Source organism: Thiorhodococcus mannitoliphagus, from assembly GCF_010915725.1.
Lineage (GTDB): Bacteria > Pseudomonadota > Gammaproteobacteria > Chromatiales > Chromatiaceae > Thiorhodococcus > Thiorhodococcus mannitoliphagus.
In genome coordinates, this window is record NZ_JAAIJR010000031.1 from 1 (window position 1) to 49,981 (window position 49,981).

52 protein-coding genes, 1 tRNA gene and 1 pseudogene are annotated in these 49,981 nt (G+C 61.6%); 16 read left to right on the forward strand and 38 right to left on the reverse strand.

From position 1 onward, the window contains the following. Positions 1 to 281: 281 nt before the first annotated feature. The 4 genes from G3480_RS09550 to G3480_RS28295 all read right to left on the reverse strand — a co-directional run bounded on the left by G3480_RS09550 (position 282) and on the right by G3480_RS28295 (position 3,542). Entirely contained in the window at positions 282 to 1,328 is a 1,047-nt protein-coding gene (locus G3480_RS09550) for a thioredoxin family protein (RefSeq protein WP_164653651.1), read from the reverse strand. 83 nt (positions 1,329 to 1,411) lie between these two features. Further along, positions 1,412 to 1,879, reverse strand: a complete 468-nt coding sequence (locus tag G3480_RS09555; protein ID WP_164653652.1) for a phosphatidylserine decarboxylase — start codon at positions 1,877 to 1,879, stop codon at positions 1,412 to 1,414. Positions 1,880 to 2,172: 293 nt separating this feature from the next. After that, positions 2,173 to 3,285 carry an LPS export ABC transporter permease LptF gene (lptF, locus tag G3480_RS09560; RefSeq protein ID WP_164653653.1) on the reverse strand — a complete coding sequence of 371 codons (1,113 nt, stop codon included), beginning with the start codon at positions 3,283 to 3,285 and terminating at the stop codon, positions 2,173 to 2,175. Positions 3,286 to 3,380: 95 nt separating this feature from the next. Next, positions 3,381 to 3,542 carry a hypothetical protein gene (locus tag G3480_RS28295; protein ID WP_240905725.1) on the reverse strand — a complete coding sequence of 54 codons (162 nt, stop codon included), beginning with the start codon at positions 3,540 to 3,542 and terminating at the stop codon, positions 3,381 to 3,383. On the opposite strand from G3480_RS28295, the gene G3480_RS09565 reads away from it, so the two are divergent. After that, complete coding sequence (locus G3480_RS09565) at positions 3,516 to 3,695, forward strand: TraR/DksA C4-type zinc finger protein (RefSeq protein WP_240905719.1); 180 nt, start codon at positions 3,516 to 3,518, stop codon at positions 3,693 to 3,695. The genes G3480_RS28295 and G3480_RS09565 overlap by 27 nt on opposite strands. A gap of 144 nt (positions 3,696 to 3,839) precedes the next feature. On the opposite strand, the gene pepN is transcribed toward G3480_RS09565, so the two are convergent. Further along, on the reverse strand, positions 3,840 to 6,488 hold the full coding sequence (gene pepN / locus G3480_RS09570; RefSeq protein ID WP_164653655.1) for an aminopeptidase N: 2,649 nt from the start codon (positions 6,486 to 6,488) through the stop codon (positions 3,840 to 3,842). A 187-nt stretch (positions 6,489 to 6,675) separates the two neighbouring features. Here pepN and grxC point away from each other — a divergent pair, with 187 nt between their 5' ends. From grxC to G3480_RS09590, 4 genes are read left to right on the forward strand one after another with little or no spacing between them, the layout of a single operon-like run. Continuing rightward, positions 6,676 to 6,918 (forward strand): glutaredoxin 3, encoded by a 243-nt coding sequence (gene grxC / locus G3480_RS09575; protein WP_338114107.1) that lies wholly within the window; start codon positions 6,676 to 6,678, stop codon positions 6,916 to 6,918. Next, the gene (locus tag G3480_RS09580; protein ID WP_164653657.1) at positions 6,915 to 7,319 is read left to right on the forward strand and encodes an RNA-binding S4 domain-containing protein; all 405 of its coding nucleotides are present in this window, start codon (positions 6,915 to 6,917) and stop codon (positions 7,317 to 7,319) included. The genes grxC and G3480_RS09580 overlap by 4 nt, the downstream gene beginning before the upstream one ends. 7 nt (positions 7,320 to 7,326) lie before the next feature. Further along, positions 7,327 to 7,788 (forward strand): hypothetical protein, encoded by a 462-nt coding sequence (locus G3480_RS09585; protein ID WP_164653658.1) that lies wholly within the window; start codon positions 7,327 to 7,329, stop codon positions 7,786 to 7,788. Between the two features lie 49 nt (positions 7,789 to 7,837). After that, positions 7,838 to 8,677, forward strand: a complete 840-nt coding sequence (locus G3480_RS09590) for an SDR family NAD(P)-dependent oxidoreductase (protein WP_338114105.1) — start codon at positions 7,838 to 7,840, stop codon at positions 8,675 to 8,677. Positions 8,678 to 9,198: 521 nt separating this feature from the next. Here the strand turns inward: G3480_RS09590 and G3480_RS09595 are convergent. The 16 genes from G3480_RS09595 to dsrA all read right to left on the reverse strand — a co-directional run bounded on the left by G3480_RS09595 (position 9,199) and on the right by dsrA (position 24,462). After that, positions 9,199 to 10,125: an EF-hand domain-containing protein gene (locus tag G3480_RS09595; protein WP_164653661.1), complete on the reverse strand. Its 927-nt coding sequence runs from the start codon at positions 10,123 to 10,125 to the stop codon at positions 9,199 to 9,201. 147 nt (positions 10,126 to 10,272) lie between these two features. Then, complete coding sequence (locus tag G3480_RS09600) at positions 10,273 to 11,388, reverse strand: sulfur reduction protein DsrS (RefSeq protein WP_164653662.1); 1,116 nt, start codon at positions 11,386 to 11,388, stop codon at positions 10,273 to 10,275. Between the two features lie 42 nt (positions 11,389 to 11,430). Next, positions 11,431 to 11,745: a HesB/IscA family protein gene (locus G3480_RS09605; RefSeq protein WP_164653663.1), complete on the reverse strand. Its 315-nt coding sequence runs from the start codon at positions 11,743 to 11,745 to the stop codon at positions 11,431 to 11,433. 142 nt (positions 11,746 to 11,887) lie between these two features. Continuing rightward, on the reverse strand, positions 11,888 to 13,267 hold the full coding sequence (locus tag G3480_RS09610; RefSeq protein ID WP_164653664.1) for a cobyrinic acid a,c-diamide synthase CobB: 1,380 nt from the start codon (positions 13,265 to 13,267) through the stop codon (positions 11,888 to 11,890). Positions 13,268 to 13,304: 37 nt separating this feature from the next. Continuing rightward, the gene (gene nrfD / locus G3480_RS09615) at positions 13,305 to 14,558 is read right to left on the reverse strand and encodes an NrfD/PsrC family molybdoenzyme membrane anchor subunit (protein WP_164653671.1); all 1,254 of its coding nucleotides are present in this window, start codon (positions 14,556 to 14,558) and stop codon (positions 13,305 to 13,307) included. Between the two features lie 22 nt (positions 14,559 to 14,580). Next, positions 14,581 to 15,366: a sulfate reduction electron transfer complex DsrMKJOP subunit DsrO gene (gene dsrO / locus G3480_RS09620; RefSeq protein ID WP_164653672.1), complete on the reverse strand. Its 786-nt coding sequence runs from the start codon at positions 15,364 to 15,366 to the stop codon at positions 14,581 to 14,583. A gap of 1 nt (position 15,367) precedes the next feature. Further along, positions 15,368 to 15,838 (reverse strand): sulfur reduction protein DsrJ, encoded by a 471-nt coding sequence (locus G3480_RS09625; RefSeq protein WP_164653673.1) that lies wholly within the window; start codon positions 15,836 to 15,838, stop codon positions 15,368 to 15,370. A gap of 17 nt (positions 15,839 to 15,855) precedes the next feature. Beyond that, complete coding sequence (locus tag G3480_RS09630; protein WP_164653674.1) at positions 15,856 to 17,820, reverse strand: NAD(P)-binding protein; 1,965 nt, start codon at positions 17,818 to 17,820, stop codon at positions 15,856 to 15,858. A 112-nt stretch (positions 17,821 to 17,932) separates the two neighbouring features. Further along, the gene (dsrK, locus tag G3480_RS09635) at positions 17,933 to 19,501 is read right to left on the reverse strand and encodes a sulfate reduction electron transfer complex DsrMKJOP subunit DsrK (RefSeq protein ID WP_164653675.1); all 1,569 of its coding nucleotides are present in this window, start codon (positions 19,499 to 19,501) and stop codon (positions 17,933 to 17,935) included. Between the two features lie 60 nt (positions 19,502 to 19,561). Further along, positions 19,562 to 20,293 (reverse strand): respiratory nitrate reductase subunit gamma, encoded by a 732-nt coding sequence (locus tag G3480_RS09640; protein ID WP_164653676.1) that lies wholly within the window; start codon positions 20,291 to 20,293, stop codon positions 19,562 to 19,564. A gap of 82 nt (positions 20,294 to 20,375) precedes the next feature. Further along, complete coding sequence (locus G3480_RS09645) at positions 20,376 to 20,714, reverse strand: TusE/DsrC/DsvC family sulfur relay protein (RefSeq protein WP_164653677.1); 339 nt, start codon at positions 20,712 to 20,714, stop codon at positions 20,376 to 20,378. A gap of 28 nt (positions 20,715 to 20,742) precedes the next feature. Then, the gene (gene tusB, locus G3480_RS09650) at positions 20,743 to 21,051 is read right to left on the reverse strand and encodes a sulfurtransferase complex subunit TusB (RefSeq protein WP_164653678.1); all 309 of its coding nucleotides are present in this window, start codon (positions 21,049 to 21,051) and stop codon (positions 20,743 to 20,745) included. 31 nt (positions 21,052 to 21,082) lie between these two features. Next, positions 21,083 to 21,493 carry a sulfurtransferase complex subunit TusC gene (gene tusC, locus G3480_RS09655; RefSeq protein ID WP_164653682.1) on the reverse strand — a complete coding sequence of 137 codons (411 nt, stop codon included), beginning with the start codon at positions 21,491 to 21,493 and terminating at the stop codon, positions 21,083 to 21,085. 12 nt (positions 21,494 to 21,505) lie between these two features. After that, positions 21,506 to 21,898: a sulfurtransferase complex subunit TusD gene (tusD, locus tag G3480_RS09660; RefSeq protein WP_164653683.1), complete on the reverse strand. Its 393-nt coding sequence runs from the start codon at positions 21,896 to 21,898 to the stop codon at positions 21,506 to 21,508. A gap of 179 nt (positions 21,899 to 22,077) precedes the next feature. Continuing rightward, positions 22,078 to 23,148 (reverse strand): dissimilatory-type sulfite reductase subunit beta, encoded by a 1,071-nt coding sequence (gene dsrB, locus G3480_RS09665; RefSeq protein ID WP_164653684.1) that lies wholly within the window; start codon positions 23,146 to 23,148, stop codon positions 22,078 to 22,080. Positions 23,149 to 23,208: 60 nt separating this feature from the next. Then, positions 23,209 to 24,462: a dissimilatory-type sulfite reductase subunit alpha gene (gene dsrA, locus G3480_RS09670; RefSeq protein WP_164653685.1), complete on the reverse strand. Its 1,254-nt coding sequence runs from the start codon at positions 24,460 to 24,462 to the stop codon at positions 23,209 to 23,211. A gap of 440 nt (positions 24,463 to 24,902) precedes the next feature. Here dsrA and G3480_RS09675 point away from each other — a divergent pair, with 440 nt between their 5' ends. The 5 genes from G3480_RS09675 (at position 24,903) to G3480_RS09695 (ending at position 28,106) form a co-directional block, all read left to right on the forward strand. Continuing rightward, a complete protein-coding gene (locus G3480_RS09675; protein ID WP_164653686.1) occupies positions 24,903 to 25,799 on the forward strand; it encodes a TauD/TfdA family dioxygenase in 897 nt (298 codons plus the stop codon). Positions 25,800 to 25,947: 148 nt separating this feature from the next. Further along, a complete protein-coding gene (locus G3480_RS09680; RefSeq protein ID WP_164653687.1) occupies positions 25,948 to 26,139 on the forward strand; it encodes a sulfur relay protein DsrC in 192 nt (63 codons plus the stop codon). Between the two features lie 23 nt (positions 26,140 to 26,162). Next, complete coding sequence (locus G3480_RS09685; protein WP_164653688.1) at positions 26,163 to 26,882, forward strand: hypothetical protein; 720 nt, start codon at positions 26,163 to 26,165, stop codon at positions 26,880 to 26,882. 48 nt (positions 26,883 to 26,930) lie between these two features. After that, entirely contained in the window at positions 26,931 to 27,626 is a 696-nt protein-coding gene (gene cas6 / locus G3480_RS09690) for a type I-MYXAN CRISPR-associated protein Cas6/Cmx6 (protein WP_164653689.1), read from the forward strand. 141 nt (positions 27,627 to 27,767) lie between these two features. Further along, positions 27,768 to 28,106 carry a TusE/DsrC/DsvC family sulfur relay protein gene (locus G3480_RS09695; RefSeq protein WP_164653690.1) on the forward strand — a complete coding sequence of 113 codons (339 nt, stop codon included), beginning with the start codon at positions 27,768 to 27,770 and terminating at the stop codon, positions 28,104 to 28,106. A 136-nt stretch (positions 28,107 to 28,242) separates the two neighbouring features. On the opposite strand, the gene G3480_RS09700 is transcribed toward G3480_RS09695, so the two are convergent. Continuing rightward, positions 28,243 to 30,033 (reverse strand): SufS family cysteine desulfurase, encoded by a 1,791-nt coding sequence (locus tag G3480_RS09700; RefSeq protein WP_240905717.1) that lies wholly within the window; start codon positions 30,031 to 30,033, stop codon positions 28,243 to 28,245. Here G3480_RS09700 and G3480_RS28945 point away from each other — a divergent pair. After that, on the forward strand, positions 30,032 to 30,157 hold the full coding sequence (locus G3480_RS28945) for a hypothetical protein (RefSeq protein ID WP_276611690.1): 126 nt from the start codon (positions 30,032 to 30,034) through the stop codon (positions 30,155 to 30,157). The genes G3480_RS09700 and G3480_RS28945 overlap by 2 nt on opposite strands. Positions 30,158 to 30,836: 679 nt before the next feature. Further along, a pseudogene (locus G3480_RS29475) lies at positions 30,837 to 31,163 on the forward strand (3'-5' exonuclease); the annotation flags it as partial. Positions 31,164 to 31,333: 170 nt separating this feature from the next. Here G3480_RS29475 and G3480_RS09710 read toward each other — a convergent pair. The 11 genes from G3480_RS09710 to ppsR form a co-directional block, all read right to left on the reverse strand. After that, complete coding sequence (locus G3480_RS09710; protein WP_164653692.1) at positions 31,334 to 31,567, reverse strand: DUF433 domain-containing protein; 234 nt, start codon at positions 31,565 to 31,567, stop codon at positions 31,334 to 31,336. Between the two features lie 109 nt (positions 31,568 to 31,676). Further along, complete coding sequence (locus G3480_RS29480; RefSeq protein ID WP_206171644.1) at positions 31,677 to 32,000, reverse strand: N-6 DNA methylase; 324 nt, start codon at positions 31,998 to 32,000, stop codon at positions 31,677 to 31,679. Positions 32,001 to 32,015: 15 nt separating this feature from the next. After that, positions 32,016 to 32,765: an N-6 DNA methylase gene (locus tag G3480_RS09720; protein WP_206171637.1), complete on the reverse strand. Its 750-nt coding sequence runs from the start codon at positions 32,763 to 32,765 to the stop codon at positions 32,016 to 32,018. 325 nt (positions 32,766 to 33,090) lie between these two features. Then, positions 33,091 to 33,315, reverse strand: coding sequence for a hypothetical protein (locus tag G3480_RS09725; protein WP_164653693.1), 225 nt, complete (start codon positions 33,313 to 33,315; stop codon positions 33,091 to 33,093). 84 nt (positions 33,316 to 33,399) lie between these two features. Further along, positions 33,400 to 33,702 (reverse strand): hypothetical protein, encoded by a 303-nt coding sequence (locus G3480_RS09730; protein ID WP_164653694.1) that lies wholly within the window; start codon positions 33,700 to 33,702, stop codon positions 33,400 to 33,402. Between the two features lie 164 nt (positions 33,703 to 33,866). Next, entirely contained in the window at positions 33,867 to 34,061 is a 195-nt protein-coding gene (locus G3480_RS09735) for a hypothetical protein (RefSeq protein ID WP_206171639.1), read from the reverse strand. 149 nt (positions 34,062 to 34,210) lie between these two features. Then, positions 34,211 to 34,286 (reverse strand) — tRNA-Gly (locus G3480_RS09740). Between the two features lie 49 nt (positions 34,287 to 34,335). Beyond that, positions 34,336 to 34,917 (reverse strand): CDP-diacylglycerol--glycerol-3-phosphate 3-phosphatidyltransferase, encoded by a 582-nt coding sequence (gene pgsA, locus G3480_RS09745; RefSeq protein ID WP_164653695.1) that lies wholly within the window; start codon positions 34,915 to 34,917, stop codon positions 34,336 to 34,338. A 4-nt stretch (positions 34,918 to 34,921) separates the two neighbouring features. Next, the gene (uvrC, locus tag G3480_RS09750; RefSeq protein ID WP_164653696.1) at positions 34,922 to 36,745 is read right to left on the reverse strand and encodes an excinuclease ABC subunit UvrC; all 1,824 of its coding nucleotides are present in this window, start codon (positions 36,743 to 36,745) and stop codon (positions 34,922 to 34,924) included. Then, the gene (locus G3480_RS09755) at positions 36,742 to 37,401 is read right to left on the reverse strand and encodes a uracil-DNA glycosylase (RefSeq protein WP_164653707.1); all 660 of its coding nucleotides are present in this window, start codon (positions 37,399 to 37,401) and stop codon (positions 36,742 to 36,744) included. Before G3480_RS09755 ends, uvrC begins: the two co-directional genes overlap by 4 nt. A 133-nt stretch (positions 37,402 to 37,534) precedes the next feature. Further along, complete coding sequence (gene ppsR, locus G3480_RS09760; RefSeq protein WP_164653697.1) at positions 37,535 to 38,392, reverse strand: posphoenolpyruvate synthetase regulatory kinase/phosphorylase PpsR; 858 nt, start codon at positions 38,390 to 38,392, stop codon at positions 37,535 to 37,537. A 247-nt stretch (positions 38,393 to 38,639) separates the two neighbouring features. On the opposite strand from ppsR, the gene G3480_RS09765 reads away from it, so the two are divergent. Continuing rightward, positions 38,640 to 39,095, forward strand: coding sequence for a hypothetical protein (locus tag G3480_RS09765; protein ID WP_164653698.1), 456 nt, complete (start codon positions 38,640 to 38,642; stop codon positions 39,093 to 39,095). 69 nt (positions 39,096 to 39,164) lie between these two features. Here G3480_RS09765 and G3480_RS09770 read toward each other — a convergent pair whose 3' ends face one another. The 5 genes from G3480_RS09770 to G3480_RS09790 all read right to left on the reverse strand — a co-directional run bounded on the left by G3480_RS09770 (position 39,165) and on the right by G3480_RS09790 (position 44,938). After that, the gene (locus G3480_RS09770; RefSeq protein ID WP_164653699.1) at positions 39,165 to 39,713 is read right to left on the reverse strand and encodes a hydrogenase maturation protease; all 549 of its coding nucleotides are present in this window, start codon (positions 39,711 to 39,713) and stop codon (positions 39,165 to 39,167) included. Beyond that, positions 39,697 to 41,400, reverse strand: a complete 1,704-nt coding sequence (locus G3480_RS09775; protein ID WP_164653700.1) for a nickel-dependent hydrogenase large subunit — start codon at positions 41,398 to 41,400, stop codon at positions 39,697 to 39,699. The genes G3480_RS09770 and G3480_RS09775 overlap by 17 nt, the downstream gene beginning before the upstream one ends. Before the next feature lie 177 nt (positions 41,401 to 41,577). Next, positions 41,578 to 42,711: a Ni/Fe-hydrogenase cytochrome b subunit gene (gene hybB / locus G3480_RS09780; RefSeq protein WP_164653701.1), complete on the reverse strand. Its 1,134-nt coding sequence runs from the start codon at positions 42,709 to 42,711 to the stop codon at positions 41,578 to 41,580. Beyond that, positions 42,704 to 43,735, reverse strand: coding sequence for a hydrogenase 2 operon protein HybA (gene hybA, locus G3480_RS09785; protein ID WP_164653702.1), 1,032 nt, complete (start codon positions 43,733 to 43,735; stop codon positions 42,704 to 42,706). The genes hybB and hybA overlap by 8 nt, the downstream gene beginning before the upstream one ends. A gap of 3 nt (positions 43,736 to 43,738) precedes the next feature. Further along, complete coding sequence (locus G3480_RS09790) at positions 43,739 to 44,938, reverse strand: hydrogenase small subunit (RefSeq protein WP_164653703.1); 1,200 nt, start codon at positions 44,936 to 44,938, stop codon at positions 43,739 to 43,741. A gap of 512 nt (positions 44,939 to 45,450) precedes the next feature. Here G3480_RS09790 and G3480_RS09795 point away from each other — a divergent pair. The 3 genes from G3480_RS09795 (at position 45,451) to G3480_RS09805 (ending at position 49,304) form a co-directional block, all read left to right on the forward strand. Then, positions 45,451 to 46,428, forward strand: a complete 978-nt coding sequence (locus tag G3480_RS09795; protein ID WP_164653704.1) for a cytochrome c3 family protein — start codon at positions 45,451 to 45,453, stop codon at positions 46,426 to 46,428. Beyond that, positions 46,425 to 47,054 (forward strand): cytochrome b/b6 domain-containing protein, encoded by a 630-nt coding sequence (locus tag G3480_RS09800; RefSeq protein WP_164653705.1) that lies wholly within the window; start codon positions 46,425 to 46,427, stop codon positions 47,052 to 47,054. Before G3480_RS09795 ends, G3480_RS09800 begins: the two co-directional genes overlap by 4 nt. 63 nt (positions 47,055 to 47,117) lie before the next feature. Then, complete coding sequence (locus tag G3480_RS09805) at positions 47,118 to 49,304, forward strand: multiheme c-type cytochrome (RefSeq protein ID WP_164653706.1); 2,187 nt, start codon at positions 47,118 to 47,120, stop codon at positions 49,302 to 49,304. The last annotated feature ends 677 nt before the right edge of the window (positions 49,305 to 49,981 follow it).

Sequence of the window (49,981 nt, forward strand, 5' to 3'; positions counted from 1 at the left end):
CGCCTGGCTGAAAGGATTTCGGGCGATTCGTACCCGTTATGTTTGCCAGTTGCAAAACTACTTGGCACTGATTCAGCTGGCTTGCGCAGAAATCTTATTCCGAAAACTCCAAGAAACCTAAAGGTAATGCAAATTCTGTTCCGGATATCCTCTTAGTGGCGTTTGCTGACTAAGCGGTCACTCTGCAGTCGGCCACTTTTTGTCGCGGAAAGGGTTCCAATGACCGCGTTGGCTGGATAGGGGCCTTTCGCCCGATTCCAACCCCATTGCTCGAAATCGCCTCAATCCTGTCCATTGTCGCGCTGGCTGCGCTCCAACGACTTGGTGCGGGCGAATCGCTGATAGGTCCAGCCCTTCTGATAGGCGCGCTCCAGCGTGTACATGAGGGCATTCATCATGCGCTGGCGCAGGACCAGGGCATCGGTTCGCAGGACCTCCTGACCATGCTCCTCAAAGAACAAAAGCGCAGGCAGTCGCGTGAGACCCGTCTGCGCAAACCATGCGGCAGCCGTGGTGCGCCGGCCGCCCGGCGTCAGGACGGGAGTCTCGTCGTCCTCGGCGTCGAGCCGAACAACCTCGAAGCGCCCGAGAAGCTCACGAACCTCAGGTCGAGCCAGCACCTCCTTGTGCATCTGCCCGCAAGCCTCGCAGCCGTCCGCCTCGAATAACACCAGCAGCGGTCGGTCGGCGGGCATTCGGCTGCGGTCCAACGCAAAGGGAGGCGGACTGAAGAGCGGATCGGACAGAAGTCGGTAGTCGGCGGGCGCGGATGAATGCTCGGCGCTCCGTGCAACGACGAAGTCCCGAAATGACTGTCCTGCCTGCTGAGGGCCGCTCAGATAGTCGAGTACGCTGGCGAAGCGCTCGGGGGAGTGATAGCCCACGCCTCGATAGAGGAGCGCGCCGTCTTCGCCATAGAACACTAGGCTCGGGGCAAAGCCCGCGCCCGCGCGCTCCGCAAATTCCTTGACCCGCAGCTGACTGCCGTCTGGCGCGACCATCTCCGCGTCACTGAAGATTTCCAGCCCGATGGCGTCGAACCGCGCCTGGACCCGCTCTGCCAGACGCGCATCGGCGAGACTGGTGCGGATGAATTCAGCGCAGTAGGAGCAGCCCTCAGTCGTGAACAGCACCATGAGCCCGACCTTGCCGGCTGATCGCGCCTCGTCGATCTCATCTGGAAGGTCGAGAAAGGTCTCCTTGAACCAGTCCGGATAGTCGATGTGCATGATGGTCGCGTCTTCGAAATCTCCTGCCAAGGAGAGCCCTAGCCCAGCGAGCCAGAGGACGAAGACGAGAAGGGAATGACGGCATCTGGTGCCTTGCATGAGCAGTCTCCTGTTTCGAATCGAGGCACGCGAGACGCGAGACCGACCCTTGCCGTTCTTCGCCTCCTTTGCGCCTTTGTGGTTCAAATCGGCAGACTCAGGGGCAATGCTTGATCGACCACCTGAGCGCAATCAGGGTGCCGCACCGCGCGTGACGCCAGAGTCCCTTCCCATGAGGATGTGGGCATGACCACCCTCAGCTCGAAACCGACCTGCTTCTGGAAGAGCATCACAAAGTCGGAGCCGCCGAAGAGGACGTTGCCCAGTATGTCTCCCTTGCGATGCGCGCTGCCAGGCCGAACATCGCTCTCGAAATTCACGGAGGACACTTGGGCCATTGCCATCGGGATGAGGGCGACCGAACCCTCATCGTCGGTATCGACGATGACGACACCCCGCGTCTGAGTGAACGGCCATCCGCTGGAGTCGACAGGAACATAGCGGCCCTGCTCGGCATCCTGCGCCGGGCCCCTGGCAACGGCGGCACTCGCGGTGAGGATGAAAAGGAATCCAAAGAGCAGAAACGAACGCCAAACAGGCTTGATCGCCATGGATCTTGCTCCCCCGTGACGGCCCAAGGGCTCGATGTCGACCTAGGAAGCATAATTCAAAACAAGGCCTTCGGCCGCCAGCTTTGCAGTACCCCTCAACACCTATGGGTTTCCCGAAATCAACCGGAACAGCCGCTCCAAGCCTGCGTCGCCAGGCCATCCTGGCCTGGTTTGCCAGGGCTGGAAGCCCTGGCTACATAAAACCGATAGGTGGTGATGAGGCAGTACACCCGAGGTCTCGCGCCCGAGCTTGCTCAGCCGCACGACGCGCCAAGCGGCCACCGCGATTGAGATCAGGCAGCTTGCCGCTCGGAGCTGAGTCTGTGACGAAGACGCTTGACCCAGAAGCTCTCCGGCAGCATCACCAGGTAAACGACCGCCAAGACCGCGAGTTGATACCAGAGACTGCCAAGCCATGGCGGTGTCGCGCCCGTCGCGAACCAGCTCTCGGCGAGGCGCTGCAGGTTGAAGAAGCTGAAGTAGGCAACAAGGGCGATCAGGATCCTGCCGGATGTGCGCTGCCGCGGTGAGATATCGACCAGCGGGATGGCCATAACCGCCAGAGTGAAAATCGCCAGTGGCGCAGCCACGCGATGCTCCAGTTCGACGCGGTCCTCAAGCTCCGAGGACTGCAGCAGCTCCCGGGTCGGGATGGTGGAACGCTTGGTGAAGGACGGCTTCGTCGGCCCGCCCCCAGGAATGCGGATCTCGTAGTCCTTGAAATCTCCAATCAGATAGGCACCCGAACCCGGCGTACCGTCAAAGCGATGACCGCTGCTCAAGGTGACGAGGTGATCCCCCGTCGCTTCCTCAATGCGATGCTGACCGCCCTCGCTGACCACCAAGCGGCTCTTGCCGCCCCGGCGATCCAGAATGAAGACGTCTCCAAGCGACTTGCGGCGGTCGATCTCGCCGATGTAGACGACGACATCCCCCTGCTCTTCCACGTAGAAGCGGCCAGCCTGGAGCCCGGCCACTTGCGCGGCTTGCTCCTTCTGCTGCAACCGGATCTCTTGAATCCCTGCGGCCGCCTTGGGCTGCAAGACGAGCGCAAGCCAGGCGGTCAGCACCGCGACTGGAATCGCAAGCAGGAACAAATTCCGGTAGATCCGCGGCGGACCAATGCCGCAGGCGTTCATGGCGATCAGCTCGCTGTCGCGCGAGAAGCGGCTGAGCGCGACCAATACGGCGAGGAAAAACGCGGGCGGGAGCAGACTGGAGGTGTCGCGCATCAGCTGCAAGCGCATGAAGTGGAAGACGATGTCGACACCCAATCCACCGACGTTCACTTCCTCAAGGGTGCGCAAGAACATGAGGCTCACGACGATCAGCATCAGCACGACGACGATCGCGAGGAAGACCTTCAAGACTTCGAGCAAGATGTAACGGTCGACAATTCCCGGCATTTGGCGTCTCGATCCAAACCACATCGCATTCTCGCACGAGCGCAACGCACCCAGCTATCGGAAGACAATGCGGGACGATTGTCACGGTTCGGCCATCAAAGGCTCATCTCGGGGTCATCTGGCGAGCAGATACTGCAGCTGAGCACCTTCAGCACCAGATAGGAGCCCAGATGGAGAAATTCGCCGATGAACTCGACATGGCGCAGGCCCATATCGAGCGCGAGATCGAAATGCGGGTCGATGCAATCCAACGTCATGCGAACCTTGGCCTTGGCCGAGCCTACTGCCTCGACTGCGGAGCCCTAATTCCGGAGAGCCGCCGCCGGCATGTGCCGAATGCCAAGCGTTGTGCACATTGCCAAGACAGGCTGGAACGCGACCGCTCGCCCGTGCGCCGCTGCGCCGCCTAGCCAGCAGCGTCGCGACACTGCACGGCAGCGGATGCCTGGGCCTAAGAAAGTGACCATCAACAACTTCCCCCCCTTTTGCAAAGGGGGGCCAGGGGGGATTTCGGGCGGCATCGCTCGCATCGGGAAACAATTGATGAGCGCTTTCTAAGGCGATGTATCAGTCAAGGCCTTCGAGGCGACCTCATAGACGTCCGCAGACAGCTCCGCAGCATCGAGAATCCGCGCGATCTCGGCGCGCATCAGGGCCTGACGGCTGGCGTCAAAGCGTCGCCAGCGAATGAGGGCCTTGAGCAAGCGCGCCGCGATCTGCGGATTCAGTGGGTTCAACTCGAGCACGCGATCGGCCAGGAAGCGGTAGCCGCGCCCATCCGGCGCGTGAAAGCGGACCTGATTGGCGTTGCAGAAGGCGCCGACCAGGCTGCGAACCCGGTTCGGGTTGCGTAGCGAAAAGTCGGCATGTCCCATGAGCGCGACCACGCGCTCGAGCGTGTCCTCGCGCGGACTGGTTGCCTGAACGCTGAGCCACTTGTCGACGACCAGGGGCTCTCCGGACCAGCGGCTGTAGAAATCATCCAGCGCGCGCGTCCCCGCTTCTGCACCGTAGTCGACCAGATAGCGCAGGGCTGCCATGACGTCCGTCATGTTGCTGCCAGACTGGAACTGCGCTTGGCAGGCCGCCAGTGCCTCAGCATCGCCCGACTTCATCAGATAGCCAAGGGCGAGGTTCTTGAGTGCACGGCGCCCAACGGCATCGGGCGTGAAGACGTAGGGCTCACTGCTGTCATTGGCGCGATAGACCTCCAGCAGCGCATCACGCAACCGCTCACCCACGAGACGTCCCAAGGCGCTGCGCGCTCGATGGATGCCATCGACGTCCACCACCGCCATCTGATCGCCCAGATAGCCCTCGGAGGGTGGCGTCAGCACCTCGGCCAAGAGTGCCTTGTCACTCGCGGGATCCAGCAGGGCCTGCTCAAAGGCGGCGAAGAAAGGGTCCGGGAGCTTGGCCTCGGCATCATCGACCAGGGCCAGCAGCAGCCGCTGCATCAGCGTCTGAGCCGCATCCCAGCGATTGAAGCCATCGCTGTCGTTGGCCATGAGAAACAGCAGATCTTCATCGCTCGACTCCGCCTTGAGCTTGACCGGCGCCGGGAAGCCGCGCAGCAGCGAGGGCACGGGCCTGCTCTCGAGGCCAACAAAGCTGAAGCTCTGCTCAGTGTCCGTCAGCTCCAGCACCCGCGTTCCCGGAGCCGTCGGCTTCGACTCACCCTCAAGCAGCAGCGGCAGATCCTCTCCGCTCGACCCTAGGAGCCCGACGGCAATCGGAATATGGAAGGGCTCCTTGAGCGGCTGCCCCGGCGTCGGCGGCGTGTGCTGGCGAATGGTCAAGGTGTAGCGACCGGAATCGGCATCGAATGCATCCTGAACGCTCAGCTCCGGGGTTCCGGCCTGGCGGTACCAGCGTCGGAACTGCTCCAGGTCACGGCCGCTCGCCTCCTCCATGCAGCGGACGAAATCGTCCGTGGTGACAGCTTGGCCGTCGTGGCGCTCGAAGTAGAGGTCCGTCGCCTTGCGAAACAGCTTCGGACCCAGCAGGTTGGCCTGCATCCGCACGACTTCTGCGCCCTTCTGGTAGACGGTGGCAGTGTAAAAGTTATTGATCTCGATGTAGGAGTCCGGCCGCACGGGATGGGCCATCGGCCCCTCGTCCTCTGGGAACTGATGCGCTCTGAGCAGGCGTACATCACTAATGCGCTTAACCCCGCGCGAGCCCACGTCGGCGGAGAACTCCTGGTCGCGGTAGACGGTGAAGCCCTCCTTGAGGCTGAGTTGGAACCAGTCGCGGCAGGTGATGCGATTGCCGGTCCAGTTGTGGAAGTACTCATGGGCGATGACGCTCTCGATGCCGTCGAAGTCGATGTCGGTCGCGGTATCGGGGCGCGCGAGGACGAACTTGTCGTTGAAGACGTTCAGCCCCTTGTTCTCCATGGCGCCCATGTTGAAGTGACTGACGGCGACGATCATAAAGATGTCGAGGTCGTATTCGCGGCCAAAGCGCTCCTCGTCCCAGCGCATCGCCTTCTTCAGCGAGCGCATGGCATGATCACACTTATCGAGATTCTGGGGCTCGGTATAGATCTTGAGCGCGACCTCACGGCCAGAGGCGGTCGTGAAACTGTCCTCCACGGCCTTGAGATCGCCCGCGATCAGCGCGAACAGATAGCTCGGCTTAGGGAAGGGATCCTCCCAGCGCATCAGGTGCCGGCCACCGCCAAGATCCTGCGCCTCAACCGGGTTGCCGTTCGACAGCAGCACGGGGAAGCGTTTCTTATCGGCGACCAGCGTAGTGCTGTACGTCGCCATGACATCGGGCCGGTCGAGGAAGTAGGTGATGCGGCGGAATCCCTCCGCCTCGCATTGGGTGCAGAGCATCTCACCCGACTGATAAAGACCCTCCAGCGCGGTGTTCAGACTCGGATGAATACAGACGCGGGTCTCGAGGCTGAAGTGGTCCGGCACCCGATGCAGCGTCAAGGTCTCTTGCTGGACCTCGTACTCGGAGGGTGTCAAGGGATTGCCGTTGACGGCGACCCACTCCAGGTTCAACTGCTCGCCGTGCAGCCGGAGGTCGCCGTCTCCACGCGTCGCCGCCGGATTGCGGCGCACGGCGAGCTTGGCCTCGACCCTGGTTCGCTCGGGGTCGAGGTCGAAGCTCAAGTCGACGGAATCGATCAGAAACTCGGGCGGCTGGTAGTCTTTGAGATGAATGGCGTGCGGAGTATCGCGGTACATGGAAGCCCTGTCGTTGCAGTGAATCTGGGGTGAGCACCTTGGCAATCCGCCAAGCGACCAAATTTCTCGCTCAGTAACGGCCGAACACAACTTCATGAGCCGCGGCGGCTTGACGCGCTTGTCCGCTCCGGCGAAGCTCGAAAGTCAGAGTAACGGCTCAGGATAGAATGACAAGATGCCTCAGGTGATGATTTATTCGACCAGAATTTGCCCTTACTGCTCCCGGGCGCGCAGTCTCTTGAAGCAGAAGGGCGTGTCATTCCAGGAGATTTCCGTCGACCACGACCCCGAGCAGATGGCCGTGATGGTCGAGCGCAGCGGTCGGCACACGGTACCGCAGATCTTCATCGGTAATCGCCATATTGGCGGCTTCGACGACATGGCGCGCCTAGACGACCAGGGCGAGCTGGATGCCTTGCTCGACCGATGACAGACACAGCCCCCTCCGCTGAACTCCGGCTCGACAAGTGGCTCTGGGCAGCGCGCTTCTTCAAGACGCGCCAGCTGGCGATTGAGGCCATCAATGGCGGCAAGGTCCAGGTCGACGGCCAGCGTGCCAAGCCAAGCCGCGCGGTGCGACCAGGCAGTCGGCTAGAGATTCACAAGGGCAGCCTCTCCTGGGAGATCGAGGTCCTCGCCGTCGCCAAACAGCGGCGTTCGGCAACCGAGGCTGCCAAGCTCTACGTCGAGGGCGAGGCGAGCCAGCTGAGGCGCCAGGAAATCGTCCGCGAGCGTCGCGAGCTGGGCGCCACATCGCACGAAGGCCGCCCGACCAAGCGCGACCGCCGCATGCTCCAACGCTTCACCAGCCGCAACGAGCCGTCTGCCTGAGCCCAACGTGGACAACGATGCCTTCCGCAGCACCTACCGCGCCGTCAACGAGCGCTTCTGCCCCTACGAAAAGAGCATCCTGACGAACAGTTGCGGCTGCGCGCTGGCGCGCAAGTTCTGCATCGCCGAGCGCGAGGGTGTGCAGTGCAGCGACGAGGCCGCCCAAACAACCTGCCTGCATCTGCTCGATCTGTTGCGTCAGCAAGCCCGTTTCGCGCTCAAATCGACGGACACTCAAAGCGCCCTCCCCCACGCCAAGGCGATGCGTGTTCAGGTCGGCGGGCTGCGCGGCATCCGCGCCGCCTTGGCGCCTGAGCAGCCCGTCCCCAGCCATGTCGATGATATCCGGGCGACCATCCTTGCTGCTATTGAGGCCTTCGGCTCGCTTGAGCAACTTCCCTTCCAGCTCGTCATGCAGCAGATCGCTGCTTATCAGGGACGCAAGCGGATACGCCGAGGTGGAAAGTGAGCACGACCCGCACGCAAACGCCTGAAAGCAGGCCATGGAGCATCATACTGTGAAGACGGCACTTGTGACCGGCGCGAACTCGGGGCTGGGACTTGCGGTTGCGGAGGCCCTGGCCGCAGACGGGATGCGGGTCGGTCTCGTCGTGCGCGATGCCGCGCGCGGGCAGCAGGCCCTCGATGAGATTCGCCGCAAGACCGAGAATACACACTTAGCGCTTTTCACTGCCGATCTGGCTGACCAGTCTGAGGTTCGCCGCCTCGCCGACGAGGTCAAGGACCGCTTCGATGCGCTGCACCTGCTGATCAACAATGCGGGAACGGCCTTCAAGGAGCGACGCCTAAGCCCTGACGGCATCGAGTCGGCGCTCGCCGTCAATCATCTGGCGCCCTTCCTGCTCACACACTTGCTGCTGGAAAGCCTCAAGGCGAGCGCGCCCGCGCGCATCATCAACGTTGGGACGCGCATGGACACCGCGATGGATTTCGACGATCTCAACTGGGAGCGTCGCCCCTACCGCATGATGCAGGCCTACGGCCAATCCAAGCTCGGCATGCTGCACTTCACCTTCGAGCTGGCGCGTCGACTGGAGGGCTCGGGCGTCACCGTCAATTGCGTCTTCCCCGGCGTGTTCAACTCCAACCTCGGAGGCACGGACGGCGCCCAAGGCCTCTTCTGGAAGCTGCTGAAGGTCGGTCTCGGGTGGGCACTGCCCTCCCCCGAACAGGCAGCCAAGCGCGTCCTCTACGCACTTCAGTCACCCGAGATGACAGGCGTCAGCGGGAAATATCTTGCCGGTGAGAAGGAAATCCAGGCACCCGACCAAGCGCGAAGCGCCGAGGCAAATCGTCAGCTCTGGGAGATCACTGAGCAACTGACGAGGATGCGCTAGGCCGCTCGCAATCGGCGAGCAGAAATGAAATCCCGCGGGACTCTTGATTGGATCGACGACAGCTTTTTGAATTGGAATCACGGCGGCCAGCTGCTGCAGGCTAGGCCGACGTCAGGAGGCCCAACACGCACCCTTTCGTTGGGCCTCCTAGCTCGGCCCACCCGACCCCGCGCGTCAGTCTTGGTCGAACCCTAAGAAAAACAGCGATTTGCATTGCATAGGCAGCTTTCACTATCCGTGCTTCAGATAGCGGTACCCTTCTTCGACGCCCCCCTGGGAGCAGGGTCCTCGGCGCGATCGATCCCTACAACCGCATCCCGTCGCGGCGAGGCGCCGCTCCCACAGCGTCTAAAAGCCCTAGGAGCCTGTCCGACTTAGGATGAATCGGCTGCGGAATCGGGAGAACGGTCCCTTTCGCCCCGCTTTTTCGTTACATAGAACCACTATGCGCCTCAAAACCGGAACGAAATGGCCTCGCTCTCCCACTTCCTCGCTTCGATCCCCCCAAGTCGGACAGGCTCCTAGGCCAGCTCGGACAGCAGGTCGCTGGCAGTAGCAGCACTGCTCGAGGAGCCATAGGCGTCCATCAGGGCCATGATGCGGCGCATGACGAGCTGCTCGGTCGAACCCTCCCCGGTCGTTCCAGCCACAGCTTGCGTTGCCGCGCCGATCACTGAGTCTTCAGTCGCATCGTCCGTGATGCCGCTTGAGGATTGCACATAGGCGACTGCCTCATCGCTGCTGAGCAGCCCGTCTCCATCCGCGTCCGCTGCCTCGAAACTCTTCAAGACGGCTGCGGTCGCCGCGCTCTCCTCGGCTTCCGTCGTGCTTTCCGACGCCGCTTCCGAAATCGCCGCAGGAGCACTCTCTAGCGACCGTGCAAAGGCCATCGCCTCCTCGCCGCTGACGCGACCATCGCCATCGGCGTCGGCGGTCTCGAAGTCATCCAAGATGCTTGCGAGCAGTTGCGTGCCCTCGTCCTCGGGATCTGCTTCTGCGCCGCTCGTGAGGGCCTCAAACTGGCTTTTCAGCGCTTCCTCGGTAAAGCCCAGGACTTGCTCCGGTGTGGGCGGTGGAGTCATGGCACCGACCGCCTCGGGGCCGACCGGGGACTCCCGCCCGCGCAGGACACCCAGACTGTCGGTCAGCGTCTGCAAGCCCTGCGTCATGTCATCCGTGGTGACGCGTCCGTCACCGTCAAGGTCGAGCACGGAAACGACCTCTTCGGCGCCCGCATCCGCCAAGGATCCGTCACCTGACCGAAGACCTAAGCTCTCGAAGGCGGCCGCAAAATCGGCCGTGTCCAAGTAACCCTTACCTTCAGTGTCAAGATAGGAAAAGACCTGCTCGATGCTGTCTGTCGGGCTGCCGTATCTCTGGGTCTGCTCAGACTTAGCGCCATAAAGGCTCGACGCAATGTCGCCAATGTTAGTCAAGATGCTGCTCATCGCTCGTTCTCCTCGCGGCAGTTGGTCCGCGCGGTCACCTGAGGTGCGGTGGCCTCGCATGGATCAAAGGAACAGTGAAGCTGAAGCAAATGGCGCACCAACACGATCATTGGCGTCCGAGGGAGAAGACCGGAAGGGGCGTAAAGGTCAGCGCGCGACGCCGCGCAGCAAATCCAGTCGCGCCTGAATGGCGTCGGTTACCGGGGCAAGCTTACGACGCATCAAGCTGCCCTGCGTCGACGGATCTGGCAGCAACGGCCTGATAAGGCCGTAGCCCACGCCGGAAAGAAAGCGTATCGCCGCAACCTCATCGGCCAGCCCCGGAGAGCGGGCGAGCAGCTCGGCGGCTGCCGGCTGCGCATCGGGCGATGCGAAGAGGCTCCGCACATCAGCGATTAGATCGTCCAGCCGGAGGTCGGGGTCCCCCGTTGGCCGGACAACCGCGAAGTAGTCGCGCAAGCCATCGAGTGCGGCAATGACGACTTCTTGACTCGGGGGTTTAGCGAGCACCGCCGCGAGGGTCTTGAGGAAGGTCTGACCGCTCGAGGCATAGACGCGCTGCATGGCCCTTGCATAGAGGTCTCCTCCGGCCGCCAGTTCCAAGATGACGGCATCCGGCTCGCGCGCCTTGACGGGCTCGGGGAGCGCATCCGGCAAGGCCTGGATGAAGCCGACGAGATAGGCCTGCTTGCGTGTCGACTTGCGCCAAAGGTCGAGCCGCTGCGTCTCATCGAGCAGCCCGGGCTGCAGGACCAGCCGCACCGTCTCCATGATCTCTTCATGCTCGGTCTCGAAGGGGAGGTAGTCGACCAGATAGTTTGCGAGCACCTTGCCCATCCGCCCTGCCCTCACCCTGGGATTCTTGAGCATGCGCCGCGCGTTGCCCGCGTCCTCCATGGCCCACCAGGCGCGCCTGGCCAGCTCATCGCTGAGGCCCGGCGCACAAACGGCGGCGACAACGGCCTCGGGCTCGCCGAGCGTCAGAAGCTGCTCGAGGCTCTCATCGCGCATTTGCCCCATGCGGGTCCAGCGCTTGAGGTACACGGGATAGCCGCCTGGCGAGCCTAGGACATGCCCCGAGATCAGCTCGCGGACGCTCCGCACATACTGCTCCTGGCGCCCTGTCGGATTGAGTCGGACGGTCGACTCACCCTGAGCCGTCAATCCATGGACGATCATCCGGCTCTCGTCGATCCGGATGGCGAGCGGCTTGTTGGCCAGCAGGACGTTGAGCCTGAGGCTGTCCTCCGGACTCAGCTCCATGGCGTCAAGGCAGGGATGCGCATCCGAGGCAAGGCATTCCCATCAATCCTCGGTCGGCGGCTCGTAGGCCGGGTCTTTCGGATTGAGGAAGATGAAGTGGAATTGGCCAGGCTCCATCTCGACGTAGTCCATGGTCGCCTGATCGAGCAGCGGTACCTGCTCTGGCGTCATGATGACCTCCACGCCCTCGCAAGTCATGCGAATATCGTCTTCGGTCAGCTCGTCGAAGCCCATGCGGTACTCGATACTGCCGTCTGCGTTCTGCGCCGCCGCAAGGCGCAACGACATGCCCTCGGTGCCTCCCTGTTGCGCCGCTTTCAGGACCTGCTCCGCAGCTGCTGCTGTCAGTTTGAACATCTCAGACCTTTCTTATTGGCTTCCGCTTGAAGTTTGACGAGAGTTTAACGCAAATTCGGCCGCCAGCCGCTCGTGAGCCGAGACTCCATCCGCAATGGCCTCGCTGGGGCTCTGAGCCCGACAAGGGGCAGCGGGGCGTGATTCAGCCGCCGAGACAACGGCGGACGTGGCCAAGGAAGCGCTCCGTCCAACGGTTGTCCGACACCGCGCGCAAATGGCTGTAGCAGGCGAGCAGATTACCTTGGACGACACCGTCTCTTGATCCATCGATCCCCGTGCCGCGCACCACCTCGTAGCCATAGCGCCAAGTTGGGTTGGGCGCGACGATCGCCGAATGGTGGAACTCGTGCGCCGGAATCTCTTTGCCGCCGAGCGCTGCCCTCGGCCAAGGAAACGCCTGAGTCTCCCGCAGCCTGACGTAGCCCCGGCCCTGCGGCCGCTGGCGCATCTCGACCTCGGCCTCGAGCGCCCCCGCCATCTGGCAGCGCCGCCCCTGCCAACTGAGACCTTTGCACAAATACATGAGCCCGCCGCACTCGGCGTAGGTCGGACCGCCCTGGGCGATGAAGTCGGCGATCGACTGCCGCATGGAGACATTGGCCTCCAACTCGGCCATGCGGTACTCGGGGAACCCGCCGCCGATAAAGAGTGCGTCGACGGGAGGGAGTTCGGCGTCGCTGATGGGACTGAAGGGCACCAGCTCCGCCCCACCCATGGCCAGTGCGCGAAGATCGTCTGGATAGTAGAAGCCGAAGGCGGAATCTCGCGCGATGCCCAGTCTGAGCGTTGAGCCCGCGCTCGGCGAGGCGCCCGATGGCAGGGATCTCGGCTCAGATCCTGGTGCACGCTCGGCGATTTCAATCAAGCGGTCGAAATCCATCTCTTCGGCCACCCGTCCGCGAATGGATTCGATCCAAGCCTCGGCATCCTTGGCCTCATTGATGGGCATGAGGCCGAGGTGACGCTCGGAGATGGCGAGATCATCCTCACGCCGCAGCACGCCCAGCACCGCGACATCCGTGTAGTGCTCGACGACGCGGACCAGGTTCTCGCCGTGGCGCATCCCGCCGACCTTGTTCAGGATGACTCCGGCGATCTCCAGTTCTGGATCGAAGGCGAGATACCCGAGCAGCAGAGGCGCAATGCCTCGCGCCAGGCCATTGCAGTTGACGACCAGCACGACGGGAGCGCGCAGCTGTTTGGCAAGCTCGGCGTTGCTGTTGGCGCCGCGGATGTCCGTGCTATCGAAGAGCCCGACATTGCCCTCGATCACGCCTACATCGGCGCCGCTCAGCTCGCGCGCGAAGGCGTCCGAGATCTCCTCGGGCGCCATGGTGTGAAAGTCTAGGTTGAAGCAGGAGCGATTGGCGGCCTGACTCAGCCACAATGGGTCGATGTAGTCAGGCCCCTTCTTGAAGGGTTGTACGACGAGCCCGCGCCGACGAAGCTCACGACAGATGCCGATGGAGAGCGTCGTCTTCCCTGACGACTTCTGCGGTGCAGCAATATAGAGATGAGCCATCTAGCCGCTGTGTGTCTAACGACGCCTTGTTAACGACTCAGGCGAGTTCGGGGTCAGCTTCCGCGCTCGCGATGGTCTCCTCGCAGGGCGGCACGACGTCATCGGCCAAGGACTCCGGCAGGAACTGCAGCACGCGCACGCCGACGGCCGTGATCAATAGGGCCACGCCGACGCCGCCAAGGCCGAGCAGAAGCTCCGGAAGCGTCGGCCAGTAGGGCGCCGCCTGCCCGTTGACGCCATCGAGGAAGCCCGACTCGAGCACCGTACGCCCAGGGAACATCTGAATGGGGAAGGCCTGGCTACCGATGATGACGACATACATGGTGGCCAGCCCGCCGGCGATGACCAAGGCACAGGCCGCCGCGACCCACTTCGGCTCTTTGCTCAGCTCTGGATGATAGAGAATGCCAAGCGGCACAAGGCTTCCGATGAGCACCCAGCCGATCCAGAAGAGGAAAGTGTAGATCCCGCCTTTGAGCAGCAGCCAGGTCTCCAGGCTCGCGTTCTCAGTGATATAGAGATTCTTCAGGTGATAGATCAGCGTGAAGTAGAGCACGATGGCGACGAAGAGCGCCAAGAGGTTCTTCAACCGTCTGAGCATGACCGGACCGATCGGCCGCTCGTCGTCATTGAAGGCGAACATGAGCACCAGCATGAAGACCGCCAGACCGTACGCAAAGGACATGGCGACGAACATCGGGCCTAGGATGGCGGCGTCGAATGCCTGACGCGCAACAATGAAGCCGAAGATGGAGCCAGTACCCGTGGTGAGCGCAAGTCGCCAGACCAGCGCCAGGATGCCCACTGGGCGTTTGAAGGCGCTGCCTTGGCGGTCGGCCATCGTCCAGAGATAGGCGATGACAATCGCCATGAAGCCGGTGTAGAGGAAGATGTTCCAAGCAAAGATGGAGCTGAAGTTGTAGGTCGTCATGGCCACGATCAGCCGCTCCGGGCGCCCCAGGTCGGTGACTAGAACCAAGAGGCCGCCCATGAGCAAGGCCACGGCGAGCAATCCGGACAGCCGCCCCAGCGGCTTGTAGATCGGCTTCTGGAAGACGGTGCCGATCGAGGCGATGTTGAGCGCCCCGGATGAGGAGATAATGAGGAACACAGCGAAGACGTGCGGCGTTCCCCAGACCACCGAGTTATTCATTCCGGTGACCCAATGTCCCTCATGCTCCATGTAGCCAAAGGCCAGTGCTCCGACCCCGACCACCGCAGCGAGGATGCCTAAGATGCTCCAGTAACGCTGCGGTGAGATCCGCCATTCACGATAGACGATTCGTTTCATATTGAGTTTCCCCTCGCCCTGGCTAAACGCCGGAGTAGCGCACGCCCGTATTCAGCTGCAGGTCCTCGCGAATCTGGCGACTCGGGATCTCTTTCAGCTGCTGATTGATCGCGCTGTTGGGGTCTTTGAGGTCACCGAAGACGATCGCGTGATGACCCTCGGCGGCACAGGCATCGACGCAAGCGGTCGATTCCTCCCCATAGTCGCGTCTGTGAACGCACAGATTGCAGCTCTCCACGCAGCCCTTGCCTCGGGGAACACTGGTGAGTTGGCCGCTGGTCTCGTCGTGAATGAAGCTGCGCGCCTTGTAGGGGCAAGCCATCATGCAGTAGCGGCAGCCGATGCACAGGTGGCGATCCACCATCACGATCCCATCAGCGCGCTTGAAGGAAGCTCCGGTCGGGCACACGTCGACACAAGGCGGATGCTCGCAGTGCTGGCACATCATCGGCAGATTGGTGATGCGACCGGTCTGATTGTCCTGCAGCTTGACCTTGCGAATCCAAACGGCCTTCTGTGTATCCCATTTCCGCTCCGACTCGCCCTTTGGCGGCGTCTGCAAATTCAAGCCGTTCTCTTCGTTGCAAGCCTCGACGCAGGCGGAGCAGCCATCGACACACTTCGCGGTATCGACCAGCAGCCCCCAGCGCACATCGCTGTTGACCGGCTCGGAGCGCGGCGCCGCCGCAACGCTATGCAAGAACACACCTGGTGCGACCACCGCTGCGGTCATCCCTGCCGCCACACCGATGAAGTCGCGGCGACCCGCATCGATCTCGTTCTCGGCTCTATCAGTTTTGTCTGTCATCTCAGTGGCCTTCCCCGTTGCGGCCGCTCTGGACAAGTTTCTCGACGCCAGCGGCACGGTGAGCGGCTTGCGCCTCGGCGTCCAGCCCCTGCGGGTTCGGGACGGAGGCGTGACAGTCGAAGCAATTCAGATCAACGGCGGCATAGGCATGGCAAGCGCCGCAGAACTGATCCGGTTGGTTGATCGGCTCCGGCTGCTGCCCGTCGTAGCTGATGTGGCATTCCACGCAGCCCGCCAGACTGTATTTTGTGCCGCGGATACCCTCGTGTACGGTCGAGATACGCTGGTGCTTGATAAATTCAAAGTGCATCCGGCGCATGCGCTCCGTCGGCTCGACACAAGAGTCCAACTCGGCGGCACGGGAGCCTTCGACCACATATCGCTTCACCTCGGCCGCCAGGACGGTCTGGGCGGCGAGCACCCAGACCAGACTAACGGCGACGAGGCTCGCTCTCAGTAAGACCTTAGCCATCGACGCCTCCACTTCGCTTATTCACCGAGCCCCATCTTGATGTAGCCGGTCGGGCAGACATCGGCGCAGATGTGGCAACCAATGCACTTGGCATAGTCGGTATCCACATAGCGCCCAGTGGTACGACTGGCCTTGTCGACACGGAAGACTGCATCCTGCGGGCAGAAGATGACGCAGTTGTCGCACTCGAAGCACATGCCGCAGCTCATGCAGCGCTTGGCCTCGTTGATTGCCTCTTCCTCAGTCAGTCCAATGACGCGCTCGTGGAAATGACCTAGAACGTCGTCTGAGCTTGGCACCTCTTCCTTACGCAGGTTGCGCGCCACATAGTTGAAGTGGCCGAGGAAAAGCTCGTCGTGAGGGATGACCTCGGCGCCCGAGCGGTCCTCGTAGTTGTGGATCGCGTAGTTGGCGGACGACGTCCCACGGAGGTCTCCGGCCTGGTCCACCTCGAAGGTCTCGGGCGCCAGGTTGGCCTCGGTCATCTTGTCGAGCAGGTTGAAGTGGTGGACGTCGACCTTGGGGCGACGCTTGTGTTCTTCCTGCATGACGTAGTCATGGATGGACTCGGCAGCGATCCATGCCTGGCCAATGGCGGTGGTGAGCAGGTGCGGACGAATGATGTCGCCCGCGACGAAATGGCCCGCCTTACCCGGCACCTGATAGAACTTATCGGAGTCCATGAGACCGCGGCCATTGTCAAAGGCCTCCAGCCCCAAGAGATCGCCGCCCTGCCCGATCGCGGAGACGATGAGTTCAGCCTCGAGGACACGTTCGGTGCCATCGACTGGGGTCGGCCGGCCATCGGTCATGGTGCAGTCGGCCACCTTGAGTCCGGTTGCGCGACCCTTGGCATCCTTGATGACCTCGACCGGCATGACACCGTCGAGGATGGTCACGCCCTCGCGCGTCGCATCATCGACCTCGTGCTCGGAGGCGGTCATCTTGTCGCGGGTGAAGAGTGAGGTCAGGGTGACCTCCGCACCTTCGGCGGCTGCGGCCGTGGCGGCATCGTGCGCGACATAGCCGTCACGGATGACGGTCTCCGGCAGGTCGCTGTTACCTGTCTTGGTGATATGACCCAGACGGCGCGCGACCGAGACGACGTCGATCGAGGTATCGCCGCCACCGACGCAGACGACCTTACCTGCGGTGACCTTCATGCGCCCCTCGTTGTAGGCCTTGAGGAAGGCGACACCGGAAACGCAGTTCGGGGTGTCCTTCCAGCCCGGAACCGGCAGACCGCGTCCACTCTGACAGCCGATGGACCAAAGGATGGCATCGTAATCCTTCTCGAGCTGCTCAACCGTCACGTCGCTGCCGATACGCGTCTTCAGCTTTACTTCGATCTGGCCGAGGTCAAGGATGCGTTGGATCTCGGCATCCAGCTTGTCGCGCGGCACACGGTAGCCGGGAATGCCGAAGCGGAACATGCCGCCGAGCCCGTCATTCGCTTCGAAGATGGTGCAGGCATGGCCCTTGCGGCGCAGCTGATAGGCTGCGGCGAGACCAGCGGGACCGCCACCGACGATGGCGATGCGCTTGCCCGTGTCGGCGGGCGCGGCATCATATTTGTAGCCGTTGGCGATGGCGGTGTCGCCGATGAACTGCTCGACGGCGTTGATGCCAACGAAGTCTTCCAGTTCGTTGCGGTTACAGCCGTCCTGACAGGGCGCCGGACAGACGCGGCCCATCATGGACGGAAAGGGGTTGGCCTCGGTGGAGCGCCTGAAGGCATATTCCTGCCAATCCATACCCTCTGGCGGCTTCTCCATGCCGCGCACGATCTGCAGCCAGCCGCGGATATCTTCACCCGACGGGCAGCTTCCTTGACACGGCGGTGTCTTGTGAACGTAGGTCGGGCACTTATGAGAATGATCTTCGTTGAAGATCTTCTGCGTCAGGTCGTCCCAAACATGTTCGCCGTCCTCGAACCGACGCCAGGAGGGCTTGGTCTTCATTTCGTCGCTGGAAGTTGCCATCTTGATCACTCTCCGTACCAGTTTGAGCCCTGACGCGGAATCAGGGTGTTCGTATCAGGTCGTTCGCCCCGTCAACGCACGCTAACGGACGGGCTGCGCTCGATGGCCCCAATCAGGCCGCCTCGTCTGTGTCTTCGTCGTTATCGTTCTTGTCAAGATCGTCGTCTTCATCAGGCTCCTCGTCGTCCTCGCCCGGTGTCAGCACCAGGGCATTCGAAACGAGTTGGTGCAAACTCACGATCTGATCCATCTCCATGCCGTAATAGGGGAGGACCTTAGTGAACTGGCTCTTGCAGATGGCGCAAATGGCGGCCATGTGCGTGACACCCTTCTCCTGCATCACGTTGTTCAAGGCATCCAGCCTGGGCTTGGCCCCCTTGACGCGAATCTCCATGAGGTCGTCGGTCAGCAATCCGCCGCCACCGCCGCAGCAGAAGGTGCGGTCGCGGATGGTGTCCTCGTCCATGTCATAGAAGTTGTTGCAGGTCGCCTTGAGGATGGCGCGCGGGATCTCGAACTGGCCGCCAGGCGTGGTCCCCATCCGCGAGGCGCGCGCGACGTTGCAGCTATCGTGGAAGGTGAGAACCTTGTCGTCGTTCTCGCTCTTGTCCAGGTTGAGCTTGCCCTCTTTGATCAGCTCATAGGTGAACTCGCAGATGTGCTGCGGCACCGGGTAACGGGGATCTAAGAAATCCCAGGGACCTGCCAAGGTGTTGAGGAAGCTGTAGGCGACGCGCCAGGCATGCCCGCATTCGCCGAAGACGATGCGCTTGACCTTGAGCTTGATGGCGGCCTCGCGGATACGCTGGGCGAGCTTGCGCATGTTGGCGTAGGAGCCGATGAACATGCCGAAGTTCGCAGCCTCGGAGGCGTAGGAGCTGATGGTCCAGGAAACCCCAGCCTCGTGAAACACCTTGCCGTAGCCGATCAAACCGTCGACGTGGGGCTCGGCGAAGAAGTCCGCCGAGGGCGTCACCAAGAGGATCTCGGCGCCCTCTTCGTCGAGCGGATAGCGGACCTTGACGCCGGTATCGTCGAAGACGTCCTCCTCCAGTCCCTCGAGGGTGTCTTCCAGCGCCGGGCCTGGCAGCCCGAGGTTGTTGCCGATCCTGTAGACCTTCGCAATGATCTCGTTGCAGTACTTCTGACCCACGCCGATGCTGTCCATGATCTCGCGCGCAGCCATGGAGATCTCGGCGGTATCGATGCCGTAGGGACAGAAAACCGAGCAACGGCGGCACTGTGAGCACTGGTGGAAGTAGCTGTACCAGTCGTCCAGAACCTCCTTGGTAAAGTCCTCTGCACCGACCAGCTTGGGGAAGAACCGGCCCGCCAGCGTGAAGTAGCGCCGATATACCTTGCGCATCAGATCCTGGCGGCCAACGGGCATATTCTTGGGATCTTTGGTACCCAGGAAATAGTGACACTTGTCGGTGCAGGAGCCGCACTTGACGCAGGAATCCATGTAGACGCGCAGCGAGCGGTACTTGCCAAGCAGGTCGCCCATCTTATCGATGGCCTTGGCCTGCCAGTCCTCGGGCAGCTCGCCCGGGAACCCCAGTGCGTCCTGCCACTCGTCCTTCGATTTGAAGGGCGCACTGTGCGCCATGGCATCAGGCGTGACTGGCGGAACCTCGGTGTATTGACTCAGCGCTGGGACTTCAAACGTTGCCTTGGCCATGGATCAACCTCTCAATGCGGAAGACGACTCGGATCGCGGGATGGTCGGGGTGCGACGGTCCTACTGCTGATCGAGTCTTTTCGCCCAGGGCGCGATATGCCGTTGCTCACGCGGGTTGTCGACCTGATTACGGGTCGGACTGAAGAAGAGTCCGGGAGCGTGCAGAAGCTTGCTGTAAGGGAAGATGATCATCAAAGACGCCACTAAGAGGAGGTGCAGCAGCAGCAAGGGATCGCCCGGCAGCGGCTTGATATCGAAACTGTAGAGACCGAGGAAGAACGACTTGATCTCGACGACATCGGTATGAAACACGAACTTCATCAACAGCCCGGTGCAGCCGATGAGCACCAGCAGACCCAAGATGAGATGGTCCGAGGTCGCGGTGATGTATTTGACCCGGTCAACGGCGAAGCGCCGCACCCAGAGGCCGGCCAAGCCGACCACCATCGCTAATCCGCCGTAGATGCCGAAAGGCTGGACAAGCTGAATGGGGAAAGGCACAGGGTCTAAGAAGTAACGCAGGTGGCGCAGGGTGACGAGGAAGAGGCCGAAGTGAAACATCCAGCCGAAGATCCAGGTCCATTTGTTGCCACGGAACAGGCTTTCGAAGAGCACAACTTCGCGCGTCATCCTGAAGACGACTCCGCTACGGGTCGTCGGAGCCGGTGTCGTCGGGATCTTCAAGGGAGCCGGAGTACGCGAGTACTGCACGATCTTGAAAATCAGACCGAAGACGAGCACGAAAGCGGCGAAGTAAAACAGGAAGGCGTAGAAGTTCGTCAGAAACGCCATGTTTCCGCTACCTCAGTGGAACTTTATTGTGATCCGGCAAGCCAGCGCGGCCTAACCGCGCGGCTTGCCGGAGGATTGGCTATTAGACGCAGCCAGTCGGCTTGGGGAGGCCAGCGAAGCGGCAAGCCTGCTTAGCCGGTCCGTAGGGGAACAGGCTGTAGAGGTACTTGCTGTTGCCTTTCTCCTTACCCAGCTTCTTGCCGACCGCCTTGGTCAGGACGCGCACGGCTGGAGCGATCTGGTATTCCTCGTAGTACTCGCGGAGGAAGTTGATGATGTCCCAGTGCTCATCGGTCAGTTCCAGGTTGTCCTGCTTGGCCATGACGCCAGCCACGCCCGGAACCCAATCGTTCAGGTTGGACAGATAGCCCTCTTCATCCACGGCGAACTCCTTGCCGTCAACTTCGATCGTGTCTGCCATTGCGATGTTCCTCTCAGTGCTTAAAAAATTACAACCAGGCCTGGACCTTAACGTGCTCCGCGGTGAGATCCACGAAGCCAGCATAGTCCACGACGCTGATACCTTTGATCACGCGCTCTTCGGAAAATCCCCGGGCCTTGAGATCGGGACCGAGCACGTAAACTTTCAGCTTGCCAAGCGCGTCTGCGACGGCAGACTCAACGCTTGTCCCGGACAGGGCAGCGTAGATGCCATCTTCGAACAGCAGGACGGCGGCGCCATCTGTGGCAAACCTAATGCAGGATTCTAGCGAATTCCGCTCGAAGGGTGATTTGTTGACGGTGTGCAGGATGCTCATTCGGACGACTCCCGAGATTCCTTAGAGAGATTTAGAAGCTGAAGATCGCGTCGGATTCGTTCATCAGCTCGCTGACGCGCGCCGCATCGACGACTTCGACGATGTTGTCGATCTCTTCTTCGGTCTCGAAATCTTCCCAGGCGATCTCGACGAGATCTTCCTGCGTGAGCCCGCGAGCCTCCAGCGAGGCGCGGTCGACATAGATCCGCTTGACTTCATAGTCACCCAGGGTGCGATAGGTCGGCGAGAAGTTTTTCATCCCGATGCCTTTCGTATCCTGCCCCTTGGTGAGCTGGTAGACGCCGTCGTCCACGAACATGACGCACACGTCCTGATCGAATGCCGCACCAATGAGGACGACCTCGAGGGCCTCCCATGCGTAGATGGTGCCGTAAGGGGCCTTACGATTCAGGTACATGAATTTCTTCACGATTTCTGACATGCCACGAACCCCTTAGTCGCCGAAGACGACGAGACGGTCGGCCTGGATCGCCGCCTCGACCAGCTGCCCGAGCCCCGAGATGCGGAACTTGGGATGAATGTTGGTGGCGTCCTTGCCGTTACGAGTGGCCTCACCCTCATCCACGACACCACGGCGCTGGGCCGCAGCGACGCAGACAACCATGTCGAGGTTGTATTGTTCGGCCAGCTCCGCCCAGCGGTTGACGATATGCCGGTCATCCTGCGGCGGAGTCGTCAGACGCGTCGAGTTGTTGACGCCATCGTGATAGAAGAAGACACGGAAGATCTCGTGCCCCTTCTCCAACGCGGCCTTCGCAAACATGTAGGCCGAGTCGGACGACTGGTGCTGGTAGGGTCCCTCGTTGATCTGAAGTGCGAACTTCATGTCGACCTCGGAATAGAGTTGTCAGTGGTCAGTGGTCAGTTGTCAGTGATCGGGACACATGGCCCCTGCCGCACCGCACCCCCGGCTGAGGGCTGGCGGGGGGCGGCAGGGACGCAGGGCCGGTCTGTCCGGCGCCCAAGGCCCGTCACCGTCCCCTAATCGGGACAACCCCTTATTCTTCAGAAGCGGATGTAGGACGAGCTGTTGAAGCTCGCGCGCGCCCCGCGCCAGGTATCGATGTGATACTTGGTGAACGGCAGCTCGACTTCCTCGAAGAAGCGAGGCCAGCCGATGCGCTCTATCCACTCGTTGATGCGCTCCCAGTCCTTGGCGCCTTCTTTATAGGCCTTGAGAATCTGCTTGACGATCGCGGTTGCTTCCGGCCAGCGTGGCGGGTTGTTCGGGATGCCGGCCGCAACCAGCTTCTGGAAGGTCGGTTTACCACGCGCATTGGAGTGATTGCCACCGACCCAGATCGCCAGCTTGGAGTGCTCGGCATCGTTGATCTGCATGGGCGGACAGGGCGGAAAGCAGGCACCGCAGCAGATGCACTTGCGCTCGTCGACTTCCAGCGACGGCTTGCCGTTCACCATGGCCGGACGAATGGCTGCCACTGGGCAGCGCGCCACGACCGAGGGACGCTCGCAGACGTTGGCCACCAGATCGTGATTGATCCTCGGCGGCTTGGTGTGCTGGATGTTGATGGCGATATCGCCCTGCCCACCGCAGTTGATCTGACAGCAGGACGTGGTGATGTGCACCCGGTTCGGCATGTTCGCATTGCGGAACTCGTCGATGAGTTCGTCCATCATGGACTTGACCACGCCCGATGCGTCGGTGCCGGGGATGTCGCAGTGCAGCCAGCCTTGAGTGTGCGAAATCATCGCCACTGAGTTCTGGGTGCCGCCGACCACGAAGCCGGCCCCTTCCAGGGCGTCGATCAAGGGCTGGACCTTGGATTCGTCGCTCACCATGTACTCAATGTTGGAGCGCAGGGTGAAGTGGACGTAGCCATCCGCGAACTGGTCGCCGATATCGCAGAGCTTGCGCAGCGAGAAGACGTCCAGGATGCGCTGGGTGCCAGCCTTGACGGTCCAGATCTTGTCGCCGCTGTGGGCGACGTGGAGCAGCACGCCCGGACGCGGATGCTCGTGATACTTCCACATCCCGAAGTTCTTGCGCATCACGGGATGCATGTACTGCCAGGGATCCGGGCAGCCAGACTCAATCGGCTCGCGCATTTCCGCCATTGCCTAATCCTCCAGATTATTCAGTTCAGGTAATGAGTGTGGTCGTCAGCTCGGGACGGCTCAGTTGCCGGCCTCGGCCTGACGCGCGAACCATTCCTCGGCGGCCTCGTCCCAGCCATCCATGCGGATGTAGGAACTCTGGCGCGGATGGCTCAGCATGTTTGGATCCGGATCGACGCCGATGGCCTCGAGGAAGTTAGCCAGACCGATGCGCTCGATCATTTCACCGCAGCGCTCGTGCTCGAGACCGTTCTCGGCCCAGAAGTCGATGATGGTCTCGGCCAACTCGACCATGGACTCGTAGTCTTCCTCGGTCTCTAACTTCTTGAAGGGAACCACGACGGTGCCCATGAGATCGCCGATCTTCAGGGTGCGCTTGCCGCCGATCAGGATGGTGACACCCTTGTCGTCGCCGGGGTGCAGCGCCTTCGGCATGACGTTCAGGCAGTGCATGCAGCGCACGCAGTCGCGGTTGTTGACGTTGAGGGTATCGTCGTCATTCAGCGACAGGGCCTGGGTCGGGCAGCGCGTGATGACGTTGTCGATGTAATACTGACGGCCCTTGTCGGCGATGTAATTCTTGACCTCGGCCTGATCGACCTTCATGTCGTCGCGCCAAGTACCGAGAACGGCGAAGTCCGAGCGCTCGATGGCGTTCTGACAGTCGTTCGGGCAGCCCGAGACCTTGAACTTGAACTTGTAAGGGAGTGCCGGACGATGCACGTCGTCGGTGAAATTGTTCACCAGCATCCGGTGCGCCTTGAATTCGTTGGTGCAGGACATCTCGCAACGCGCCGCGCCGACGCAGGACATCGCGGTGCGCACGCAAGGACCAGCGCCGCCGAGATCCCAGCCGTACTCATTGATCTCGTCGAAGAAGTGCTGGGTGTTCTCCGTATCCGTGCCGATGAACATGATGTTTCCGGTCTGACCATGGAAGGTGATCAGGCCCGAGCCGTACTTCTCCCAGCTGTCCGCCAACTGGCGCAGCATGGCCGTCGAGTAGTGGTTGCCCGCCGGCGGCTGGACGCGCAGGGTGTGGAATTCCTTCGACTTGGGAAACGCCTTGCCCACCTCGGAGAAGCGGGGAATGATGCCACCGCCGTATCCGAAGACCGACACAGTGCCCCCTTTCCAGTAGCCCTTGCGGGTCTCATAGGAGTGCTCCAACTGACCGAGCAGGTCATTGGTCATCTCTTTGATACGCGGCTCGGGGTGCTCGTCGCGCAAGCGCTTAATACCAGAGACAAAGCTTGGCCAGGGGCCGGTCTCCAGCTGGTCGAGCATCGGGGTCATGTGCTTATCGATAGACATTGCGCGGTCTCTCCTAATCGATTAACCAGGAAGCGGAGTGGTTTTTCTTGGGAGCACCCAGGGAGCGCGGCGGCTGTGCCGGCGCCATCTGTCGTGCATCACGTCACATCTGAGTTGGAGGTGGTGGTACCGACTACGCGCGTCGTGTTCTGTACCGGCAACCCCATCGGCATCTCTTAATGTACCGATGTACTCACAGTCCGCCCATTCCACGATTGGGAGGGTAGCCCCCCCTGCCTCTATCCCTTTCGGGATATGGCCCTTTCCCACCTCGGCTGAGCGGCCTTGCTCGCCTCTTTAACTTGTGCGGCGCAGCAATCCTTGCCTCTTCATCTTGGCGCCTGACGACCTTGCGTCGAAGGTGGCCGGATGCTACAAGCCAGCCGCTCACAAGGTCAACGTTCGTTAATATTACCGTTTTCTTATATAAGAGCCAACCCGTGGAGCAAGCGTTCGATCTCGACAACGACCAAGCGTATCTAGACTGGCGCGCCCGGAAGCTGGCCCTTCATCCAGCCGGGATCGAAGGTATCGCGGTCGAAATGAACAGCCTCGCGCAGCCAAGCGCGGCGGAGCTTGCGGCCGTGCGCCAACGCGTCGCCGCCTACAACGTGGCGCTCATACGCACGCGGCCAGCGAATGTCAGCCCGCAGTCCGTGATCCTGCTCGGGCGCGCCTTGAGCTTGATTCGGACCGACGCCAACCTGCTCGCGGACGCCCAGGCGGTCAGCTGGATCACACCTGCGCCGCTTCGAACGGAAGACGGCGGCGCAACGACCACAAAGCGCGCCGACTTCATCCCCTACACCAGCAAGCCACTCAGCTGGCATACCGACGGTTACTACAACGCACCCCAGGAGCAAGTCTTGGCATGGACCCTCTTCTGCGTCAGGCCGGCACGCGCTGGCGGCATCAATTCACTGCTGGATCCAGAGATCGCCTACATCCGCTTGCGAGACGCCTCGCGGACCCACATTGAGGCCCTTACGCACCCCAAAGCGCTGCGGATCCCGGCCCATGAACAGGACGGCAAGATGCTGCGCCCCCTGAGCACCGGGCCGGTTTTTTCGATTCGCGAAGGCCACTTACACATGAGGTATTCGGCACGCGGCAAGAACGTGATCTGGCGCAGTACGACGGAGACAGACGCGGCCCGAGACGCCTTAACTCAGTTGTTTTCGACCGGCGACGCCTTCACCTTGAATCACAGACTGGAGGCCGGCGAGGGGTTCGTTTCCAACAACGTGCTGCACAACAGATCGGCCTTTGCGGAAGCGCCAGGTGATGCGTCTCAACGTCTCCTTTATCGCGTGCGATACCTTGATCGGATCCAGTGAAGCGATCCCACACGCATGGGGCACGGGCACCATAGAGATCGCTTGGAGCAACCGAGTAAATGCGCAGCGCGCCGCCAAGCTGGTGCCAATCACCCCCCAGTCAGGTCGCGAACCATTATCAATAGACGAGGAGCGGTTAGGACAACCCATGCTAAAGCTCAGTGAAATCCTTGTATCCCATCAGGACATAGAGTCCTTCGACGAGCTCACCCCGCTGATACAGGACGTTGCCCGATCTGGAGAGCGTTTTTTCCGCATGGATGTCAAGCCGCCCTACCCGGACACACCGGAAGATTGGGAGGACCGACTTGAGGCCGTTTTCAGCGGACTCATTCGTTAAGAGCAGTCCGAAGGCAGTCGCTTATGAAGCAATTCGACCTACTCACCGCGCATCTTCCAGATACCGCAGCCGATTCGGTGCGTGCCTATGGAATCGAAACGGCGGCATTGGAGTCACATCTTCAAATCCTGAACGAGCACCTCGATGAGCTGAGACGGAGCGGCGGATCAGCGCACCGCCTCGCGGACCTGGAGTTGCAGATTGCGAGAACCCTCGTCAACCTCGAGCGCGGCGCCGAGGCCTGGCCTCTAGCAAGATCCGCGTTCGACCACTTCGTCGAGTGGAATCAATTTGAACTCGCCGCGGATGCCTGTGACGTCCTCTATCAGGCCGGCCAGCCAGAATCGCTCGCCGCGCTGGGCCAAGGAATCTGGCTGGCCGTCACCTGCCCGATCGACCCTGAACTCACGGTAGAGCTGCTCAATCACGTCATCGAAGACACCCCGGATGAATCGGACGGCGCCGCCGTTGCCGCGACCACGGCCCTCTTCCTTGCCGACGTTCGCGCCCAAGGCCGTCAGCGTGAAGATCTCATGTTCTTTGCGACCCAGCTTCTCGGCGTGGTTGCACGGCGTCACAGCAGCATCGATTCCGCTGACGAACTCGACGCTTGGATGGAGCGACTCGAGCTGAAAGAACCCGAGAAGTTCCTCGTGCGGCTGCGAAACGTCGTGGACGTCCTGGTGCAAGACAATTGGTGGTTCGACCGCGAGGCCCTCCAGGAGCAGCTGCCCCTCTCTTGATCGGAACCTCTTGATAGGACCGAGCGCAACCTGCAGGCTGAAGTTAGGATGTTTTGGAACGAAGACGACACGACAGAGGATACAGGAAGCCAGGAGGATGTCGTCGATATCCTCTTTGCGATCGACTGCAAGCGCATCCCCGTCGATCACGCCTACCTGCTCTCCAATGCCCTCCAATCCGTGATGCCCTGGATTGCTCAAGAGCCTCTCGCCGGCATCCACAGCATCCACGTGGCCGGATCTCAAAACGGCTGGGAACGGCCGGAGCATGGGCCAGAGTCGCTGCTCATGGTCTCCCGCCGAACCAAGCTCACCATTCGCGTCCCCAGGACCCACGCCGACGCGCTGCTGGCCTCGCTACCAGGCACCCAGCTCGAAATCGCCGGCAACCCCATCACGCTCGGCGTGGGTAAGACGCGCACCTTGAGTACAGAGACGACCATTTTCGCCCGGTACGTCGCCACCGGCGGCACCCCCGAAGAGATCCCCGAAGCAGCCTTTCTCGAGACTGCGGCGCAGACCCTAGCGAAGATGAACATCAAGATCCGTAAGGCACTCTGCGGCAAGAGCCTGACCCTTCAAGGTCCCGACGGCCCCATTCACACCCGCAGTCTAATGCTCTCTGGCCTGACCAAGGACGAGTCCATCCGGCTGCAACAGCTCGGGCTTGGCCCACACCGCCTGATGGGCTGCGGTATCTTCATCCCGCACAAAGGCATTGATCCGGTCAAGAAGGACGCCTAGCCGTCAGAGCCTTGACCGCTGGAACGACTGCGTGACGAATCCATCATAAAATCATAAAATTCCAGGGTTTGAACCAACCGATGAACCCGTCGGCCGAATCACCGGCCGCGATGACTTCATGATGAATCGAGGAGCACGACCATGGCCATCGAAGTAAATGGCAAAACCATCGCAACAACCGAAGCCGGTTATCTGGAAAACCACCTGGACTGGGACGAGGACATCGGACGCAAGCTCGCCGAGATCGAGGGGATCGAGCTGACCGACAAGCACTGGGACGTGATCAATTACCTGCGTGACGAGTACATCAACAACAGTCAAAACCAGCCGATGGAGCGCGTCGTCCTGAAGGACATGGGCAAGCTCTGGGGCAGCAAGCCAAGCAGCAAAGACCTCTATCAGCTCTTCCCCTTGGCCCCGACCAAACAGGGCACCAAGATCGCTGGTCTACCCGCCGTAAGACGCAAAGGCGGTTACTAAGGGACGCTGCGGAACCTTCCAGCAAAAAGCCGGCGATTCGCCGGCTTTTTTGTGTCCGAACTCAGACTTTCAGCGCCACCGCGCCTCGCCTTTTCTTCAAGACTGTCCCAATGGCCTCAGCTCGGGCGCGCCTCGCTCAGCCCACGTACTGGCGCGCCAACTGACGCAGCCGCTGGATCATGGAAGCAAGCCCGTTGCGTCTCGACATACTGAGATGCTGATCCAGCCCGATGCGCCCTAAAAAGGCCTCCGCGTCGAACCCGAGAATCGCAGCGGCGCTCTGCCCAGAATAGAGCTGCTGAAGCAAGGCGATCAAACCGCGAACGATATTGGCGTCGCTGTCGGCCAGGAACTCGATCACGTCCTCGGTCCCCGGCTTGAGTCGCGCGGCGATATGCACCGTACTCTGACAGCCGCTGACAGAATTCGCACCCGTCTTGAGGGACTCGGGCATCGGCGGCAGCTTGTCACCCAGATCGATGATGTGCTGATGACGCATCGGCCAATCCGGCAAGAACTCGAGCAACTCAGCGATCTCGTCGGCGGCGGCCTCCGGAGACGCGGCCGCGGCAGACGGATAAGAAACCTCTTGAGCGTCGGAACCCGAGGCCGCTGAGCCGGGCACCTCGGACGGTGCAATCCTCGACACCGACGCGGGCCCACGCTTGCGGACCGCACTGACGATGCCGAGCAGCGCATCCGCCAAGCGGTCGACATCCTCGCGCCCGTTGTAGATGCCCATCGAGGCCCGCGCCGTCGAGCTGACCCCCATGCGATCCATGAGCGGCTGACAACAGTGATGCCCGGTGCGGATACAGACCCCCTGCAGATCCAGTTGCGTGCCGACATCCAGGGTGGCGACCGGCGGATCGCGCATGACCCAAGAGATCACGCTGCTCTTTGCGTGCGCCGTCCCCTTGATCTCCAGCCCCGGGATCTGCTCCAACCGCTCCGTCGCATAGCCCAGCAGTGCTTGCTCATGAGCACTGACCCCATCGAACCCGATGCCGTCGATCCAACCGATCGCCGCCCCGAGGCCAACCGCACCCGAGATGTTCGGCGTGCCCGCCTCGAACTTGCTTGGAATCGCCGCGTAGGTCGTCTTGGCGAAAGTGACCTGCTCGATCATATCGCCGCCCCCTTGGTACGGCGGCATGCTGTCGAGCAGGTGACGCTTGGCGTAGAGCACCCCGATGCCGGTCGGCCCGTAGAGCTTATGCCCAGAAAAGGCATAGAAATCAGCGTCGAGTTCACGGACGTCGGTCCGACCATGGGCGACCCATTGGGCGCCGTCGATCAACACCAAGGCTCCGGCATCATGCGCCGCGGCGATCATCTCGCGCACTGGATTGATGGTGCCCAGGGCGTTGGAGACATGATTCACCGCGACGATGCGCGTTCGCGCCGAAAGCAGCGCCCTGTAGGCATCCAAGTCCAACTCGCCCGCGTCGTTCATCGGAACGACCTTGATGCGGGCGCCCGTGGCCTCGGCCGCCAACTGCCAGGGAACGATATTGGAGTGATGCTCTAGCACCGAGAGGATGATCTCGTCGCCAGACTTCAGATTTGCCCGCCCCCAGCTCGCGGCCACTAGATTGATGGACTCAGTGGTCCCACGGGTAAAGATGCACTCCGCCGGCTCAGCCGCGTTGAGCAAGCGCGCCACACTAGCCCGCGCCTCCTCGTACAAGCGCGTGGCGGTCTGCGAGAGCTGATAGACACCGCGATGGATGTTGGCGTGATGCAGGCGATGATAGTCACTCACCGCCTGGATGACCGTCAGTGGCTGTTGGGTACTGGCTGCGCTATCGAGATAGGCAAGAGGATACCCGTGGGCGCGCGTCTGCAAAACCGGGAACTGAGCACGGATCTCAGCCGCCGAGAACGCATCCTGGGCCGATGTCGCAAGAGACGAAGAGACTGTCATGGGAGATATCATCCAACCGGAATCTAGAAAATCAAGTGCGGAAAGCGATGACCCCAGTATGACAGTTGGTCAATATGAGCGGAAGCGGATTGCCGACAGAACCATCGACCACTCCAGCAGCTGATCCCCGACCAGCACGCCCCAAGACGCCGCTACAAGCATCCGGCGCGCTTAGGAATGATCGCGCACGCGGCAAGCAAGCTGAATACCTGAGCGCAGAAACGAAAAACGGCGACCAAATCTGGTCGCCGTTCTTGAATTTGGAGCGGGAAACGAGACTCGAACTCGCGACCCCAACCTTGGCAAAGCGCCTGCATCCCCAGGGAACACAGAAAAACTCAACTAAAACGGTAGTTTAGCGCCCTCCAAGGTTGCGGTCTATGGTGGATTTGCGAGCCAAGCCGAGGATGCAGGTAACTCAGGATGTACCTCGCCGAGTACCCCATCAGTACCCTCTAGTGTTCCTCCCTCCCCTGCAAGCCGCACGTTTACGGGGTTTCACACAACCTGGTGGAGGTTGTGCTCAGGGCAATCGAGCACTCTGAACCCAAAAACGCGTCCGCTGGGCGTCCATTGCGTTTTCGTAAGGAGCCAGCCGACGCCGACGCTGACCAAAGCCGCCGCCCTGCTCCCACTGTGCCTTGATAAACTGTCGGTATCAGCACTCGCCGGCAAGGTGCCAGACGCCAAGATCGGCAAGCAATGGATATCCGTGCAGAACAACGTGCTCGAGTACATCCGCTCGCAGTACCACTCGCCCACGGTAACCAAGATGCAAGATCCGTGAGATCAACAGTAGCAAGATGTATCTGTTCGTCGACACTGAAACAACCGGCCTGAGCAAACGCAACGACCACATCGTTCAAGTTGCTTGGATATTGGCGCACGACCAAGGCACACGCTCCGAGCAGGCAAGTTTCATCATCCAGCCAAGCGGCTATTCCATCCCTCTGCAAGCGACGCTTATCCACGGCATCAGTACGGAGCGCGCACGGCGAGAAGGCATCCCGCTGGTTTCAGCACTGGGTGCTCTGTCAAAAGCGGCTAGCCAGGCAAGTGTCGTTGTTGCTCATAACCTGAGCTTCGATCTTGGGATGCTGGAGTCGAGCTACAACAGAGCGGGGCTTCCGTATCCCCTCGGCAGACACGCTCAGGTATGCACCATGAAGAGTTCTACTACATGGTGTGCCCTACCGTATTACACAGGTCGAAGCGGATATAAGTGGCCTAAGCTCATTGAGCTACATGATCAGGACACGCAGGTTGGAGCGCGGCATATTGGCGTCGAGGAGAAAGCGCATCAGGCCACGCGCGGCAGCGAGTGGAAGGACTCCTGCGCAATCAGATCATTCGCGAAATTCAGCGCGGCCTGGATATCCCCGGCCGTCACGCCATATTCCTCCTCGATCTCGTGCATGCTCATGCCACCCGCCAGGCTGCCGAGGATGATGGCGACGGGGACGCGGGTATCGCGGATCACGGGCTTGCCGTGGCAGATGCCGGGGTCGATCTGGATGCGCTCGTTCAGATTCATGTTGCTTCTCGAAGGGTTGCGTGGTCGGTGGTGCTGAAGCGGATGATAGCCGACTTTGGGCATTTGACTTCTTGGGCAAGGTGCCTGGTCGGCGGCGGCGGATGGCGGCTCATCGCAACAATGCCTCCGCCAGAATCCCTTTCAACTGATCGCGCAGCTCGGCGGCGGTCTGTTCGTCATGCTCCAGCCGGGCCAGCAGTTCCTCCGGGTCGCCGTGGTCGTCCGCGACGGTGTGTGGGTTCTTGCAGTCGAGGTTGTAGTTGCGGGCCTTGATCTCGTCGAGAGTGACCTTCCAGGCGACCTCGGTCTGCTCGCGCCCCGCGCGCTCGGGTCCGCCCCACCAGTCGACGCAGCCTTGCAGGTGCTCGACCCGGATCGGCCGGGTCTGGAGTACGCCTTCTGCCCGGCCGGGACAGGGTGCTCGTAGAACCAGGCCTCCTGGGTCGCCTCACCCTTCTCGAAGAACAGCAGATTGGTGCCGATGCTGGCATAGGGTTTGAAGACGCTGCTCACCACCTATCGGTTTTATGTAGCCAGGGCTTCCAGCCCTGGCAAACCAGGCCAGGATGGCCTGGCTACGAAGGCTTGGAGCGGCTGTTCCGGTTGATTTCGGGAAACCGATAGGTGTTGAGGGGTCGAGCAGGATCTCGCCCGGCTGGGGGTCGATGCGCTCGGCCATGAAGGCGGTGATGGCGCGCGGGGTGTAATACTCGCCCGCGTTGCCGGCGCTTTGCAGGTCATTGAGCAGTTGCTCGTAGATGTCACCGAAATGCCGGCGGGAGGCCAGATCGTTGAAGTCGACCGCGCTGATCCGGTTGATGACCTGGCGCATGAGCTGGCCGGACTTCATGTAGTTGTAGGCGTCCTCGAAGACAGCGCGCACCACGCGGGCGCGGTTGGCTGTGGCGCCCAACGCCGGAAGTCCCTTGAGGGCGGGAAAGAGGTCGTCGTTGATGAAGCCCAGCAGGTCCTCACCGGTGAGCCCCTCGGGATCGGCGGCCCAGTTACGCCATTGCAGACGGGCCGGGATGGGCGAGCGGTAGCCCTCGCGCAGCAGCTCCAGCTCCTGATCCTGGTCGACGATGATCTTGAGGAAGAACATCCAGCAGAGCTGGGAGAGGCGCTGGGCGTCGCCGTCGACGCCGACATCCTGGCGCAGGATGTCCTGGATGGATTTGACGGTGGTTCTGACAGACATGAGACGTGTCGCTGCGATAGACGGTTTCAGTGGTGCTCACGCCAAGGCGCCAAGACACCAAGAGCAAAGAAAGAAAATCTTGGCGTCTTGGCGTGAAATTTTTGAATCAAGGCCGATTATTGATGATCCGGTGAATACCGGGAGATGAGCCAAACCTTCTTTAGGTTGGGCATGGTGGCTGCGGGCGTCTGGGCTTGGTCCATTTCCGCAGTCTGCGGGCGTCTGGACCAAGAAACCTGTTCACGCAGTTCCTAGTCTAGGTTGCGGTGCTCGCAAAAAACCCGCCACGCGGGCGGGTCCGTTGCGCGGGGCGATGTAAGGCGGCTCAGTGATCCACCAAATCGAGGCGCTGCTCAAGACGCTCGATGCGGCGGATAGCGCTCTGCAAGGTATCCCGATCACTGCCAGCCATCGCATAAAGACCGCCAAGGGTCTGCTCGATGACGGACAGCCGCAGCTCGACGCGGCCCACACGCTCATCCAGGGAATCGACCTTGGCGCGGATGTGACGCAGGTGCTCGAGCACGAGGTTAGTGGTGTCGTCAGTCATCTTTCATTCTCCCCTGGGTCTCTGCTGAGACTAGCAAAAACCCGTCACGCGAGCCGATCAATTTCCGTTACGGGTGGCGGTCATTCAGGCCAGCGCCGGGAGCAGGTGATCCAGGCGCCTCCGCACGTTGCCAACGGTCCTCGGTGAGCATGTGATGCCCTCGGCCTTGAGGATCGCGGCGACCTTCCGCTCGGGGACTCCAGCCAGCTCGAGGATACGTCGGTCCCGAGCGGATGGCTCCGGCCTGGTGGTTGGTTCCTCCTGCTCCTTCAGCCAGGCTTGGAACCCTGGTTTGCCAGGGCTGGAAGCCCTGGCTACATAAAGCCGATAGGTGGTGAGGTAGTCGTAGAGGTATTTCTTGACGACGACCTGACCTCTTCCCGCCAACCGTCCATTTGTCGGACTCGGCCACCCGGGGGCGTGGTGACGGTTGTCGACTGATGCCATTTCATGGCGGAATCTGGCCATCAGAGCGCGGACAGCATCACTATCCCCTTCTCGCGCTAGATCTTCGGTTCGCTTCGAGTGGAACTCTCCAAAATCGTCAATCTTCACGACGAGAACACCCGATCGACCACTTGCCGCTTATCCTCGACATTGGCGTGCATGTAGCGCGCGCTCGCGGTCAAGGTCTGGTGGCCTAGATGGGCCATGATCTGGGCTTGCCCGACGCCAGCGCGGCCAGGGCGGAGCCGCAGCCATGCCGCAATGAGCGGAAGCGGATTGCCGACAGAACCGTCGACCACTCCAGCAGCTGATCCCCGACGAGAACGCCCCAAGACGCCGCTACGAGCATCCGGCGCGCTTGGGAATGATCGCGCACCCGGCAATCAAGCTGAATACCTGAGCGCAGAAACGAAAAACGGCGACCAGATTTGGTCGCCGTTCTTGAATTTGGAGCGGGAAACGAGACTCGAACTCGCGACCCCAACCTTGGCAAGGTTGTGCTCTACCAACTGAGCTATTCCCGCTTAGGAGCCAACAATTATAGTTTCTAGACTCAGACTGTCAACCCCTTTTTCAGTCTGATTTCGCCTGACTTGCGTCCACCTTGCCAGACAAGCTCGGCCAAGCCGCGTCCAGATAGAGCACCATCGACCAGAGTGTCAGCGTGGCCGCCACATACAGCAGCGCAACACCAATATCGTAGACCCAAGGGCCGAAAACGGAGTCCCTGAGGATGAGCAGCACGATGGAGATCATCTGCGCCGTCGTCTTGACCTTGCCAAGTTTGGAGACCGCGACTGCGGCCCGCGCACCAATCTCCGCCATCCATTCACGCAATGCCGAGACCGTGATTTCCCGACCGATGATGACCATCACCGGCAGCGCGATCAGGACGCGCGGATCCACCTGCAGCAGAACCACCAGCGACACGGCTACCATGAGCTTATCGGCGACCGGATCCAGAAAGGCGCCGAGCGGCGACGTCTGCTGCAAGCGTCGCGCAAGATAGCCATCCAGCCAATCCGTCAGGGCCGCGATGCCAAAGACGGCTGCCGCCGCGTAGGGCGCCCAGGGCTCATCGACATAGAAGACGGCAACGAAGATGGGGATCAACACAATGCGCAGCATTGTGAGGATGTTCGGCAGGTTCCACATCGCTTCAGGATCCCGAGACGTCTTGATGAAAGCGGTCGTAGATTTGCTGGGCCAACTGGTGGCTGATGCCATCGACCCCGGCGATATCCTCGACCCCGGCGCGAGCCAAGCCACGCAGACCGCCAAACTGCTTGAGGAGGCGCTGACGGCGCTTGGGTCCAACCCCGCTGATCTCTTCTAGCACGGACGTCGTTCGGGCCTTGGCGCGACGCTGACGGTGACCGGTGATCGCAAAGCGGTGGGCCTCGTCGCGAATCTGCTCGATCAAGTGCATGGCAGGCGAGTCGCTTGAAAGTATAACGGCCCCCTCCCGACCCAACAACCAAAGCTGCTCGGTTCCGGGGCGACGGTCCGGCCCTTTCGAAACACCAACCATCAGTAGACCCGTCACGCCGAGTTCCTGAAGTGCCGCAGCAACGGCCCCAAGCTGACCGCGACCTCCGTCGATGAAGAGGATGTCCGGAACGGGGTATTCGCCCTGCTTCACCCGTTTGTAACGCCGGGTCAGCGCCTGGTGCATGGCGGCGTAGTCATCACCCGGCGTGATGCCGTCGATGTTGAAGTGCCGATAGTCAGACTTGCGCGGACCCTCCGCGTCGAAGACGACACAAGAGGCCACGGTGCGCTCCCCCCTGGTATGACTGATGTCGAAGCACTCCATGCGCGACGGCAGCTCTTCCAGATCCAAGGCGTCGCGCAGCGCCTCGAGGCGACGGGCGTAGCCCGCCTGGCTCCCGAGCCGGGATTTGAGCGCGATCTCCGCATTGCCGCGCGCCATTTCCAGCCAGCGGGCGCGCTCTGTCCGGACGCTGCCGCGAATCTGGACGCGGCGCCCAGCCTGCTCGGAAAAGGCCTCCTCGAGCAGATCTTCCTCATCCGGAGGAACGCTGACGATCAGCTCCGGCGGGATGAACTTGTCGACATAGAACTGGGCGAGGAAGCCGGCCATGAGTGCCGCCTCCTCGGTATCCTCGGGTGCTTGAGGGAAAAAGGCCTTGTTACCGAGATTGCGGCCGCCGCGGATGAAGAAGACCTGAACGCAGTGAACACCACCCGCCTGCGCGCAGGCGATGATGTCGAGATCGCCGCCCTCCCCGCTCACGTACTGGCGCTGCTGGATCCGCCGCAAGGTCGCGATCTGGTCCCGCAGCACGGCGGCCCGCTCGAACTCCAATGCCTCGGATGCCCGCTCCATGGCGACAACCAGCTCATCCACCACCTCGTCCGTGCGCCCGTCGAGGAACTTGATGCTGTGCGCCACATCCTCGGCGTAGTGCTCGGGCGTGATGAACTCCACACAGGGACCACTGCAGCGCTTGATCTGATACTGCAGACAGGGTCGCGAGCGATTGCGGAAGAAGGCGTCCTCGCATTGGCGAACCGGAAACAGCTTCTGCAGCAGCTGGAGCGTCTCGCGCACCGCCGAAGCGCTCGGATAGGGTCCGAAAAAGCGTCCCGGCCCCTTGCGCGAGCCGCGATAAAAGGCGAGCCGCGGATAGTCATCCTGAGTCGTCAGGTAGATGTAGGGATAACTCTTGTCATCGCGCAGCAGCACATTGAAGCGTGGCCGCAACGACTTGATGAGGTTGCTCTCCAACAGCAGCGCCTCGCCCTCGGTGCGCGTGACCGTCACCTCGATGTCGGCGATCTGACTCACCATGAGCTGGAGACGGCCATTCAGGGAGCGGCTGAAATAGCTACCGACCCGCCGCCTGAGGTTCTTTGCCTTGCCGACATAGAGCACGGTCCCGCCGGCATCCACCATTCGGTAGACCCCGGGCGCCTGCGGCATGCCCTTCAGCAGCCCACGGGGATGGTCCTGGGTCATGCCTGCATTCGGCTCGGTTCGGCCGAGCCCAGGAGTGCGCGGGCGCGGGCGAAGACCTGATGGAACTGGGCTTCGGTTAGACGCCTCGTCTGGGTGTTGTAACGACTGCAATGATAGGAATCGAGCAGAACTCGCCCGCCTGGGAGTCCGTGCTCGGCCCCGTGTGCAAATGCCAGCCGCGCCTGAGGCAGTCCGAGCGCCCGCGCGACGGCGGTGTGCGCCACCCGCCCCAGCGCAATGATGACGGCGCCATCCGCAAGCGGCTCGATCTCGGCCGCCAGATAAGGGTTACAGCTGCGTACCTCGGCTGTCGTTGGCTTGTTCTCCGGCGGCAAACACTTGACGGCATTGGTGATCCGACAGTCTTGGAGCCTCAGCCCATCATCGCGCGCCGTCGAGACAGGACGCGTGGCGAACCCGAATCGATGCAGGGTCGCGTACAGGAGGATCCCGGCGTGGTCGCCAGTGAAAGGGCGTCCCGTCGCATTGGCACCATGCATCCCAGGCGCGAGCCCGACGACCAGCAGGCGTGCCGAGACGTCGCCGAAGGACGCGACCGGGGCCGCATGATAGTCCGGATGCGCCTGGCGAACGGCTGCGAGGTGCGCGGCCAAACGCGGACAGCGCCGGCAGTTGGGATCGAAGAGATGCGTCATGAGGCCGAGCGACAGCGAGCGGAACGACGATTCATAGGGACTGAGCGGGTCAATTGAGGCTTCTCGGAAGTCTAAATGAATCGCGTCAGACATCCACCCCGGGCCTTGGGCGCTCAGTCGGGCAAACCCAATCTCAGCGGCCTGCGGCTCCGCCCATCTCGGTCAGCTCCAGTGGTCTGCCTTCCTGACGCTCCTTGAGCGCCTTGATGATCTGCGAGGAGATCTCCTCAATGGACTGCGTCGTCGTGTTGAGCGTCGGCACCTGCAGGCGCTTGAACATCTGCTGGGCCACGCGGATGTCGTCCTGGCAGCGCTTCAGAGAGGCGTATGGGCTACCGGGGCGACGCTCCTCGCGGATGAGCTGAAGACGCTGCGGGTCGATGGTCAAGGCGAAGAGCTTATCCTTGCAATCATAGAGAAGTTGAGGCACGTCGCCGCGCTCGAAATCCTCTTCAGTGATGGGATAGTTCGCCGAGCGCAGACCATAGTGCATCGCCAAGTAGAGGCAGGTCGGCGTCTTGCCTGAGCGCGAGACACCGGTCAGCACAACATCGGCGCGATGAAAGTTGTCCGGACGAATACCGTCGTCGTTGGCCATGGCAAAATTGATGGCCTCGATCCGTTTGGTATAGAAGCTGGGCTTGGTGATGGCGTGGCTGCGCCCGGACTTCATGCTCGGTGGAACGCCAAGCTCTTTGGAGAGCGGCCCGACGAAGACCTCAAAGAGTTCCATGTAGAAACAGTTGCCGGACTTGATGATGTCGCGGATTTCTTCGTTGAGCATGGTCGCGAAGACGATGGGCCGGGCGCCATCCCGATCAGCCGCTTCCTGCAAACGCTGCGTCAGCGCCTTGGCGCGCAGGTCGGTATTGATATAGGGCATGTAGACCTGCTCGAAGTCGACGCTGTCGAACTGCGTCAGCAGGCTGTGGCCGAGGGTCTCGGCGGTGATCCCAGTGCTCTCGGAAACGAAAAAGACGGTGCGATTCATGTGCTCTCTTGTCTCGTGTGCAAGGCGGCGCCCCCTGGGGCCAGGCCATTCATCCGGTTCCCAGAGCCGAGCCCTGACGACCCGACTCAGCGACCGCTCAGCATATCCGCTTTCAACGCAACTTGGCCTGTGATGCACGTCAATGTGATCTATATTGGATTTTGTTGATATGCCAGTTGACCGGGTTGCCGAATGCGCGGCACCGCTGACGCCAAACTTCCCTCCAATCGCTCGAGGAGTTCGCCGAATGGCCACCATCTCCAATGATCAGGATCTGCGCAAGGCTCTGGATACGCTGAGCGCCGTGCAGCAACGCGTGCTCGGGTGCAAGTTCGCGGAGAATGTGAAGCACCTGATCAAGGACGAGCGTCTGCATCGCGCCATCGCGACCGGGCTGCAAGAAGCGCTGACGCCCGGCGAACTCGAGGATGCCTATCGGGCGGCGAAAGGCTATGCGGTCACGACCTACACGGAATGCGGAAAGGATACGGACTGGCTCGCTCAGGCCGACCATTTCGTCGCCGCTGCGGCAGCGGCGGCACTGACCCCGGACACGCTGATCGCGGACAAGCAAAATCGAGCCTGGAAGTCGGCCGTCAATGCGCGTATGGCAGTCAACTGCGCCATCATGGATGATGATGCGACCCCCGAAACGGATGAGGCGCGACGCCAGCACGAAATCGCCAGCGATTTCCTCGGCTAGCCATGCAATCCTGGTGACGCTACCTGGCCGAACGTGATCCGGCCTGGTGGCGCTTGCCGGCGCGGCCCATCACCCGAAGGCAGTGCATAACTCGCCCGCCTTGGGGCTCTCGGTCATCTCGAGTTCCCGGACGCTTACCCCCCAACCCTGCAGGATCGACACCAGGGTCACCATGAAGCGCGGCATGGCGTCCCTGAGCGTCGGCGACAGTTCCAGCCCGAGATCCACGCATTCCGGGACGATCCCAACCAGCACGATCTCTTCCGGTGCGTACTCCAGCAACTCTGCAACGGCGAGCACGTCCGCCACGCCGAGGTGGTGCACCGAGAGTTTCTGCGTCAGGACGCGACGGATCTCGGCATTGCGGATCACCCGGATCTCCCCTGGCGGCGCCTCGAGCGCGACGGCGTCCAGCATCAGGATCCGGTCGTGCTCCGCGAACAGCGGCAGCAGATCCAGCCCGGAGGTGCCGCCGTCTTCGAGCCGCACGGCCGGCTCGAAGCGGTAGTCCCGCTCAAGCCGACGCAGGGCATGAACACCCACGCCCTCGTCACTCAAGAGCAGGTTACCCCAGCCAATGACCAGGGCATCCGCCGCGCCCTCAGAGTGCCTTGACACTGACGATCTCCCGCCGCTCGTTGTCGTGCAGGTGGATGGCGCAGGCCAGACAGGGGTCGAAGGAATGCACCGTGCGCAGGACCTCCAGGGGACGTTGCTCGTCCAGAATGGGGTTGTCGATCAGCGACGCCTCGTAAGGGCCGCGCGCATCGTTCTGATTGCGCGGGCCGGCGTTCCAGGTCGAGGGCACCACGGCCTGATAGTTCTTGATCTTGCCATTCTCGATCACGACCCAGTGTGAGAGCACGCCGCGCGGCGCCTCGTGGAAACCGTAGCCCATCTGCTCGCCCTTGGGGAAGGTCGGCGGATTGAAGCTGGTCACATCACCGCTGGCGATGTTGGCGACCAAGGCATGGTAGTTCTCGACCATCATGTCGTAGAGCACCTGGGTGCGGATGCAGCGCGCCAGATGACGTCCCAGGGATGAGTGCAGCGCACTCATCGGCACCTCTTTCCCAGCGATGGCGCCGATGCGCGCAACCGCGTCGTTGAGATAGCCGAGCGTGCCCTCGTGACCGGCCGCAACCATGGCCAGCACATTGGCCAGCGGTCCGACCTGTGCGGGCTCGTCGTTGAAGGTCGGCGATTTGACCCAGGAATAGGCGGCATCCTCCTGGAAATCCGTGTATTCGGGCACGGTCTCGCCCTCATAGGGCGAGCGCGTCCAGTCGCCCTGATACCAGCTGTGTTTGATGCTCTCCTTGACACTCTGCTCGAAGAAGGGATCGCCGAAGTGGCGGACGGGCTGGAAGGCGTCCAGATTGGCGGCCGGAATATAGCCGCCGGGCATCCCGAAGTCCGTCCCCTTGGTATCGCGCGGGAAGTCGGGTACCGACAGATAGTTCATGACACCCGCGCCATAGGGCAGCCAGTCCGCATAGAGGGCGGCGATGGCGATGACATCCGGCAGATAGACCTTGCGCAGGAAGCCCTCCAACTCCGCCATCAGCGTCTGCATGTAGGCCAGGCGCTCCATGTTGAGGGCGGATTGATCGTCCGGGTTGATGGCGTTGGCCACCCCGCCGACCGCCAGGTTCTGAATGTGCGGGGTCTTAGAGCCCAAGATCGCCGTGATCTGGTTGGATTTGCGCTGATACTCCATGGCTTCCAGATAGTGCGCGACGGCCATCAGATTGGCCTCGGGCGGCAGCTTCATGGCCTCATGGCCCCAGTAGCCGTGCGCGAAGATACCGAGCTGTCCGCTCTCGACCAGCTTCTTGACCCGCGCCTGGACCTGCGCAAAATGGGCGGCGTTGTTGTTTGGCCAGTCCGAGAGGCTCTGCGCCAGGGTCTCGGTCGCCTTGGGATCCGCCTGCAGCGCAGAGACCACGTCGACCCAGTCGAGCGCAGAGAGATGATAGAAGTGCACCACATGATCGTGGATGCCGTGCGCCGCGACGATCAGGTTACGGATCAGCTGGGCGTTCAGCGGAATCTCCAACTTGAGCGCGTCCTCCACCGCCCGCACCGAAGCGATGGCATGCACCGTGGTGCAGACGCCGCAGATCCGCTGGGTGTAGAGCCAGGCGTCGCGCGGGTCGCGCCCCGTAAGGATGGTCTCGATTCCCCGCCACATCTGACCGCTCGACCAGGCGTTGACGACCTTGCCGTCTTGAATGTCGCAATCGACTCGCAGATGCCCCTCGATCCGAGTGACCGGATCCACACTGATACGTTTGGTCGTCACTGCTGTTGCTCCGCTAACTGTAAGGATTGGCCCGAGCCCATCAGGGTTGCTGAAACCACGCTCTCACCGGGGATCTGTAGGGTGGACAAACGCAGTGCGGTCCACCGGCCGGCGAGCTGGATTTGCTGGACTTCGCTCGCGCTCGGCCACCCTACCCGTCTGCCCCCGCCTGACATCTCAATGCCCCGCGGCCAGAACCGGCGTTTTCTTGACGAAGAAGAGATAGGCCATGATCTCGACCGAGATGACGCCCAGGGTGATCATCATCTCGCCCACCGCCGGGAAGTAGTGCCAGCCCGGACCCGGGTTGTAGGCGATCAGGAAGGCGTCGAACCGATAGAGCGCGCCGGCCAGCACCACCGCCAAGGCGCTCCAGAACAGGTGCGTGGGGTGTATTCGGCGCTCCCTGCTCAGCAGGCTGAGGATGGCGTAGCCGAAGAGCAGCATCTCCAGCGCGAACAACACCTGAGGCCGGCCCGGCTCGGCCAGCGCGGCGATGTCTCCGGTCACCACCAGGTCGCCAATACGCAGCACCAGATAGGTGATGAGCAGCCAGGGAATGACGCCCGCAACCTTGGCCAGCAGATCGGTCTCCAGCTTGCGGCCCAGATTGACCGAGGCGTAGAGCGACTCGAAGACCACCATGCCATAGCCCATGGTGATGGCCGTGATGAGGAAGAGCAGCGGGATGATGTCGCTCTGCCACAGCGGATGCACCTTGTGCCCGGCGATGATCAGCAGCGAGCCGAGCGAGGACTGGTGCATGGTCGGCAGCAGGATGCCCACGCCGATGAAGAAGAAGAGGATGTGCCTGAGCATGCGCAGGGCGCGGTTGGCCTTCATCGCCTCGAGAATCGCTGGCGAGAATTCGATCCAGAGCACCAGGGTATAGAGGGTCACGCACAGCGCCACCTCGAGCATGACCGAGTTGAGATTGGCGTGCTGCGGCAGGAAGACGTTGTAGAGCTGCCAGTAGCGGCCGACGTCCACGATGATCGAGGCACCCGCCAGGGTGTATCCGAACACGCTCGTCAGGAGCGCAGCCCGCACCATGGGGTGAAACTGACCCTTGTTGAAGACATAGACGGCCACCGCCATGGCATAGCCGCCGCATGCGATCGCCGTGCCCGTGACCACGTCATAGGTGATCCAAAGGCCCCAAGGATAGCCGTCGCTCAGATTCGACACGTCGCCGATGCCAAAGATGAAGCGACGCCCAAGGAAATATGCGGCGATCAGGCTCAGGACGATCAGAAAGTAGAACTGCCGAGTCAGCAGCTTGCCGCCGACGGGACGATAGACTTCACTCATCACGCACCTCCTCCGCCTTCTGAGCCTTGCCGGCAGCGGCTTCGGGCGGATCCTCGCGGTCTTCGGCGGTGTTGCGGTACACCGCGTAGACCAGACCACCCAGTAACAGCGTCGGCGCCATCATGCCCTGATAGAGACCGTGCTGAATGGTCTCGGACAGCCGTGCGCGCGACTCACTCCCAAGCGCCGGCATCCCGAGATTTTCGAGGGGCACGCCGGCCATCATCAGGTACTGGGTGCCCCCCGTCTCGGTCTCCCCATAGACCTTCGGATGGTAGCCATGCACCTCGGCCATGCGGGTCTCACCGCCGTCCAGGTTGTGGATGGGATAGGACTGACGCTCGCCGGGCTTGAAGGCGAGACGTCGATGGGCCTCTTGCAGAAGGTCGGGGACACGACCGAAGAGACTCGCGCCGGTCGGGCAGGCGTCGCAGCAAGCCGGAATACCGCCTTCCGCCTGGATGTGCGCGCACATCTGGCACTTGACGATCTTGGGGAAGGGCTTGTCGAACTCGAACTTGGGAATGTTGAAGGGACAGGCCAGCTGACAATAGCGGCAGCCGATGCAGGCATCGGGGTCGTATTGCACGATGCCAGTGACCGGATCCTTGGTCAGGGCGCTGACCGGACAGGCCGAGACGCAGTCCGGATCCACGCAGTGCATGCAGGAGCGCTTGATGAAGCTGTAGCCGTCATGGGGACGATCCTTGACCTCGGCCGTTCCTTGGGCGTACGCCTTGACCTTGTTCATGGTGCGGCTGTTGAGATCGTCCGGGGCGTCCCAGACGGCGCTGACGCCATAAGCCTGCTCGGCGCAAGACGTATGATCCATCGGCATGTCGTTGGCTTCTTTGCAGCCAACCTCACAGGCCTTGCAGCCAATGCAAAGGGTCGCGTCATAGAGGATGCCTACGGCTCCGGGCGGCAACTCCTTGGGCGGACGCGCCTCGGCGACGCCGCCGCTCAGTGCTGTCGCGGCCCCGGCGACGACGACTTTGCAGAAATCGCGACGATCGATCTTCATGGCTCACCTCGACTCCGAATCGGTCTCGGCCGGAGCTTCCGCCTCAGCCTGCTTCAACTTCTTGCCAGCATTGAGCGCATAGACAGCCGCGCCGCCGCCGACCGCACCCGCAACCGCCGCGCCGGCCAGGCTGGCGCCGCCCGGATGCTCGGCGAAGATCTGCGGGAAGAAGGCGGGCGGCGTCACCGATTTCACATCGGCCTGATCGTGCAGGGCCTTGTGGAAGCCGACGCCCTGCTCGGCACAGCCGAAACAGGGATGGCCAATGCCCACGGGCCAGGTATTGGCGCCGACGTCGCCGAACTCGATGGCCGGACAATTCGCATAGGTCTCTGGCCCCTTGCAGCCCAGCTTGTAGAGACACCAACCCTTGCGGTGACCTTCGTCACCGAACTCCTCGGCGAAGCGTCCGGCGTCGAAGTGCGGGCGCCGCTCGCAGTTCTCGTGAATCAGACGGCCATAGGCGAACAGCGGTCGACCCTTGGCATCCAGTTCCGGCAGCCGCTTGAGGGTGAGGTAGTAGAGGACGGTCGAGAGCAGGTTGTAGGGGGATGCGGGGCAGCCCGGCAGCGTGATCACCGGCAATGGACTGCCGTCCGACTTGGTGATGCCCTCGCGCTCGAAGGCCACCGGGATACCAACGGCCTCGGTCGGATTCGGCGCAGCACTCTGCACGCCGCCCCAAGAGGCGCAGGAGCCGATGGCGACCACCGCCGCGGCCTGCGGGGCGATCTCATGCAGCATCTCTTGCGGCGTCTTGCGCGCAACCTTGCAGTAGATGCCGCCGTCGCGCATGGGCACCGAGCCCTCGACGACCAGGATGAAGTTGCCGCGATTCCGCGCGATGGAATCCGCAAGCGCCTGCTCGGCCTGGTGGCCAGCCGCCGCCAGCAGGGTCTCGGAATAGTCCAGGGAGATGAGGTCGAGGATCAGCGACTCGACCGTGGGATGCGTCGCCCGCAGCAATGACTCGGTGCAGCCCGTACATTCCTGAAAGTGCAGCCAGATCACCGTGGGGCGCGCTTGGGACTGCTCGAGCGCGGCCAGCACCTCAGGCATCATCCCGAACGGGAGTCCCATAGCAGCCGTCATGCTCAGGGCGAACTTGAGGAAGCTGCGCCGGCTGACGCCATGGATCTCAAGCTGATTGGACAGGTGGGGGCCGATGTCGGTCTCGACCAAGGACTGTGCCTGCTCTCTCATCTCTACTGCCTCCACAAGGGTCGCCCAAGGCGATGATGCTCATGCATCCGGCATCGAGTCTTGCGGGCCTCCCAAGGAGGATTGGGTGAGCTGAAGCACAGGTTGAGATGTGTCGCGACCATTGCCGGCCGCAGTGACATATCCCTTCATCAAGCGTTACAGCATTTGGGCTCGATACGGGATCCAAGCACGTTTTTTCAGTCAATCAAATCATTGCAAGCTAATATTGGTTTGTACTGATTTTCTTATATGACCTAGGAGGCTCTTTGTCCAACCTCGAACAACCCGGCCTTGGCTTACATCAACGGAATCGGAGAAAAATGCCCACCGAACACAGAAGGGACCTATTTTGTGAACGGCCTCACGACCGCAACGTCAAGCCTGGCGCAGCCTCTAAAAGGAGGCGCGACCGAGCCTAGCCGGCGGACTCTTGAAGCGCGAGGCCGGATCCATGGGGTTAGGCTCAGCGCTAGAATGAGATTGCGTCCACTCCGAGATAGAGAGCACCAGCGATGCGAAGACGGGTTATCAACGAAGGGGACACCCAGCCGGGAGTCACAGGACCCCAGCGGCTGCTCACCATTGTGACGACGCTTCTGCTCCTAGGCGGCCTCCATGCCGGACCCGCCTCGGCCCAAGACGAGGCGCCGGACAACAAGGACTGCCTGCGCTGCCATCAGATGGCGACGCTCGCCTATCGCGATCCCGGGAGCGGTGAGATCGTCGATCTTTCTGTCGACCCCAAGGCGTTGTCACACTCGGCGCATGGCGAACTCGCCTGCTCCGACTGTCACAACGCAGACTATGAGCAGTATCCGCACCCGGACCGCCTGAAGCGCGAAAGACTCGCCTGCGTGGGCTGCCATGAGGAGCAAGATGACGCCCAAGCGCGCGTCTATCGCTTCGAGACCATCGACGAGGAATTCCAGCACAGTATCCACGTCACCTCGGATGCACCCGAGGCCGCGGATTTCAGCTGCCACAGCTGTCACGATCCTCACGCATTCCGCAACTCCGAGGTGGGAGAAGACATCGCCCAGATCGTGCGCGATGACAACGCCATCTGCCTCTCATGCCATGAGGAGCTGAAGGATCCATACCGCGACCCGCACCTTTGGCTACCCAAGCGCGAGAAGCATCGCGAGGCCGTGCGTTGTCTCGATTGCCATACCCCGCTGACGCAGAGTGACCAACCGGTATCGCATCAGATCCTGGCCGGCGAGGATAGCAATCGCGACTGCGTGAAGTGCCATTCCAAGGCGCCCGAGCTGCTCAACCGGCTTTACCAGTACAGGTCTGAAACCGACCTGGCCAACAAGGGATGGATCTCCAAGGCCGTCTTCAACGAGGCTTACGTGGTCGGGATGAGCCGCAACCCGGTGGTCGACCGCTCGGCCCTAGCCATCATCGGCATCACCCTGCTCGTACTAGGCGCCCATGGCTACGGACGTTATCGAGCCTATCGCCGCTCGAAGGAGGATCAGGCATGAGCGAGCTCTATCTTTATCCGCGCTGGGTGCGATTCTGGCATTGGACCAACGCCCTGCTGTTCATCTTGCTCATGGTCTCCGGCGCGAGCATGCACTTCAACGGCGTCGGCTGGCTGCTGAACTTTCAAGTGGCGATCACGGTCCACAACACGGCGGGCATTCTGCTCACCATCGGCTGGATCGGCTTCATCATCGGGAACCTCGTCTCGGGCAATGGCCGCCACTACCATGTGCAACTGCGCGGTTTCTTCAAGCGGCTGATCACACAAAGCATTTACTATGGCTACGGCATCTTCCGCAACGCGCCGCACCCCTTCCATCCGAGCAGCGAGGCAAAGCTCAATACCCTGCAGCAGGTCACCTACATCGGTGTCATGTACCTACTCATGCCCCTGCTGGTCCTCAGTGGCTGGGCTTTCCTGTTCTCGGTCTACCTGCCGGATACCTTGCTCGGCATCGGGAGTGTCTGGATCGTCGCCATGTCCCATCTCACCATCGCCTACCTGCTCGTCCTTTTCCTCTTGGTGCATATCTACATCATCACCACCGGCGAAAAGGTATTGACAAACATGCGCGCGATGCTCACGGGCTGGCACCGCGACACACATCAGGAGACGGAGGGGTAGCAGGCTGCGCGCACCCCTGACTCGGCACGCCCAAATCCGCTTGAATCTTCAAGAGTGACGATCATGAACTCGATTCAGAATCTGCTCTCAACGCCAACCCGACGTCGACTCTTCACGGCAGCCGTCGCCTTGCTCGTGCTGACGCTGGCCTACAAGCTGCTGTACCCCATCATGTTCGACGCCTACGTCGGCAAGACCAACGCGCTGCTGACCTATGAGAGCAGCAAAACGCTCACCAATACCGAATTCGAGGCAATCGCCGAAGACATCACCCGCGAGGCACGCTACCGCAAGGCTGCGGCCGTCGTGGAGCGCGATCAGGACCCCTTCGCCCGCAAGGTCAAGATCGAGATGCTCATGGGTACGGACTCCGTGGTCCGCGATGCCGAGCCCTCTCACATCAAATACTTCCGCGACGCCGGCATCCGCCGCTACGAAGGCCCGGAGACCTGCCTGACCTGTCACGCGGCCATCAAGGTCGATCACGCTGACGGCACAACATCCACCGTCAACACCCTCGATGACATCGTCAACTCGGTCCATTTCAAGTTTCAGAGCGATTCAGGAGGTTTTTCGACCTACGGCTATGACGGGCGGCAAGTCAACAGCGGTCCGCATAAGATCCCGGTCGGCAAGATCGATCGCGCCTGCGGTATCCCGGGCAGCTTTACCTGGACTGGCTGGGCGGCCCTCGTCGAGGCCGCTCCAGAGCACGCCGCAAGCGGCGAGACTCAGCTGCGCAGCGAGGGCTGCGGGCAATGCCATATCGGCGGCAACTACCAGCCCGCCACCGAGAAGATGATGCCGATTGGCGACGTGCCCTCTGAGGCCAAGGAGGGCATCGACTGCCTCATCTGCCACTCGACCGACTATGACATGAACCAGCGCGTGGTCATTCGTGACGAGCACGGCCTGCGCTGGGACCAAGACCGCAGCATGCGCGCCGCCTTGACGGTCGGCCCCATCCGCTCGGAGAACTGCCTGCGCTGCCACCAGCACAACATGGGCGGCGACGCCTATGAGCACAACGCGGCGGCGCAAGCCACCGGCTACAAGCACCAGCGCATCCTTCACCGCGGCGCCAAGCGAGGCAACCCCTTCGCGCCCCAGGACGACGTCCACGCCGCCGCCGGCCTGCAATGCACGGATTGTCATCGTCCAGAAGGTCACAAGATTCCGCGCGGCCGCAAGGGCGTCGATCTAGTCGCCAACGACCTGCCGGGAAAAGAGGTCTCTTGCGAGAGCTGCCATTCACGCGCCCCGCACAACAGCTCGGAGCACAAGGCGCTCTTGAATGGGCACATCGAGCGCATGGCTTGCGAGAGCTGTCATATCGCCGAGCTGCAGCCCGACAACGTGGTCCTGCGCGATTGGGTCCATCCGACTTGGAATCCCGAGGAAGGCATCTGGGAGCCGACCGACGTCTATCGCTCCGGCGCCCCAGGCAAGGGATTCACCTTCCTCTGGTTCAACGGCAACGGCACCTTCCTGGCAAACGCCCTGGGCAACAATCCCAACCGGTCTGACACCTACAATCCGCTGATGCAGCAGGTTGCGCGCATTGATGATCCGGAGGTCATCGCGGCCGTCCGCGCCAAGGCCGTCGAGCTGAAAGAACGCTTCCCGGACATCGATGTCGACCGCTATGTCGAGATGGCAACGGACCCGCTCTCGCAGCTCCCGCCCGAGATGCTCGAGAAGCGCGCGGCCATGATCCAAGCGAACCTCCGCGCGGCCATGAATGATGGCGAAAGCCGCATCTACCCCTTCAAGCTCTTCAACGCCATGATGTACGAGGACATGACGAATCAGGGACCCTTCGGCGCCATGATTCTGCCGTTCGACTACAGCATCTACTATGAGTCGGGCGACACCAAGGCGGCCGTCACCAAGGCCCTGCAAGACCCCATCGTCCGACGCATGTACCAAGAGCCCTTCAAGCTCTACATGATGGATGAGTTCATGGCCTACTTCGGCATCACCGACGGCTGGAAGACCCTTTACCCAGTCGTCGACGGCAAGCTCGTCAACGTCGAGCCGCACTGGATGCGCCAGATGGGCACCCTCATGATCAACCACGGTATCCAACGCCAAGGCCGTGAATGCAGCGACTGCCACTCGCCAAACGGCATCATGGACTTCGCCCTGCTCGGCTACACCCCAGAGCGCGTCGCCGAGTTGGAAAACGTCGAGGTGGTCGAGCGCCTCGCAGCAAGCGGCGCAGGTACAGAGACCAACACCAAGGAGTGACAGCATCCTGCTCAGCGCGCGACGAACAGCAAGAGCGGTGCGCACCAGCGGTGAGCCGTGCGCATCAGGAGCCTTGTCTTTCGGGCTGCTCCTGGAATCCAGCGCGAGGTCAGCGCTCGCTTTTCGACCGATCAGGTCGGAAGGCGGCACTGACTTCGCCGCCAGTCTCCGCAGCTGTGGCTGACCACGCGGTCCTCGAGAAACGCTAACGGGCACCGGAGGGGCCGGGTTATCGCATCTATTTCAAGCGCCATGGCTCGGATTGGATCCTTACTCTTAGAAAGTGTCCATCAACAGCTTCCCCCTTTCGCAAAGGGGGGCCAGGGGGGATTTCGGGCGGCATCGCTCGCATCGGGAAACAATTGATGAGCGCTTTCTTACTCTTAGAAAGTGTCCATCAACAGCTTCCCCCCCTTTCGCAAAGGGGGGCTAGGGGGGATTTCGGGGCGGGATCGCTCGCATCGGGAAACAATTGATGAGCGCTTTCTTACTCTTAGAAAGTGTCCATCAACAGCTTCCCCCCTTTCGCAAAGGGGGGCCAGGGGCATAGCCGTCAGGCTAGCGGTATTTTCATTTTAAATCAATATTTTACGAGCGCACCCCATAACTTCTCAATAAGTCATGGCACCCAATAAAACAGAGACTTAGAATCAAAAGAGTCGCACTTCTGCGCCTCA

Excerpts from the sequence above, each read along its gene's own strand:
- G3480_RS09725 (WP_164653693.1), bottom strand. The coding sequence starts at position 33,315 with ATGACTGACGACACCACTAACCTCGTGCTCGAGCACCTGCGTCACATC.
- G3480_RS09695 (WP_164653690.1), top strand. The coding sequence starts at position 27,768 with ATGGCCATCGAAGTAAATGGCAAAACCATCGCAACAACCGAAGCCGGT.
- dsrB (WP_164653684.1), bottom strand. The coding sequence starts at position 23,148 with ATGGCGGAAATGCGCGAGCCGATTGAGTCTGGCTGCCCGGATCCCTGG.
- dsrK (WP_164653675.1), bottom strand. The coding sequence starts at position 19,501 with ATGGCCAAGGCAACGTTTGAAGTCCCAGCGCTGAGTCAATACACCGAG.
- lptF (WP_164653653.1), bottom strand. The coding sequence starts at position 3,285 with ATGCCGGGAATTGTCGACCGTTACATCTTGCTCGAAGTCTTGAAGGTC.
- G3480_RS09800 (WP_164653705.1), top strand. The coding sequence starts at position 46,425 with ATGAGCGAGCTCTATCTTTATCCGCGCTGGGTGCGATTCTGGCATTGG.
- G3480_RS09565 (WP_240905719.1), top strand. The coding sequence starts at position 3,516 with ATGCGGGTCGATGCAATCCAACGTCATGCGAACCTTGGCCTTGGCCGA.
- G3480_RS09550 (WP_164653651.1), bottom strand. The coding sequence starts at position 1,328 with ATGCAAGGCACCAGATGCCGTCATTCCCTTCTCGTCTTCGTCCTCTGG.
- G3480_RS09790 (WP_164653703.1), bottom strand. The coding sequence starts at position 44,938 with ATGAGAGAGCAGGCACAGTCCTTGGTCGAGACCGACATCGGCCCCCAC.
- tusD (WP_164653683.1), bottom strand. The coding sequence starts at position 21,898 with ATGAAGTTCGCACTTCAGATCAACGAGGGACCCTACCAGCACCAGTCG.
- cas6 (WP_164653689.1), top strand. The coding sequence starts at position 26,931 with ATGTTTTGGAACGAAGACGACACGACAGAGGATACAGGAAGCCAGGAG.
- ppsR (WP_164653697.1), bottom strand. The coding sequence starts at position 38,392 with ATGAATCGCACCGTCTTTTTCGTTTCCGAGAGCACTGGGATCACCGCC.
- G3480_RS09595 (WP_164653661.1), bottom strand. The coding sequence starts at position 10,125 with ATGAGCAGCATCTTGACTAACATTGGCGACATTGCGTCGAGCCTTTAT.
- G3480_RS09600 (WP_164653662.1), bottom strand. The coding sequence starts at position 11,388 with ATGGAGCTGAGTCCGGAGGACAGCCTCAGGCTCAACGTCCTGCTGGCC.
- uvrC (WP_164653696.1), bottom strand. The coding sequence starts at position 36,745 with ATGACCCAGGACCATCCCCGTGGGCTGCTGAAGGGCATGCCGCAGGCG.
- pgsA (WP_164653695.1), bottom strand. The coding sequence starts at position 34,917 with ATGTGGAACCTGCCGAACATCCTCACAATGCTGCGCATTGTGTTGATC.
- G3480_RS09805 (WP_164653706.1), top strand. The coding sequence starts at position 47,118 with ATGAACTCGATTCAGAATCTGCTCTCAACGCCAACCCGACGTCGACTC.
- G3480_RS09645 (WP_164653677.1), bottom strand. The coding sequence starts at position 20,714 with ATGGCAGACACGATCGAAGTTGACGGCAAGGAGTTCGCCGTGGATGAA.
- G3480_RS09755 (WP_164653707.1), bottom strand. The coding sequence starts at position 37,401 with ATGACGCATCTCTTCGATCCCAACTGCCGGCGCTGTCCGCGTTTGGCC.
- G3480_RS09605 (WP_164653663.1), bottom strand. The coding sequence starts at position 11,745 with ATGTTCAAACTGACAGCAGCAGCTGCGGAGCAGGTCCTGAAAGCGGCG.
- tusC (WP_164653682.1), bottom strand. The coding sequence starts at position 21,493 with ATGTCAGAAATCGTGAAGAAATTCATGTACCTGAATCGTAAGGCCCCT.
- G3480_RS09625 (WP_164653673.1), bottom strand. The coding sequence starts at position 15,838 with ATGGCTAAGGTCTTACTGAGAGCGAGCCTCGTCGCCGTTAGTCTGGTC.
- nrfD (WP_164653671.1), bottom strand. The coding sequence starts at position 14,558 with ATGAAACGAATCGTCTATCGTGAATGGCGGATCTCACCGCAGCGTTAC.
- dsrO (WP_164653672.1), bottom strand. The coding sequence starts at position 15,366 with ATGACAGACAAAACTGATAGAGCCGAGAACGAGATCGATGCGGGTCGC.
- G3480_RS28945 (WP_276611690.1), top strand. The coding sequence starts at position 30,032 with ATGGGAGATATCATCCAACCGGAATCTAGAAAATCAAGTGCGGAAAGC.
- G3480_RS09765 (WP_164653698.1), top strand. The coding sequence starts at position 38,640 with ATGGCCACCATCTCCAATGATCAGGATCTGCGCAAGGCTCTGGATACG.
- G3480_RS09630 (WP_164653674.1), bottom strand. The coding sequence starts at position 17,820 with ATGGCAACTTCCAGCGACGAAATGAAGACCAAGCCCTCCTGGCGTCGG.
- G3480_RS09720 (WP_206171637.1), bottom strand. The coding sequence starts at position 32,765 with ATGTCTGTCAGAACCACCGTCAAATCCATCCAGGACATCCTGCGCCAG.
- G3480_RS09685 (WP_164653688.1), top strand. The coding sequence starts at position 26,163 with ATGAAGCAATTCGACCTACTCACCGCGCATCTTCCAGATACCGCAGCC.
- hybB (WP_164653701.1), bottom strand. The coding sequence starts at position 42,711 with ATGAGTGAAGTCTATCGTCCCGTCGGCGGCAAGCTGCTGACTCGGCAG.
- dsrA (WP_164653685.1), bottom strand. The coding sequence starts at position 24,462 with ATGTCTATCGATAAGCACATGACCCCGATGCTCGACCAGCTGGAGACC.
- tusB (WP_164653678.1), bottom strand. The coding sequence starts at position 21,051 with ATGAGCATCCTGCACACCGTCAACAAATCACCCTTCGAGCGGAATTCG.
- G3480_RS09795 (WP_164653704.1), top strand. The coding sequence starts at position 45,451 with ATGCGAAGACGGGTTATCAACGAAGGGGACACCCAGCCGGGAGTCACA.
- hybA (WP_164653702.1), bottom strand. The coding sequence starts at position 43,735 with ATGAAGATCGATCGTCGCGATTTCTGCAAAGTCGTCGTCGCCGGGGCC.
- G3480_RS09610 (WP_164653664.1), bottom strand. The coding sequence starts at position 13,267 with ATGGCTCATCTCTATATTGCTGCACCGCAGAAGTCGTCAGGGAAGACG.
- G3480_RS09555 (WP_164653652.1), bottom strand. The coding sequence starts at position 1,879 with ATGGCGATCAAGCCTGTTTGGCGTTCGTTTCTGCTCTTTGGATTCCTT.
- G3480_RS09640 (WP_164653676.1), bottom strand. The coding sequence starts at position 20,293 with ATGGCGTTTCTGACGAACTTCTACGCCTTCCTGTTTTACTTCGCCGCT.
- G3480_RS09580 (WP_164653657.1), top strand. The coding sequence starts at position 6,915 with ATGACAGACACAGCCCCCTCCGCTGAACTCCGGCTCGACAAGTGGCTC.
- G3480_RS09710 (WP_164653692.1), bottom strand. The coding sequence starts at position 31,567 with ATGAATCTGAACGAGCGCATCCAGATCGACCCCGGCATCTGCCACGGC.
- grxC (WP_338114107.1), top strand. The coding sequence starts at position 6,676 with ATGATTTATTCGACCAGAATTTGCCCTTACTGCTCCCGGGCGCGCAGT.
- G3480_RS09700 (WP_240905717.1), bottom strand. The coding sequence starts at position 30,033 with ATGACAGTCTCTTCGTCTCTTGCGACATCGGCCCAGGATGCGTTCTCG.
- G3480_RS28295 (WP_240905725.1), bottom strand. The coding sequence starts at position 3,542 with ATGACGTTGGATTGCATCGACCCGCATTTCGATCTCGCGCTCGATATG.
- pepN (WP_164653655.1), bottom strand. The coding sequence starts at position 6,488 with ATGTACCGCGATACTCCGCACGCCATTCATCTCAAAGACTACCAGCCG.
- G3480_RS09680 (WP_164653687.1), top strand. The coding sequence starts at position 25,948 with ATGCTAAAGCTCAGTGAAATCCTTGTATCCCATCAGGACATAGAGTCC.